The organism is Paenibacillus antarcticus (assembly GCF_001637225.1).
GTDB classification, from domain to species: Bacteria; Bacillota; Bacilli; order Paenibacillales; family Paenibacillaceae; genus Paenibacillus_AQ; species Paenibacillus_AQ antarcticus.
Genome location: NZ_LVJI01000001.1, coordinates 288,358 through 346,028 on the forward strand (window position 1 = coordinate 288,358; position 57,671 = coordinate 346,028).

The window sequence follows — 57,671 nt, forward strand, 5'->3', positions numbered from 1 at the left end:
TGGCAAAGCTAAGAAACTCCTTAACCAGATCCTTATTCTTCGATTGCTTCGTTACTACGGTTGCCGTACCACCCATACCTGCCGAACGCGGTTCGCCTTCACTCCAAGCTGGCATCGGACGAATGACCATTTTACCTTTCAGATCAGGCATACTGTCTGTAAAACGACCCATGTACCAGAGTGGCATCCAGATGGAAGCAGCTCCCCCGTTGTTCATGAATCCGAAGTACTCTTCCGCATGATGAAATCCACCAGGAGCTCCAATAGCCACGCCGGATTTCATTATTTCTTGTTCCCATGTCATTACCTTCGTTACTTCAGGTCCATCGAGATTCGGTGTAAGGTCCGTCTTCAGTAAATCATCTTCAGATGAAAGTTGAGCAGTTTGTAGCCACATTGACCATTGCTCAGACGTTTCTAGCGTTGTCATTGGAATGCCTGTTTTGTCTAAGACTATTTTGCCAGCTTTCGCATAATCATCCCACGTTTTGATATCGTCTGGATTAACTCCTGCCTTATCGAGGATTTCCTTGTTATAATAGATTACGGAAGCGCCTACATGATAATCGATAGCATAATAGTTTCCGTCTTTCGCATAAATATCGAAGCGGGATTTAACGAGATTATCCATTTCTGGTTCGATAATATCGTTAAGTGGCTCAAGTTGTGGCTCACCCTTAATATAGTTAGGAAATTTACTAAGTTCGATGTCTGCAAAGTCTGGAGCACCGCTTCCTGATTGCAGTGTTACCAATAATTTATTATGCATGTCATCATATGGGCTTACATTGGCAACCAGTTCAATCGTCTTGGTTGAATTAGCTTCATTCCATCTTTTCACCATTTGATCATAAAAGTCCGCATGTAACTGTTGAAACGTCCAGAATTCTATCTTAGTAGCCGCTTCATTACTGACACCCTCAGTTTCTTTCTTACCCGTATTGCTGTTGCTTGCATTGTTGTTTCCGCCTGAACATGCCGATAACATCAGGGTCATAACTAGCGTAATTGAAAACAAGCTTAGAATCTTTGATCTCATTTCTATTTCCCCCCTAAAATAAATTTATGCTTAATCCCAAAGGATAATAGCCTTTTGTTTATGTTTCTTTAAATCAATTCATACTTTTATAGTATATAGTCCCATAATGATTGTCAATACTAATATGGATGCGCTTTCATAATTATTTATCTAAAACAAACAGACGATTTAATGCTGTATATTGGTAATTAAAACTTAAATATTTAATAATTTTATCCACTTTAGAGAATATATCGAATTTTGGAGTTTTATCTTTTCAATTAAACCCCTTTAGTTTATAATAGTTTGAAACGAAGTGAAAATTGTCTTTAAAGAGAGGACGCTGCGCTTTGATTCACATTAAAGATCTGAAGTCAGGATTAAATATCTTTAAAGCTCTAAGCTCGGAAATTCGAATTGAAATTTTAGGATTGCTTACCACTTATGAGAGTCTTAATCTGAACGAAATTGCCGAGAAGCTTGGTCTAACAAACGGTGCTATTACGATGCATATTAAGAAGCTTGAAGAAAGTGGATTAATTGATATTACTACCGCCGTCGGTAAGCATGGAATCCAAAAAATTTGTTATCTCAATGAAAATATGCTTACTGTAGATCTTCGCAGTAAAGAAACAGAGAATGTATATGAAGTGGACATACAGGTTGGACATTACAGTGATTATTACGCGGAACCAACCTGCGGCCTCGCTACAAAGGATAGTATTATTGGAGAATTTGATGATCAACGCTACTTTGCTGATCCCCAGCATATTAATGCTGGCATTGTTTGGCTTAGCAAAGGTTACTTGGAATATCGAATTCCGAATTATCTAAAGTCCAACCAAAGGTTCAAGGAATTGCAGTTTGTGATGGAGATCAGCTCTGAGGCACCGAGTTATAACAATAATTATCCATCAGATATCATATTCTCACTGAATAAGATTGAGCTCGGAACCTGGACTTCACCAGGTGATTTTGGTGACAAAAGGGGCGATTTCAATCCGCAGTGGTGGCCACCTCATCTCAATCAGTACGGTCTGAACAAACTCCTTCGCATCAATGATGAAGGAACATTCATTGATGGTTGCCGTATTTCCGACGTGACCATCGGTGATATCGGATTACATCAGCAATCGGATATCAAGTTCAAAATGGCTGTTTCTGAAACTGGAAATTCTGGTGGTCTTACCATCTATGGCCATAACTTCGGAAACTACGATCATGATCTAGTGGCCAGAGTCTTATTTGATGTAGTAAATCAATAGAAATCAATTATATTAAAAGGGGTGTCTCTAGCCATTAATTATGGCCAGAGACACCCCTTCTATGATATTGCCCATCTATAACGCAGACAATAAATATTAACATATCTTACAGTACCTTTAATCCCACAATAACTAAATCTCGTTCTACCCCGTCTAATACAGCAACTCCTGGAAGATAACCCCATTGACTAAATCCATATTTCGAAAGCAAATTTAGACTCCCAACATTATGCCCGAATACGAACCCTACTAAGCTATTTATCTTCAATCGTGGACATTCTGCAATCCCTTTCTCCACCAGAATACTCCCAACCCCTGCTCCACGATATTCTTCGGACACATATATACTAATCTCTGCGGTTCCATCATAAGCTGCTCTGCCATAAAAAGATTGAAAGCTCATCCAAGCCACAACGCTTCCTCCAGATCTCATAACCCACAATGGACGATGATGATCATTGTGTTCATGGAACCATGGGAGTCTACTATCTACACTCACAGGTTCTAAATCTGCTGTAACTACTCTTCCTGTAACTGTTGAATTATAAATAGATACAATAGCTGGCAGGTCATCTATTTGGGCAAGTTCAATATCATAATGTTGTAATCTCATCACTATTCCTCCACAATCTAATCGTTATAGTCATTTAAAGTCCAACTTGCTCTTCACTCCATTGCCACAGCCACTGTGCATCAATCATATTAGTTGCACGTGGTGAAAGTTTCTGAATTTGTTGACGATAGAAATATTCCCCGCTCACTCCAGAAATTTCAGGTGCTGTTGCCAGATATATCGCTGATTGAGATCCTTGCTCAGCCGATAGAAAGAATGGACGAAGTAGCATATATACACGTTTGCCGAATCCTGTCTTACGATCAACACCTAAGTTCGTTAAGACTGCTCCAGGATGTAAACAATTAACGGTTACGCGAGTTCCCTTTAACCTAACCGCTAATTGTTTGGTGAACAGAATATTCGCAAGCTTAGATTGCGCATACCCTTTTGCCACATTATATCCCTTCTTTAATGATGGATCTTCAACGTGTATTTTCCCTACCTTATATGCACCTGAGGATACGTTCACTATTCTCCCTTGATCCGCTACCATCAGTCTATCTAATAGCAGATTCGTAAGTAGGAAATGTCCAAGATGGTTAATCCCTATATTCATTTCAAAACCATTCGAAGTCAATTGTCGCTTCAGAGAGACGACACCTGCATTATTAATTAGTACATCTAACACTTGATATCTAGACTTATATTCAATGACAAATCGGCGTATACTGTCTAGATCTCCAAGATCTGCGATCATAAGTTCAATATTCTGTGATCCACTTTCTATTATAGCTGCTGCACGAGCTATTTCACCACGTTCTGCACTTCTACAGACCATAATAACGTAAGCACCTCTTCGGGCTAGTTCCATCGTTGTAGCAAGTCCCATCCCTGAATTAGCACCGGTTACCATAACTATTTTATCTTGCATAGCCGTATTCCCTCCACTTCATAATTTACAAATTTATCAAATTGATAAGTGCTGAAGTATGCCTTCTCTTTCTCATTCGTAAGTAGAAGCTTATAATATATCTTAGTTCACAACGAAACTTGACACCATCTTAGAATATGGAAAGGATTGAACATATCCATGAATGATCGATTAAACAGATTAGATAGCTCTATGCAACAAATGGGTCTTGATGCCCTTATTATCACAGATCCTAAACATGTGTACTATTTAACAGGCTTCGCAAGCGACCCTCATGAACGTTTCTTAGGACTAGTCCTTAGACGAGGTGATGAACCTGTACTCATCGTACCTGCTCTAGATGCTGAGGCTGCCCATGCCGCATCTTCTGTTCAGTCCATCATAACGCACTCCGATACAGATCACCCTTATGACTTGTTAAAAAAACAACTGAAGGGACGTATCAGTTCTCTTGGTATTGAGAAGGACCAAATTACTGTCTCACGTTTTGAGCTCCTTCAAGCTTCGCTAGAAGCACAATCTTATCATGATATTGGCCCTATCCTGCAAAGCCTGAGAGTGCAAAAGACACCTGAAGAAATTGTTCGAATGAAAAATGCGATTAACTTAATTGAAGAGGTCCTTCGTCAAGGTTTAACTCGGGTTCAAGTGGGTGTAACCGAAATAGAGTTGGTTGCTGAGCTAGAATATCTTATGAAGAAACTTGGCGCAGACGGCCCATCCTTTGACACTATGGTACTTTCGGGACCCAATACTGCCCTTCCTCATGGTGTTGCTGGACAACGAAGAATTCAGAACGGTGATTTATTGATGTTCGATATGGGGGTATTTGCAAATGGCTACGCTTCTGACATTACACGTACCTTTGCTGTTGGAGAACTAGGCAATGAACTTACTACCATCTACAATACGGTGCTTGAGGCCAATCTACAAGGTATTCATTCCATCAGACCCGGTGTAACGTTGGCATCTATTGACCAAGCCGCTCGTAGTGTTATTGACCGTGCAGGTTATGGTCCACAGTTCATGCATCGTCTTGGTCACGGATTAGGTATGGATGTTCATGAGTATCCGTCAATCCATGGTAATAACTCGGATCTCGTTCAACCTGGTATGGTCTTTACCGTGGAGCCCGGAATTTACGTCCCTGGATTAGGTGGAGTAAGAATAGAAGACGATATTGTCGTCACTGAACAAGGTGTTGAAGTGCTAACCTCTTTCCCTAAAGAACTTACTATTCTGGGGTAAACGAATAGTAAGTGAAGGAATAGTAAGTGAAGGAATAGTAAGTGAAGGAATACAAAAAGGATGTCCAGCTGCCATATTTTTGGCTTCTAGGACATCCTTATTTTTTGTTGAATCTAACTGATTCTCTTAATTAATCTTCATCCTTAAATTTAAAGGTTCTAGCCTTATATAGAAATGGTGTTCCCACAGCTGTTAATACGAACTTAATAATATAAGTAGTAAATAATATCTCCAACCAGACATTCCATCCATAATTAGGGATCGAGAAAGCAATTAAACAAAAAATTAATGTATCTACAAAAGAACTAATCATTGTACTTCCATTATTGCGAATCCAAAAATGCTCAGGTTTCGGATAGAACTTACGAATCCAGCTGTATAGCCTCACATCGAGAAATTGGCTTACAAAATATGCAGTAAGACTTCCCAAAGCAAGTCTTGGCATAAGTCCAAATATCATTTCCAGAGGTTCTTGAGCAAAATCTCCCTCTGCCGGAGTAAAGAAAAGTGCCATCTGCATAATGACAGTTGTCATTAACAAGGTAAAGAAGCCGAACCATACAGCTTTACGAGCTTCTTCCTTTCCATACCTCTCATTGAGCAGATCGCTAGTCATATATAGACTCACATACATCGTGTTGCCTAGCGTCATAACGATGCCAAACATATCAATCGTTTTGGTAACCTGAATATTAGCAATTACCGTCGCAACCCCAATCCATGCGTAGAGACCCTTTTTACCAAAGAGGCGGTAGCATAGAAGAAAAAGCGAGAAGTTAACAAGCACATAAAAAATGCCCCACCCAAAATTAAACATGATTAATCCTCCTAGTTTTGATACGCGGGATGGTTACGAACCGCGGTTCCAAACGTCTATGACGTTCAAAACATGTTCTACTGTAACACAGAAGATCATAATTGCCTAGACTCAAGTAGAAACTACTACGCCGTCCCCTCCAGGGACGACACCCGTGAAGCTTATACTTTCTTATATTTGCAACAGAAAAACCAAAGCAACATTCTGCTTTGGTTTCTCATTTATTGAATATTTTTAAATTCTAGTTGCTTAAACTTGTGCTGCATCTAAATCTATTTTGTCGTTATTATATACTTTTTGATCGTTCTCTTTTAATATCTTGCTAGAAATAAGACCTGAAGTCATGGAATCATTTACATTCAATGCTGTACGTCCCATATCGATTAGTGGTTCAACTGAGATCAATAGACCTGCTAATGCAACGGGTAATCCCATCGTAGAAAGAACAATCAGCGATGCAAATGTAGCACCACCACCAACGCCTGCTACACCAAAGGAACTAATAACAACAACCAAAATCAATTTTAGAATAAAACTCCAGCTTGTTGGATCAATACCTACTGTTGGAGCAATCATCACTGCGAGCATGGCTGGATAAATTCCGGCACAACCATTCTGACCAATTGTAGCTCCGAAGGTAGCTGACAAATTCGCAATCCCTTGCGATACCCCAAGTTTTCTCGTCTGAGTCTCTACGTTAAGTGGAATGGTAGCTGCGCTTGAACGTGATGTGAATGCAAATGTCAACGTAGGCAGAACCTTTTTCAGATATACGAGTGGGTTGAAACCGAACAATGTTATCAATATTAGATGAATAATAAACATAACAATCAAAGCTACATAGGAAGCAATGACGAAGTTAATCAACTTTAATATCTCATCAACTTGAGTCGTAGCAATTGTCTTGGTGATCAACGCCAATATACCGTACGGAGTCAGCCTCAACACTAATGTAACCATGCGCATGACAACGGCATACACAGCATCGATCAAATCACGGAAGATTTGAGCTTGTTTGGGTTTCTTACGATCTATTCCAAGAACAGCTACACCAATAAATGCTGCGAAGATAACGACAGCAAGCGTGGAGGAACTACGAGCACCCGTCATATCTGCAAATGGATTTTTTGGAATAAACTCAAGCATTTGCTGCGGAATTGATTTATCTTCCACCGTACCGAGTCTCTCTTCTAATTTCACGCCTTGTGCCTGTTCTCTATCACCGCTCTGAATATCAATTGCCTTTAAATCAAAGCTCAGCGTAGTGACAATACTAACAGATGCTGCAATTGCAGTAGTAAGAAGGAGAACTGCAATAATTGAAAAGCTCATCTTACCAAGATTCTTAACACCATTCAGATTCATGATCGCAGAAATAATCGACACCATGATTAGAGGAATTACGATCATTTGAAGAAGTCCTACGTAACCATAACCTATCAAGTTAAACCATTCAACGGACTTACCGATAACTTCTGAATCCGGTTTGAAGAGGAACTGTAGAATAACTCCAAATACGATCCCCAATCCTAATCCTGTAAATACACGCTTCGTGAAAGAAATATTTTTCTTTTGCATCCATATTAGTAATCCAATCAGTCCCAGCATAACTACGATGTTAATGATAATCCATAAAGTTTCCATTATGTAGTCCCCCCAAAAAGTGATATATATTGCTAAATAATATGATTATATTGTCGACGTTTCATATCATAGCACATACCCCAGTATTTTGGTAGGTTTAATTTTATAGTCACTTATCTGATGCCCATAATAGCGTAGATCTGTTCCATATCAACATGATTTCGAACCACTTCAGCTATCCGTTCAAATTCCTGCTCCTTTAATATGTTAGAACTATATGTCTGACCAAAAGTTTTTAATCCTTTTTTAACACGAATACCATCAAGCCAAGATCTGCGCAAGGTATCATTATGAAATACACCATGAAGATACGTTCCCCACGTAGCCCCATCTAGCGTTCCCCAACCTTCGTGTACGTGTTCCCCTGTTATTTGCTCTATACGAAATAGAGGTGTCACATTGTTCTTATTTGAGCAATCGGTCTCCCCCATATGAATCTCATAACCTTCAATAGCGGTAACTCCCTGGTTCTCTTCAAGCCTAAGTGAATGCTCTAACGCAAGAGTTCCATGCACACGCACCGTTGTTTTTTCTTTCAAAAAAGTCGTAGTCACTGGAAGATAAGCAAGACCTTCAGCACTACGAGGTTCACTAGCCTCCACAGCAAAAGGATCAATCAACATCTCGCCTAACATTTGGTACCCTCCACAAATGCCAACGAGTTGCTGTGTTCCTGATCCCATAGCTACTGCTATTCCATCATCTAATCCCTGCATACGAAGATATTCTAAATCCCCGATTGTATCCTTTGTTCCCGGCAGAATGATCACATCAGGTGATCCCAATTCTGAAGCAGATTTCACATATCTGACGGATATGTCCTTCTCCTCACGTAAGGGATCAAAATCCGTAAAGTTAGATATTCTCGGATATTGAATGACAGCGATATCAATGTCACGATGATCCACAACCCTGTGACGTAATGTATCTAACACAACGGAATCCTCAGCTTCAATCTTGAGCTCTTCAATAAAAGGCAACACACCGAGTACTGGAATTCCTGTACGTTTGGTTAGCCAATCAAGCCCTGGCTCAAGTAGCTTAATATCCCCTCGGAATTTGTTAATGATGAATCCCTTCACTCTTTGCCGCTCATGAGGCTCTAATAGTTCTAACGTACCAACGATAAAGGCAAATACACCGCCCCGATCAATATCGGCGATTAACAATACTGGGGCATCGGCCCAACCTGCTAAGTTCATATTGACGATGTCATTGCTCTTGAGATTGATCTCTGCTGGACTCCCAGCACCTTCCATGACTACGATATCATACTGATCACGTAATCTATCTAATGCATCCATCACGGTAACTTTCGCTCTCGGTAAGAAGTGTTCACGATAATCGGACGCACTCATCTGTTGATAAGGTTCGCCGTGAACAACGATCTGTGAGAACATATCTTTCACTGGCTTAATGAGTATTGGATTCATATCTGTCGTAGCCTTGATTCCGCAAGCTTCGGCCTGAACGCCTTGTGCACGGCCAATCTCTTTTCCGTCCTCTGTCACATATGAATTTAGAGCCATATTTTGCGATTTATAAGGAGCTGTACCGTATCCATCTTGCGTAAAAATACGGCATAATGCCGTTGTCACGACACTCTTACCTACATCTGAAGCTGTCCCTTGCAACATTAATACGGCTCCAGAGGAATCTTTCTTACTTACGCGTGATTTGGATTTCTCCATATGATGTGATCCCCTTTCACATATGATTGAGTAACAGTACTAGCATAAGTAATGCTACAACTTCCACAAATTCGTTGAGAGCGCCATAGGTATCTCCTGTTAACCCACCTAATGTAGCGTTTAGCTTCCTTGCCAACCAGGTTCCAGCAACCCATGCTGCCAGAGGTATCGTAATGAAGCCAAGAAGTACGGTAGTCCATAGCATACTGTCCGAGCGCAATAACGGTAATATAGCTACTGCAACTCCTGATAAGATGATGGCTAATAGAAAAGTTCCCCATATCTGCCCTCTACTTAACCCATGAAAATTTCCTCCAGCCAACCCTTCTTTTCCGCGTGCCTTAGGCCATGAATACATCGCATGAACCATGAACCAACGACTCCAAATTAATGGAAGGAGTAGCAGTCCTGAGTAGTGATGACCGTCTATTATCAACGAATAGATTAATGAGAGCTTCAGCATGAGGAGCAACACACATGCCAATACACCCATAGCTCCAACACGACTATCTTTCATAATGTCTAGCATCTGCTCACGAGAACGATAGCTTAACACCCCATCTGCCGTATCCATCCAGCCATCTAAATGAAGTCCACCTGTGAGCCCAACCCATAATATGAGAGTGAGTACCGCCGCCGGTAGTGCTGGCAGCAAATAAGAAACCCCAGTAGCACCTGACCACACTACGAGGCCAATAACCGCACCTACTAGCGGATAGAACTTTACACTTCTCCTAAAAAGTGTAGGTGAATAATCAAGACTTATATTCACAGGAAATCGTGATAGAAATTGAAAAGCGGCCGCAGCCGCTTGTACCCACTTCATCATAATTTATACTCCCTACTTTTCAGCTCGATAGGAATACCTACCGTGACTAAGAACACCTCAGAACTACTTTTGGCTATCGCTTGATTCATGAATCCTGCTAAATCGCGAAATACTCTTCCTAGTGCATATTCGGGCACAATGCCATTCCCAACTTCATTCGTTACCATGATCAAATGCCCTGGGTACTGCTGTATCGTTTCTACAAGATGAAGGATCTCAGCTTTCACTTTTTCTTGCATATCCTTACGTCCTTCAAAGGACAGAAGGATATTAGATAACCATAATGTAAGGCAATCCACTAGAACCGTAGGCGCATTATCTTCCTCGATTACACTGTTCTCACGCCACTCATTCAGAAGTTTCACGAGTTGGAAAGGTTCTTCCACGTTACGCCATGGATAGTTGGCTTGAATTCTTTGAAGCTGATGAAGAGCAATACGCTCCTTCATCTCTTCATCAAAAGCTTGAGCTGTAGCGATATATACGGCTTCTTGTGACTTCGACATACATAACTTCTCAGCAAAGCTACTCTTACCACTCCGAGCCCCACCTGTAACAAGTGTGATCATTGGATTGGTTCCTTCGTTTCGCCCGATACGCCCGCACTCTCGAAGGTAGCCATTTCATTGACAATACGGCAAGCTGCATCTACAAGATGTAGACACAATACTCCACCTGTACCTTCACCTATGCGCAGGTCTAATTCCAGCACTGGACGAAGACCCAACTCTTGTAACAACAGTCGATGTCCCTGTTCATGCGAAGCATGTGACACAATCATGTAATCAGCAGCTGCTGGACAGATTTCTTTAGCAAGTAGTGCTGCTGCACTTGAAATAAATCCATCTATAATAACGGGACAACCATTGATTGCTGAACCAAGAATGACACCTACTAAACCACCAATCTCAAGACCACCTACCTTAGCTAACACATCTATTGCATTAAGGGGATCAGGAGCATTAACTTTTAAAGCCTGTTCAACAACACTGATCTTATGCAGTAAGCGTGAATCATCTATTCCAGTACCTCTTCCAACTGCATCCCGAACAGTTATCGTTGAAAGTGCACAAATCACAGCAGAACTCGCCGTTGTATTCCCGATGCCCATTTCACCCGTTATAAATAATTGTACGCCACGTTGTACAGCATCTTCGACTACCTTAACACCAACAAGAATGGACTCTATGGCTTCCTCATAGGTCATAGCAGGTCCTTGCGCCATATTCGCCGTACCATACCGAACTTTTCGCGATAAGAGATCCGGATGGGACAACTCACTATTCACGCCGATATCCACACATACGACTTCTGCACCTGCTTGTCGAGCAAGGACGTTCACTGCTGCGCCCCCTGCAAGGAAATTATGAATCATTTGAGGCGTAACCTCTTGCGGAAATGCACTCACACCTTCCTCACATACCCCATGATCTCCTGCCATAATAATGACTTCTCTACGGTCAAAAGAAGGCTTTACCTCTCCTGTGATACCAGCAAGCTGTATAGCCATAGACTCTAACTTACCCAAACTTCCCGGAGGAACAGTAAGATTACTTATATGTAGTTTCGCAGCCTGAATCGCAGCTTGATCGAGACCACGAATATCCCCGATACGTTTCATAATTTCATGATTCATATATCATTACTCCTTTTATAACAATCTCTACTACATAGATTTTATTTACGGGATAAAAGTACTTGTGGAACCCCACTCATTGGATGTTGTACAACCGCAGGGTCCACATTGTATACTCGTCGGATATTATCTTCCGTTAATATCTGATCAGGTGTCCCTATCCCAACAACTTCCCCTTCTTGTAGTACTAAGAGTTTATCACAGAATTGAGCTGCCAAATTCAAATCATGAAGGACCGCTATAACCGTAATTCCAGTCTCTTTGCGCCAGCTAGCAACCAATTCCATGAACTGAAGCTGATAATAGATATCTAGAAAAGTCGTTGGTTCATCCAATAATAAAATTTGAGGTTCCTGTGCCATCACTTTACCCAATGCAACGCGTTGCCGTTGTCCGCCACTGAGTTCATCTAATGGTCGGTCTCCCAGTTCCTGTAATTGTAACTTGTCCATGATGTCTTCAATAATGGTATCGGCATTCTCACCACGGTCTCGTCCAATCCAATCCTGAAATGGGAATCTTCCCATTTCTATAATATCTCTAACGGGGTAGTTAATCGCAGGAAGGCCATCCTGCTGAAGGACAGCCAACATCTGAGATAGTTCTCGACGGCTGTACTTCGAGACATGATGGCCTCGAATCTGAAGTTCACCTGCGGTTATCTTGTCGACACCAGAGATTAATTGAAGTAGCGTTGATTTACCACTCCCATTAGGACCAATAATGCCCCACCATTCTCCTTCTTGAATGGAACAGGACACATCACGAAGTGCGGAAAGTTCTCCGTACCTTTTGGATACCTTGTTCACCTCGATCATACCTTACCACCAATCCTTTGTTTCTTATTACGATACAACAAATACGCAAAGAAAGGTGCACCTAGGAATGCTGTAACCACGCCAAGGGGAATCTCTATAGGAGCTAGGAGGGAACGGGCAACCGTGTCACACCATAAAGTAAAGATTGCCCCTCCGATTGCCGATAATGGAACGATCAGTCGATAGTCAGGTCCGGTAATCAATCGAACAATATGTGGCGTAACGAGGCCCACAAAACCAATGACACCCGAGACAGATACAGCTGCCGCGGTTAGCAAGGTAGATACGATTAATGTGATTATCTTAAGTCTCTCCACATGAAGTCCCATATGTGCTGCCTGACGTTCTCCGAGAGCTAATAAATTCAAGGAACGTGCGCAACTCCATATCACCACGGACCCAATCAGGACATAAGGCAATAACATTAGCGTATAAGACCAACCTCGGAAGCTAAGTCCTCCCATCGTCCAGAACATAATTTCATTAATGGTCTGCTTCGACATCGCCGTTAAGAAGGATACAATCGCACCTAGAAATGATTGCATAACCACACCCGACAAGATCAGACTATTGGTTGGAATCTTCCCACCATCACGTGCCAAAGACAATACGCCCCAGAGCGTCAATATCCCCGTAAAAAAAGCAACCAATGGAAGTGTCCATGCACCTACAAGTGAATACTGTATCCCAAAGAATATAAGAACCGCAGCCCCAACAGATGCACCTGAAGATACGCCTAAAGTATATGGATCAGCCAAGGGGTTACGAAGCACCCCTTGAAATCCAGAACCAGCAACCGCAAGCGCTGCTCCGACCAGCATACCTAGTACAATTCGAGGCAACCTTACTTTCATCAATATTTGTTCAAATGCAGGATTCCATGTTGGCGTAATAGCATCCCCAACCCATGGTATCTGATGCAATAGAATCCTTATGATATCCATCACCGGGAGCTCCACAGCCCCTATTCCCAGACAGAGTAGGAAGCTTGCGATAAGCAAGATTATCCCAAGTCCTCCATACCCAGCTAGCTTCTTACTCATGGCTTCACAAGTTCAGGATAGATCGCACTTGCAATTTCTTTAAGACCTTCTGTCACACGTGGTCCCGGACGACTAATTAGATTATCATCTAATCCATAAATCGTATTATTCTTAATAGCCGTTATTTGATCCCAGCCATTACGTGCTTTAATAATCTCGTCTAATTTTTTCTTTGTTTTGTCATCCACAACATTCTTGGAGAATAGAATCACATCAGGATTATCATTAATGATTTTCTCTTCACTAATTTCATTCCATCCCACCGTATCCGCAGCAACGTTAACTCCACCGGCGAGATTAATTAAGTCATTCATATACTCCCCACTACCTACTGTCCAACCCGGAGAAAACTCAATATAAACTTTCTTTTTCTGTTCAGGTGTAAGTGATTTAACCGCTTCTGTCACTTCATCCCGATCGTGTTTGATTTTATCTACAACGGTTTTGGCTTCTGCTTGATGATCTGTAATCTGGCCGAACACTTCAATATTTGAAATGACATCATCCACCGTTTTCGGATCTGTCTTGTAGATCGTAATTCCTAGATCACGCAGATGTTTTGCAGCCTCTACACTCATAGAGATACCTGTTACTACGAGGTCCGGTTGTGCAGCAATCATTGCTTCCTCATTAGGATTATACAATCCACCCATTTTAGGCTTCGTTGTCACAGCTGCTGGGTAATCATCATAATCAGATACACCAACAATCTGTTCATCCAATCCTAGTGCAAATAAGCTTTCTGTCTCTGCTGGAGAAATAGATATAATCTTCTTTGGTGCCTCTTTAAAAGTGATCTCCTCACCTGTCGCATCCTTCACCGTTAGAGGATACACCGTTGCTGCACTTGCCTCTTCAACAGCTGGCGTCACCTGCTCGGTTGGTGCTGGCGCTGTTCCTTGCTTCGGTTCATTATTAACGCCACAAGCTGCGAGCGAAAGTACTAACATGATTGCTAAGGCGCCCGTAGTCCAATTCTTCCATAATTGCTTCATTTTCTTATTTCTCTCCTCTATCTTCTAATTTATTCATAACATGCGAGATGCTTCCCTTGTTCAACCATTGAATCGTCTATACGAAAGTCTATCCTTACACAACAAAAAAAGCCTGATCCTCTTGTTCAGACAAGAATCAGGGATTACGTCTATGCAGAATTCATGGTAATTACCCATAAGTGTCTGCAGGCTATGTACCACAATGAATTGAATCACAGGCACTTGCACAAGCCAAACGTAATCCTTTCCTCGAAGGACCGTCGTACTTCTCGTAAGGCAGGTCTCCTGACTAACAGGTTAGCTAATATCCTCACCTTCCCATCCTGCTTGACGCAGAACAGTGGTACATTGAGAATATCCCTGTTTCACAGTGGCGGGACCGTACCGGAATTACACCGGCTTCCCTTTTAACTAGGCATAGAGGTAACAATTTATACTTCTAATTTCTAGACCTCACAAGTTTATTATATTCATTTAAGGACAAGTCTTACTTCTCTATTCAAAATTATAGGTTAAAAAGAGTCACCTTACAATCCAATTATTAGAAATCCCCTAATTCGTCATTTATACCCGGCCTCTCCATTTCCCATCATGCAAAGTAAGCTTCAACGATGTAATACTTCCTGGATCAACCGTGTAATCCCAAAACTTCGAGTCTGGAATCATCATGGATGCAAGTTGTCTTATAACCCCTCCATGCGTAACAATCAGCACAGAAGATACCGCATTATCATGATTATTTTCCTTCATGTAACCAACCAGACTGTCCATGAAACCCCTAAGTCTCGCCTGAAAACGCCCCCATGATTCGCCACTTGGTGGAGTTACGGATTGAGGGTTGTCTATCCATGCTCGATAATGAATAGATTCCTTTAACTGATCGTAGTTCTTCCCCTCCCACTCACCGAAATCCATTTCTCGTAACCGCTGATCAAAGAGCACCTTATCTTGTGATATAGGATAGATATACTCTAACGTTTCTCTACATCTTTTCAAATCACTACAGAACACCTGATGAAATTCTCTTCCTTCGAGTTCTTCTTTCAGGGACAAAAGTTCCATTAGCGACTCCGGAAGGATACCTAAATCTGTATGTCCTAAATAACGTTTATCCTTATTCCACTGTGTTCTGCCATGTCGAATACAGATCAGTTCTAACTCCATAAGTTTCCGCCTATCATCCAAAGGAACAGCATGCACACTACGAGGAATAATAATGACGCCATTAGCATTAATCTTACGGTTGACTGAATATCTCCCTTTGTCATTGGACGAGAAAGCTCTCCCATATAAGCACGAAAAGATACCACACCATGGTACACGTTCTCGCCCCCGAGGCGAATACCTAGAGCACCCGCTACAGCCGATTCAGGGAACCCACTGTTGGGACTTGGATGGAGACGGGCATCATGTCTAATCGTTCGATAAGATTTCTTGTAATCCAGACGCATAATCCAACTACTAGCGACCAGTAATAGAGCTGTTATTCGAGCTGGAATATAGTTAGCAATGTCATCCAACCGAGCGGAAGCCCATCCTAGATTTATGTATTTATCATTCTTATAACCAACCATGGAATCAAGCGTATTCACAGCACGGTAAGCCACGGCGAGTGGAGCACCTCCAATAAGTGCAAAGAACAAGGGAGATACGATGGCATCCACAATATTTTCTGCGACGGTCTCAACCGTTCCACGAACAATCTCTGGCTCGTCTAAGTGCGCTGTATCCCTACCAACAATCATACCAAGAGAACGTCTTGCAGCAGATAAATCACCACGATGAAGATGCCCATACACTTCCATTCCTGCATCTTTAAGCCCTTTCGTAGCAATGGTCGTAGCAATCAAGAAGACCTCCACTCCCGCTGCAAGCCACGGATGAATTAGATACAGTCCTCGCAATACTATCCATGTTATAAGGAACGATCCTCCTACTATAATGATTGGGAGTAGAATTCCGGCTCGTTTCAATTTCACAGGATGAGAGATGTACTTCCGAATCACTTTCTCTAACCGCTTGATGCCATTACCCATACCTATAACAGGGTGGGGAAGCGAACGCGGATCTCCAATGATCAGATCTAACAGGTATGCAGCCCATAGCATGAATATTGCCCAGCCCATCACAACTTACTCACTCCTGCCGCTCCCAAGCTCTCTATCACCGTTCCATAAACCACGCGTCCAATAGCGCCTCCCAGATCCGTCGCCGTGCCACAATATCGATGTTGAATAGGATACGTTAACGATTGACTAACACCTAACACAATAGCATCCGTCGTAGTTCCTGTAGCCACGAGTCCATTCTCTGCATCACGGATTCCTAGATCAGCTAGCGCAGCAGCCTTTGCTTCTACGGCAGTAATAACAGCATTCACCATTGCCGCTTGTGTCATTCTAGCTTCAATCATGAGCATGATATTAATCGTTCCAGGTTGATAGACTGGGAACGTGGTTCGCTCAGATCCAGCACGTGCACCATTCGAAACCCCGGCCGTAGTACAACAGAACACAGAAGCGTCCTCCCCGGCCTCTTCAGACACGGAAGTATACTCCAAACGAACAGCCGTCAACAATCCGGCGGTCGATTCCAGAGGATATCCCCACGCCTGAAATAACGTTTCCACATCCTTTTCCGGATGACTGCATTCATAGAACCGATCCACATAAATATTAGCAATTCGATCTATCTTACCCATGCCTCCACCATGTATAGAACTGCTGAGACTATCTATTGGTGAAGGGATATGAAGTAGTAAATGCCGTTCTTGTCGGGTTAGTGTAAGCCCCGGCCAGACTAAAGATTTATAAGGGGCATTATCCCCATTCAAAAAGGGTGTTGTCATCATTGATCTCCTATTCCTATAGAGGGTTCAAAAACTCATTCTTATCCTAAATTCTCTTCGTGATTACATGCTGTATCTCTTTCAGAAATACCTGATTTGCGTCCGTCCCTTTGACCGCAATTCGAATATGGCTCTCTCCCAGACCAGGGTACATCGCACAACTACGAATTAATATCCCTCGCATTCCAAGTTCTCGCTGCATATCAATCGATCGCCATGGAGCGGGTAACTTCACGAGCAAGAAATTAGCTTCTCCAGGGCTTACTTCACACCCTAAATTTGTGAGCCCTTGAACGAGCACTACTCGCTCATTAGATATCAACTCCAAAGTACTGCGCTCGAATTCTTCACCGCTATGAAGCGCTGCCTCACCCGCCAACAAAGCCAGTCCATTTACACTCCATGTCACTTGCTTACCAGTCATCGATCTAATGACATCTGGATGTGCCAATGTGTAGCCTAATCGCAGACCTGGTATCGCATAGAACTTGGTCATAGACCTTACCAGTATCGTACGAGGATATTTCTCAAGTTCTGACAGCAAGGAAGCTTGCTGTTGTTGCGCAATGAAGTCAATAAAAGCTTCATCTATGACCATATACGTTTGCCATTGTTCAGCCATCTCAGCTAATATACGTAGCTCTCGAAGCGAATACTGGACCCCATTAGGATTGTTAGGCTGTCCAATAAATAATAGATCCACCTGTTGTAGCAATTCTCCTATTTCCTCAACTGCTGCTTTCCAATCCTTATCCTCTCTACCACGTATCGAATATACTTCTACATTGAATTGTTCCGACAACTGCCGATATTCAGAGAAACAAGGTTCAATAATACCCACCTTCTGTAGATCAAGTCCAAGTAAAATCAGTGACATACACTCTGCTGCACCATTTCCTACACAGATGTTATCTTCGCCGATTTTTAACTTTTGTCCAAGGATATATTTAAATTGTCGATGGCCTGGATCAGGATACCTGATGATAGACGATAGGGCACCATCTAATTGCTTTAGTACATGTTCAGGTGGACCCAGTGGATTGATGTTGGCACTGAAATCAAGGAACGATCCCTCTTCTCTTCCATATGCCTTGGCTGCACTTTCCAAATCTCCTCCATGTCCGTAACGTTCTAACATTCTAATGACACCTCTATCTTAAAGTTCTCCATTATATTACTTTCATTATTACGTGGGTTCTTCCTTTGCGTCAATTCAAAAGTCTTTTTGTTTCTAATCAACAATTAGTTTACAATTACGTGTAGATGTCATGTCACCATAAGTATTATAGTAACGGAGGAGTATACCATGCTTTTCATTGATAACCAAGGGATCCATGATCCTGCTATAAATCTCGCAATAGAGGAATTTGCGCTAAAGCACCTTCCTATGGACGATAGTTATTTGCTTTTCTATATTAATCATCCATCCATTATCATTGGTAAACATCAGAATACCATTGAAGAGATTAACCAAGAATATTGTAAAGAAAATAATGTACAAATCGTACGCCGTTTATCTGGTGGGGGCGCTGTCTATCATGATCTAGGTAACCTTAATTTCAGCTTTATTACCAAAGATGACGGACAATCATTCCATAATTTCTTGAAATTCACCCAACCTGTTATAGATGCTCTTCAAAAAATGGGTGTGAACGCGGAACTCAGTGGTCGCAATGACCTACAAGTTGGTGAAAAGAAGATTTCTGGTAATGCTCAATTCTCCACCCGTGGACGTATGTTTAGCCATGGTACACTCATGTTCAACCTCAACTTAGATAATGTCCAGGCGTCACTTAACGTCAACCCAGAGAAATTCAAATCGAAGAGCACCAAATCCGTTCGGAGTCGCGTTGCCAACATAAGTGAACTTATGGAAGGCTCAATGACGATTGAGGATTTCCGAGCTGAGCTCCTACGTTCCATATTCGGAATGGATGTGCAAGATGTTCCACAATACCATTTAACAGAAGCAGATTGGGAACAGATCAATCAGATATCCAAGGAACACTATCAGAATTGGGATTGGAACTATGGTATATCACCTGAATCCAATGTTAAACATTCCAAGAAGTTCCCTGTCGGTATTATTGATCTACGTATGAACATTAACGAAGGCAGAATCCATGACATCAAGATTTATGGTGATTTCTTCGGGGTAGGCGATGTAGCCGATATCGAAAATGCGCTGCATGATAAACGATATGAAGAAGCTGAAGTGCGCGAGGCCTTAGCTAATCTAGATATGAAACATTACTTCGGTAATCTTGAGTTGGATGATTTTGTTGGACTTGTGTTTCTGGAAGATTAGGATATTGACCCATATGACAATAATGGATAGGGACCTCAGCTATTTTCTGAGGACCCTATCCATTTTTTTATCATGTCATCCATAGATAAACTGCAATATAAGTGAACCTGTAACACACTTATTATTTAGGAATCTCCAGCTCCACTTCATTGAGAATTCGCACAAAATCTAAGTTAATACCATCACTGTCGAAGCTACTTCCATTTACGGTGTTCTCAGGAAAAACTACCTTTCCGAGCTCTCCGTAAGGAATCCAACCAACATACATCGTTGAAGATGGGGTGTTCATTTGGAAGAGAGAAGGAGGTTGATTAGCCTTACTCAATCGAAGGTTTCTATTCACGAGCTCTGCCCATTCCTTAGGGAACGGAAGTACGCCATAGTTCTTCTTCTGTAAAGATATCGTCTTCTCTATTTGGATTCGAGGTATATACGTTTCTAGGCTTGCACTACTGTGAAAATCTCTCTCTCCGATGAGATAATACTTGAGCTCTCGTAATTCATCTTTGGGGTCCATATTCCATACAATATAATGCGTTGAAGCATCCCTCTCGTTAATTTTCCAGATATATGGCTCTCCCCTTGTATCGATCCTTCCCAGCTTCCATTGAAACCGATCCCATACCCAGAAGCTCATACCATAAAGATTATCCCCTGAGATAAAAGGAACAAATACATGTCTGCTATCTAGCGGAATAACATCTGAGATGATTCCGACATTCGCCTCTGCGTATAGCTCATTCATAGCTTTAATTGCCTGCGCGTTGTTCGGAAAAGATGTTGGCTTTCCGTAAAAGAACAAATAACCAATTAAAGCTATGATAACGAGTAGAATGGGGATCATCACCAGTTTCTTATTCATCATGACGAACCCCCATATCTATAAGCGGTTCCTTAGAGCGATAGTAATAGCTCTGATTAGCTGTTGTAATTAACAGTCCTTTACCGTCATCTTGAATATACATAGTAGAATCACGACCACTTCCCCATCTTGGGAGTGCCCCTAATAACGCATACGGGAAATGCTCCTTTTGATAATAAGGTTCAGATTCCATAGAGGACTCTTGGTACCACTCCAAACCCATGTCCATAATATCAACAGCTTCAACATCCCTTAGCTGGTCTTGGAATCGCTCCTTGTTGAGAACAGCTTGAAGCCCAGATGGGTGAATGGCTACAATATAAGCATTCTCAAGGTCTGAAATATACGTAGATGCATCCTCCTTAGGATAAACCCAGTTATCCATGAACCCAGACATTAACGTTGTAAATAAGAAAATAAAATTAGCCCAAAACCCAATCCAAGCAAATGCTCTATACGTTTGCCATGATGCTTTAGATAACAATCCAACTAATATCCACACACCAAGAGGAAGTATGGATAATTTCGTAGACACATGCATTAGGTTCAGATTTATTGTGAATGAGAACATTCCGACCAAGACAACGAGAATAACTTTCCAAAACGAGGGCTTCTCTTGCCTCTTCAAATAATGTCGTGATACGAGAATAAGAACAATTAACCAACCTAATATCCCACCCGCAATGAAGACGACGTTATGAGGTAACTCTAGCTGAAAAGACATCATCCTCCCCCTTCCGTACAAATCGACTCTATTATGGACAATTACTTGATTACAGCCGGAATAAGCGGTTTAACTGTAACCTCTTGCAGCCCTATCTTTTCTAGTACTTCTGGTGTCACGAACAGGCGGAATTGAAACACACGACTATTATTGCGATCTAGTATCATGGTCTGGCCAGTTGGACCTGTCAATTTATATCTATAGTCGTACATATCTCCTTCTCGTTGGCCTACACTTAATTTGAATTTAGATACAAGAGAAAGAAGTGGAATAAACGTCTTCCCTTCTTTTTCAAATGCGTAGGGCACTAGCTCTGAACCTTGCGAAGTTACAACTTCATATTCATACATGTTACGGATCGGCAGATCAATGATAGGCAACATCTTCACATCTAAATTATCCGGTGCTTTCATTGTCGGCCGAGTATCGTTCCATTCATATATCTTTTCTTCCTCTTTCTTAGTGAGTAGACTTGATTTCCCTGTTAACAAATCATATTTCCATGGAAGTCTTTTAGGCTCATTTTTGACAAATACAAAGTTCTGATCTTTCTCTGAATAACGATATAATTTACCTAGTACAAGTTCTTTCTTCTTCCCCGTAGCTGGATCATATGTTGAAATCGCCTTTTGTTTCGCAACTGGACTATACTGATTTACAAGCAATGTACTATCAGCAAGCCAATTCAGACCCACATACTGCGAACTTGATATCCATTCTTGAAGTTCACCCGTTATCATGTTTTTGAGAAAATAGCTGTGCAATTGATTGTATTGCGCTGTTTTCCCATCCGATGACTTCTCAGTACCGAAATCAGTCGACTCGAATACTCCCCATTTACGATCTGGTGAAATATCATAGAGATTTCCTCTCACCGCGACCTCTCGTGTTGTATCCAAATAAAGAGGTAAATAGTAAAATAAATCTCCCCCCGAAATACTTGCAAGACGATTACTGAGCGTTGGCTTAGTAGTCTCTTTCGAAAAACTATTAATACTCGTGAATTTATCGTCTAACCGAGCCCATTTGCCATCATTCGTTGACACGATTACTTTGCTTAAATATTGATCATTTTCTACGGAACTCCAGTTGAAATATGTTCTACCTGTATTTATGTCTGTCCATTCAGCTCTAATCGTTGTCGTATTATCTTCCGCTTGCACTTCAGGTGCAACATACGCTCCCAACACAGAGACCATGAGCATCGTCGCCAAACCAACTTGTAATCTTGTTTTTTTCAATAAATGCATAATTATAATCCTCCTTGTCATTCTTCTTTCACTTTACCTAAGACGGTTTATATGTAATAAAGTTACAAATTTCATGAGTTACATCATTCTAAATTTCACTTCTCAATCGTATCAGCATATAAAAAAACACCGGTATGGCTAGACTTGCTGCCTAATCCCGGTGTCCTCACTTGTGCTTATTTATATTTTTTCCAATCCATATTACTATTCTCAAGCAGATGTTCAAAATTGTTATCCAATTTCTTCTGCTCTTGCTTACGAGCTTCCACCTTCATCAATTCTTGTGCTTCCTTCTTCTTCTTTTCCTCTGCTTTCATCTCATCTGCCTGAGACTTCAACTTTTCTAAAATATCACTGCTTAGTAAATCTTTTAACGTAGCTGGCTTATATTCAGAATCAGCCTTTTTGGGAGCCGGAATAGATCGGTTTTTCTTAGCCATAAAATCATCTCCATTTCAGAATCACATTATATCAGTTTTTGATGATACGTTCTATGTCTTTACTTGATCGTCATCATTGATCCTCAATATACGGTATATGTGTTCGGTATTATGGTAATACCGTTAACAACAGCTATAGAGAGGGACAAAAACAACTATGGACTTTATGAGTAGAGTAATTACAAAAATATTTAAAAACCCTTCACTCGGGAACAGCGACTCAAGCAAAGAACAGGAACAGACTAAAGCCCCTTTAACAATAAATCTCCAAGAAAATATACAATTTATTAATACTTCACTTGGAAATAGTAGTGACATCGTCATTAGAGAAATTCAGATAGGTTCGCAACGACAGATCAAGGCAGCCATAATCTTTACTGACGGATTAGCAGATTCTAAATCCATTCAGAACTTCATTATGGAATCGCTTATGTTAAATGTTGCAAATGCCGATCCCAGCAAATTGGTAACGTCTCAAGAGGACATTTTTCAGGTATTAAAAGATCATTTCCTTACCGCTGGAAGCGTTAAAGATGTTTCGGAATGGGGACCTATATTAACATCCCTGTTGTCCGGAGATGCCATCCTCTTATTGGATGGTTACGCAAAAGGGTTCAGTATCGGTATGCGTGGATGGAAAGACCGCGCTGTCTCGGAGACGACGACAGAAACTGTCATTCGAGGACCTAAGGAAGGTTTTACAGAAAATTTACGCACGAATACGGCACTCATACGCCGAAAGATAAAGGACCCCAATCTCTGGTTAGAAACAAAAGAAATCGGAAGAGTAACTAAAACCGACGTGGCGATCATGTATATCAAGGGAATTGTGAGCGACGACATTTTGGAAGAGGTGCATAAACGCTTAGACCGGATCGATATCGATGGGATTCTGGAAAGTGGTTATATTGAAGAATTGATCGAAGATGAAACATACACTCCATTTCCGACAATCTATCATTCCGAACGTCCTGATGTCATTGCGGCTGATCTATTAGAAGGGAAAGTTGCCATACTCGTGGATGGCACTCCGATTGTTCTAGTCGTTCCTACCATGTTTGCTTCGTTCATACAGGCTGCGGAGGACTATTATCAACGTTCGGATATCAGTAGCCTCATTCGTATACTTAGATACGTCTGTATTTTCATCTCTCTCCTAGGTCCATCTCTTTACATAGCCATCACCACTTTTCATCAGGAAATGTTGCCAACTCAACTCCTGATTAGTTTGGCTTCTCAACGGGAAGGCGTGCCTTTCCCTGCATTTATTGAAGCCCTCATGATGGAAATATCGTTTGAGATTCTCAGAGAAGCCAGTTTAAGGTTGCCTAAAGCCATTGCACAATCCATATCCATCGTAGGTACATTAGTCATTGGATCAGCGGCAGTACAAGCCGGAATCATATCTGCTGCCATGGTCATCGTCGTTGCCATTACAGCTATTTCCAGCTTTGTTCTACCCGCTTATGACTTGGCTATGACCATCCGAATGTTACGATTTCTCATGATGGGTCTTGCCGCTTCCTTCGGGTTGTTTGGAATCATCATCGGAATCATTGCACTTGTCCTTCACTTGTGCAGCTTGCGTTCTTTCGGGATTCCCTATATGAGTCCGTTCGCTCCGTATATCCGTGACGATATGAAGGATACGATATTCCGAATGCCCCATTGGGCCATGTTCACACGTCCTCGTTTGAGCAATCAGAAGAATATCATTAGGGAACAAAGTACGCCTCCAGAAAAACCACGAAACAATACAGGAGGTTGACCTATGAAGCGGATGGGACTCTTACTTTGTATATGTATTCTTTTGGCTATATCAGTCACCGGTTGTTGGAGCCGTCGGGAATTGAATGATTTAGCTATTGCTGTAGGACTCGGGATCGATAAAGTCGGTGACAAATATAACATTTCTGTTCAAGTAGTTGAGCCAAGTGAGGTTGCCGGAAATAAAAGTAGCGGGGTGGCACCCGTAACCATGTATCAAGCCACTGCAAATTCCCTATTAGAAGCTCTTCGTAAAATGACAACCATTAGTCCACGAAAAATTTATATAGCCCATCTAAGAATTGTCGTCATCAGCGAAGCATTGGCAAGAGAAGGCATTGGGAACGCTCTAGACTTCATGTCGAGAGATCCTGAAGCACGCAATGACTTTTACGTTGTAGTTGCCAAAGATGCTAAAGCTATCGATACTCTAAAAATATTAACCAATCTAGAAAAAGTACCTGCTGTTCGATTATTTTCTTCTTTGGATACGTCCGAGAAACAGTGGGCACCTACAATGGCCGTTAAATTGGATAAATTAATTTCTGATTTGGTGAGCGAAGGAAGACAACCTGTTTTAACAGGACTTAGAGTCATCGGGGATCCTAAAATAGGAGAAACCAAAAAAAATGTAGAATCCATCCTTTCTCCCGCTGATTTACAGTACTCAGGATTAGCTGTATTTAAAAGTGATAAGTTAATCGGTTGGTTAAGTGATGAAGAGGGAAAAGCATACAACTATATTAACAATAATGTTTCTAGTACGGCTGGTTCTGTAAATTGCCCCAAAGGAGGAAAAGTCACATTTAGAATCATTCGATCAGATTCTAAGGTTAAAGGTAGCATGAGGAACGAACGGCCGCAGATCGATATTGAAGTAAAGACTGAAGCACATTTGGCCGAGGTTCAATGCACTCTTGACTTGACAAAGCCCGAAACGATTACAACTTTACAGAAATTGGCGGAACAAAAATTAATAGACATGATTGACACCACAATCGCTAGAGTACAACAAGATTACAAAGTCGATATTTTCGGATTTGGTGAAGCCATTCGACGTTCTAATCCCAAAGCTTGGAAAACATTGAAGAATAATTGGGATCACACATTTACAAATATCTCAGTGAATGTGAAGGCTCAGTATAAAATTCAACAATTAGGGAAAGTTTCCGACTCTTTTCTAGAAAAAATGAAAGAACAAAACGGAGTGAGATGAAAAATGCCTGAGAACGGTAAAATAAGTATTCGTCAATTCACCATCCTAGTGATGATCGTTACTATTGGAGATTCAATTCTGATATTACCTAACGTATCTACTTCGTTTGCCAAACAAGACACATGGATATCAGGTATCATCGCTTTATTAGTAGGTTTGATTGCCGTTTATATATTCAGCGTACTTGGAAATCTCTACCCCAAATTAACCTTCATTCTATCGATACAAAAAATTCTAGGGAAATGGTTCGGAACACTCATGGCCGCTTTATTTCTTATATTCCCTCTGATTACCGTTGTGGAATATACAAGGGAGTTAGGTGATTTCATCACCACAGAGATGATGGCTGAAACCCCAATTCTAGCGATTCAAATCTTATTTATATGTATTGTTATCTTCGCGGTACGCTTAGGTCTTGAAGTTATAGCGCGTACAGGAGAAATATTTTTGCCATGTATTATCCTTCTATTTCTCTTAATGGTCGTTTTCCTTATTCCACAAGCTGAATTCGAGAAATTACTACCTATACTAGAAAACGGAATAAAGCCCGTAATACATGGTTCATTCTCTTTCATAGCATTCCCTTTTTTAGAACTCGTTGTATTTCTAATGATCATTCCTTATATCAATCAACCTAAACTTATAAGGAAAGGTTTCTTACAAGGTGCACTATTGGGTGGAATCGTACTCATCATCCTTGTTGCGATGTGCGTTCTTGTTCTTGGTGCCGATGAGACTGCGAGAACCATATATCCGAGTTATTCTTTGGCCAGAAGGATAAATATCGGTCAATTTTTGGAGAGGGTAGAAGCGATGGTTGCTCTCCTTTGGATGTTAACGATCTTTATGAAATGTACTTTTTACTACTATGTTTTTAACTTAGGGTTAGCACAACTGTTGAAATTAAAGGGCTATCGGATGTTAACCTTACCTGCTGGGCTACTCGTTATTGTACTTTCGCCTATCATTTCCCCCAATATAACATATTACAATAAACTTCTTGCCGAGTACTGGCCCTATTTTGTCGCAACATGTTGCTTACTATTCCCTCTATTATTGTTGGGGGTCTATTTCATTAAAAATAGGTTTAAGCGGTCCACTGAAACTTGAAGAAAAAGGAGCCATTGGCATGTTGTCTATAACTGGGATCCTTGTCATTGTCACTGTAGTCATTGCTTTTGAGTTCCCTCCTCTGTGGAGGAAGAAATTAAAAAAGGAGATTTGGGCTTTTTCCCTTCTCTTATTGATCGGTTCTGTATTGGGTATTGTTCAAGCACTAGAAGTCAAGATTCCTAATCCATTGGATTGGGTCATAGCTGTATACAAGCCCTTTTCAGAGATGGTGGATATATGGTTAAAGTAAACTTGAGCCTCTTCGCCTACAAGGGACGGAAGCTCTTTTTTTTCTTGCTATTTCCTTGTCCAACCATTATTTTTACGATACAATTTGGACACTTGCTTATGAAAGGATGTCCCAAGTGAACCGAACTCATCTCGCTAATTTCAGTCTACTTCTTGTTGCCATGATGTGGGGGTCTACCTTTCTCATCGTTCAAAAGGCCATTCGAGTGCTCCCTCCCCTCGCTTTTAACGGATTACGATTTCTAGGTGCAGCTGCACTATTGGCTCTTATTATTTCAGTATTTTATCGAAGTCAATGGAAGGATTTATCTTGGTCGATGCTAAAGCATGCAAGTCTATTAGGAATTTTTCTATTCATGGGCTATGCATTCCAGACCGTTGGATTACTCTATACAACCACATCGAACGCAGGCTTTATTACAGGACTCTCTGTCATTATTGTTCCATTCCTGTCTTTGTTTCTATTGAAACATCCGATCTCTCGTTACACATGGCTGAGTGCACTGTTAGCTGCAATCGGACTATATTTCCTGACATTCACAGGCTCATCCGTCAGTTTCAATAAAGGTGATCTGCTTATCTTTTTATGTGCTATTGCCTTTGCATTACATGTAGCTTACACAGCTATCTTCGCACCTACATACCCAGCCTTACTACTATGCACACTTCAAATGTTCACTGTGGGGTTACTAAGTATGTTCTCTTCCCTGTTGTTTGAGGATCTTGGTCCGATCCATCAGGTGGCAGATCAATTAGTACAACCAGATGTGCTTTTTGCATTACTAATTTCCATTGGTCCAACAAGCGCATTAGCCTTTTGGATTCAGACGGTATGCCAGAAATTCACTTCTCCTTCTCGTGTAGCTATTATTTTTGCTACAGAGCCCGTCTTTGCGGCAATAACGGGAGTCTTCTTCGGTGGAGAAGTACTTGGAACACTTGCTGGAATCGGATGTATCTGTATTCTCACCGCTATGATTATTGCTGAATTGAAATCTACACCGAGCACATTGGTCCCGAAATAGATTACAATAAGGACAGAAGTGAATCAATTTCATAAAGGATCAACTATGACTTAAGGACACGATATATAGACATATAAAATCATTTTGATCTATATATCGTAATGATTGAACCCGCTTATGCTATTATGAAATTGAATCACATATAAATAGATGAATTAAGGAGAGAAATACATGTACAAACTAATTGCTATCGATATCGATGACACATTGATTAACGACAATAAGGAAGTATTGCCTTCTACACAAAAAGCACTCGAACAAGCTGTAGCTAAAGATGTGGTCGTTACCCTTGCTACGGGTCGTGCTTACGCATCTGCGCAACACCTTGCACGCCAGACAGGACTAAATGTGCCAATCATTACGTATCAAGGCGCCTTAATTAAGAACCTATTGGATGAAAAAGTTCTCTACGAACGTTTTGTACCAAAAGATGCTGCACATAAACTATTTGATTTCTGTATCGAGCATAACCTGCATGTGCAGTTCTATATTGATGATAAGCTATATTCAAGAGAAGAGAACCAAAAGCTGATTGATTATTGTGGATTGAATGGGACGCCCTACTTTATCGAGCCAGATTTCATCAAAATAGTAGACCAACCTACACCCAAAATACTAATTGTGGATGATCCAGCTTATTTGGATGAAATAGCACCAATCCTTCGCGAATTGCTGGGAGATCAAGTCCATATCACCAAATCGAAACCACAATTCTTAGAAATCATGCACCATGAAGGTACCAAAGGTCATGCTCTTACTTTCTTGGCAGACCATTTCAATGTTGAACTCTCGGATACAATCGCTATTGGCGACTCCTGGAATGATCATGAAATGTTAGAAGTTGCTGGTCTAGGCGTTGCTATGGGGAACGCTATTGATGCTCTTAAGGAAATCGCGGACTATGTAACACTCAGCAACAACGAAGATGGCATCAAGCAAGTCATTGAGAAGTTTGTTTTGAACGCGGAGTAAATGAAGTCATGATAGAAAGAGGCTATCCTCAGTCATGTAAATGACCAGGGATAGCCTCTCTTTTGATATTTAAAAATACATACACTTAGGAACAAGCTTAGTCACTACACATTTATATTACCTACGCTATGAACCAAGTACATCATGCCGATTAATACTGCTGCAAGGAGTCCGTAACTTATTCCGAATTTCCAACGAGATGACAAGGGCACATCATAATATTTATCATTCTCGTAACGCGTATACTCCACTTGGCAGTTAATCTTAATATGATAGTCCTCTGGTGTTCGCTGATGTTCTAGTCCATTCACAAGTACTCTCTTAATGATCCCTTGCTGTGGCATGGTGATGATTCCGTTGAAATCCATACTCGCCCACTGTGCCTTAACATATTGTCTTTGTTCCTCGAGCTTACAATAAGTACTGAAGGGTAGTTCTCGTTTATGCTCAGGTCCAGGAATTATAGCACCTTGAGCATAGAGATGTTCCACGGGTACTAAGAAACTCGCTGTTACAGACTCCACGATATTTCTGTTTCGACCTTTGACAAACTTTTTATACAAATCGTAAGCAAATAGCGCCCATATAATAAAGAATAAGAATGAACGTAAATAAATAATGACACCTAATCCCCCTACCAATCCCACAAGCCACAACCAACGGGAGACTGCGGTAGCAATCCGACCTCCATCTAGTGGGTGAATCGGCAATAGATTAATCAAATTCAGAAAGAATCCTACATACGCTAGTGAATAGAGCAAGGGACTATCTAGCCAATAAGCAGCCAGAAAAACTCCCGCTGCACCTATGGAGCCTAACACGGGACCACCGAATGCTATGTAGGCTTCCGTCTTGGCATCTAGTGGCGTCTTTTTCATGGTAATCATTGCACCAAGAAAAGGGATAAATAAAGGTGCCGAGACTGGAAGTCCCTTCTGTTTCGCTGCGAACACATGTCCCATCTCATGAACTAATAATAATAAGACAATGCCCAATGCGAATTGCCATGGATAGATCAGAGCATATGCACCTATCGAAATTGCCATAGAGAATATCACTCCACCAAGCTTACCAAATTTCAGGAGAGCAAGTAGAGACTTACCTTTTAACAGTAAAAGCACAATCGTGCTTCCTATATACATCAACCGAGAATCCTTTTTCTTCTCTTTATTCTGCAACAGTATCCTCCCTCACGATTCTCTTTGGATAATATGATCCAAATTATAGTAATATCCAGATAATATCATATGCAATAAGATGAGTAAACCAAGCCAAATCACGATGTTTCTTTTCTAAAATGAATACCAAGATTTGAAAAATCGCGTCACGATTCGCTTAACTTAAGCGTTGCCATGACATTTCCTTATATTAAGCAAATCTTAACTAGAGGTATTATATAAATGCTCCAAGTTTGTGATATCTTCAAATATACAATTATTACTAAATCATGGTAGTATTATGTTGTTCCGCTTGATTACTATCCATTGTTATAGCTATACATACCGTCAGACAACTTTAAATTAAATGTAATCTTGCGTGAAACAATTATACTAATGAGGAGTCTTGTAAACAATGAAATTCAATAAAAAAAGAAATATGGTTATTCTAACTTCCGCTCTAGTTCTATCTGCAACAGTGATGGTCAACAGTACGTATGCCCAACAAGCTACGAAGACATTGAAAGCCATCTATAACAACATCAAAATAGTTTACAACGGTATAACAATTACTTCTAACACGAATGCTGAAGCTTTTACTATCGACGGCACTACATACGTCCCCCTACGTATGGCTGGAGAAGCACTTGGCAAAACCGTCCAATGGGATTCAGCAAATAAACAAATTATGTTCACGGATAAAGAAGGTCCCACTGAGAACAACATTGTAGCTACTGTAAATGGTGTCGTTATCACAAAGGACAAGCTATACAATGAAATGGTTACACTTGGTGGGGCACAAACTTTAGATAGCCTCATTACAACAGTACTTGTTGATCAAGCGGCTACCAAAAAAAATATCACCGTTACGGATGAGGATCTAACTAAGGAGATCAATAAGCTCAAGAAGAACTACTCAACTGAGGCTGAATTTAATGCAGCTCTTACCCAATCAGGTATGTCATTGAATAACCTAAAAAACGAATTGAACATGCAGGTGAAAATCAATAAATTAGTAGAACCTCAAGTGAAGGTAACCACGGCTGATATCAAGAAATATTTCGTTGAAAATCCGGGTGTATATGACACAGAAGAAGAAGTACGTGCTTCACATATTTTAGTTGCAACTAAAGAAGAAGCAAAAAATATTCTGAAGGAACTCCAAGGCGGGGCTGATTTCGCTACCCTTGCTACAGCGAAGTCTTTGGATACCGGTTCAAAAATCAAAGGTGGCGACTTGGGTTTCTTCGCTCGTGGTACCATGGTGGATACATTCGAAAAAGCTGCATTCGCTTTAAATAAGGGTAAGTTAAGTGACATTATTGAATCAAGTTTCGGATTCCACATCATTAAAGTTACCGACCGTAAAGATGCACATAAGGCCACGTTTGAAGAGGCAAGTGCAGAAATTAAAGAAGCCTTAGTAAGTCAACAGATTGCAACGTTATCTTCAACTTGGTTGGCTGAGCTTAAAGAAAAGTCCAACATTACGAATACACTGATTAGATAACATACAGATTCAATAGAAATTACTTAGCAGCAATCGACATCAAACAGGTATCTTGTACGCAATTATTGGTGCGAAAGATACCTGTTTTTTTGTATCCACATCCATTTATTTATGATTTCCCTTTCAAATCAGCACAACATGAAGACCTGTACAGGCTAATGTCACCTCTCTTGGAAGTGGGTATTCTTGATTCAGATCAACATCATGAGACATATGTGTGTAGATCACCTTGTTCGGTTTAATCTCTTTCAACAACAATTCCGCCTCCTTCATATCGTAGACAGATCTTGTTGTGAATTCAGCAGTTTCATGATAGAAACTTGTACCTAATACCAACAGGTTCAATCCAAACATCGGTTGTTTCTCCGTATGATTAAGGTTAATAGCATCTGAGCAATACACCCAGCTATACTCACCCTTTTCAAGTCGATATGCGTAAGAATAGCCATTTTTACCGTGACACACCTTCCAACCGGTAATATGCCACCCAGCCAATTGAATTCCATGATCTATAGCGATACATTCAATATGGTTCTTCAACCAAGGGAATTGGGCACAAATTTGTGTTATGACTTCGCTCGGTGCGTACAGCTGACCCTTTCTATTCGTCCAACGACAAGCATCCGCCCACTCTGGTAATCCTGCAATATGGTCGAAATGTGCATGCGTTACTAGAACCTTCTCTGTCATTCGCATTTCAAGTGTCTCCATCTGGCTACGCCAATCAGGACCGCAATCAATGAGGAAAGATTCACTGTCTCCTTCAACCATAACGGATGATCTCAATCTACGATTTACGCCAGTCTCCCTTGCTTCCATACAAACACTACAGTCGCAGTATACCCGTGGTACGCCCATAGCGTCACCTGTTCCAAGAAACAATAATCTATCCATGTTGATTAATTTCTCCTTATCTGCCTATGTATAGCTCTATTATAATTCATAAACAACCCAACGCAAAAGGAGGACACACCCTACACTAAGGGGGTATCCTTCTTTATTATCTTACACTAAACATTTAAACTTAACTTTAAATCCCCGCTAATACCTGATACCACACACCTCGTTTAGCATATATTGTATCCCGTACCTGTCCCCATCCTCCGAGGTAATCAATATCAAACAATCCCTTAGGAGTCGGATATCTATCTTGGTTCTCAGCATATACCTCTTCATTCACCGAACGAAATCCGTGCTTGGCGAATATCCTTTGCGCTTCTTCACTCCACAGATACTGTACAAAAGCTTCAGCTAATTCACGCGTATTATGTTTATCTGCGTATGTACTAACTACAGCAGCTGGATTCTCAATCAGTATCGTATTGTGGGGAACGACGATATCGTATTTCTTACCTTTTTGAATACGAGCAAATAGTTCGTTCTCATAGGTTATAATAACATCGCCAACACCATATTCAAATGCTGCCATAGAAGATCTACCACTCTTATCTAGAGATTCCACATTCTCATGTACCTGAACAAGAAACTGTTTGGCAACCTCAGGATCCTTCTTCCCTTGTTCCTCAGACATTTTCAGCCCAGCTCCATAAATCGCATTGATGTCCCACTGTGCACCACCAGAAGTTTTAGGATTCGGATACAATACCTTCACACCTGGCTTCGTTAGATCCTTGAAGTCTTGTATTCCTAAAGGATTTCCCTCGCGAGTACCTAGCACAACAATCGATCGGGTCACCATTCCCTGCTCAGGTTTGTTCTTCCAATCGGCGTCCACTAACTTAGCCTTAATCAATTTATCGATATCACCTTCCATTGCAAGAAGGGTCACATCTGCTTCGAAACCTCCAACAATAGAACGTGCTTGAGTACCCGAAGCTTCATAGGATTCTTGAAATTTGACTGTCTGCCCTGTCTTCTCTTTCCATTCCTGCTGAAACAAAGGTAAGATATCAGCTAAAGCATCCTTAGCTACACTATATGCGCCGATCACAAGGGTTTTCTCTGCGTGGGTTTTCTCTGCGTCTTCTGCAGGTTCTTTACTAGAAGAAGCGGGTAGATCGTCATTGCTACAGCCTATGACCCATAGACTCATTACTAGTATCATTATGCTGAAGAATGCGTAACGACTAAAGATTCCTCTTCGCATCATCTTCTCCCCCTCCCATTCCCATCTATGCAAAAGCTCTATTAAATCATGATTGAAACTGGGACATCTTTCAGCCTATTTTCCATAATCCAGCTTCGTTCCTCATTGAACAAGTAAGCACGATGAACCAATACACGGACTTCCTGACCTATACTCAATGTCTCTTTCTCTAATGAACGATACGTGATCAGCTTATGACCAGCTACTTCAACTTCAACTAACCATTCGCTTCCTCGAAAATGTAAATGTCGTATAATCCCCACTTCTGTTGCTGAAGCAAGAATAAATTCGTGTTCGTGACCCACTTCGATATATTCTGGTCGTATCAAAGCACGGGTTCCTGATTTATTCTCTGCTTCTTCAAATCCCAACAAATCAGATATATGATCAATCAACGTGGACTCACCAATAAATGTCGCCACAAACGGTGTCTTCGGCTCTTTATAAATATCCCAAGGTGTTCCCTTCTGCTCGACACGTCCTTGATTAATTATCATAATTTCATCTGCCACTTCAATGGCTTCATCTTGATCATGGGTTACAAAAATGGAGGTAATCCCTACACGTTCAATTAAGTCTCTAAGCCATGTACGAAGCTCCTGACGAATCTTGGCATCAATAGCCGCGAATGGTTCATCTAATAGTAACAGTTGCGGTTCTGGTGCTAGTGCACGTGCAAAAGCAACTCTTTGTCGTTGCCCACCAGATAATTGATGCGGATAACGTTTCTCAAATCCTTTGAGTCCAGTCAACTCTACCAATTCCATAACTCGAGCCTTCACCTTAGCACTAGGCATCTTCTTCACTTTCAAACCAAAAGCAATATTGTCGAACACCGTCATATGCTTAAATAACGCATAGTTCTGAAATACGAATCCTATGCCGCGCTCCTGAGGTGGCAATGCATTTACCAGTTTCCCATGAAAGCGAATTTCACCAGAATCGAGTCCTTCTAGGCCTGCTAGCATCCGTAATATCGATGTTTTCCCACCACCACTTGGCCCCAACAAACCGATCAAATGGCCCTTTTGGATATCAAAACTAACGTCTTTCACAGCATGGAAATCTCCAAAATGTTTGTTTAAATTACGGACCTCTATATGCATATCAGGACACGCCCTTTCTTCTTTTCGTCCATTCCATCATCAGTAACAATCCAATAGAAATAGCTGCAAGGACTAGGGCTACGCTATTGGCGGCAATCACATTGAAATTCTCTACATCCTGATACACAAGCGTAGTCGCCGTCTGAGTCTTGTTCATAATGTTACCTGATACGACAAGAACTGCTCCGAACTCTCCCAGTGACCGCGCTACCGTTAATACGACTCCATATAGAACTGCCCATTGGATCGAAGGCCATGTAACCTTCCAGAATGTTGTCCATCCATAGGCACCCAGTGTGGATGCTGCTTCCTCTTGTTGCGCTCCGATCTCCTGAAGTACAGGCATGACTTCACGAACCATTAAGGGGAAAGTAACAAACAAAGTAGCAATAACCATACCGGGAAATGCGTATACTACCCGAAATCCAATATTTTCAAAAAAACCACCCATGATACTTTCTGGTCCCAGCAACAATACGATCATTAAACCACCGATAACTGGCGATACCGCATATGGAAGATCCACAATACTATTTAAAAAGCCCTTTATCTTACGACTGAGCCAATGGCTTCTAACCAAATAGATAGCCATCATGACTCCAAAGAGCGTATTTATACATGTAACGACAACGACAACCAGCCCAGTTACCATCAGGGCATGTATCGCTTCAGGTCGGATTAAGGCATCTTTCCAACCGCTAAAGCCCTCACTGAAAGCACCTGATCCTATTTTTAATAAAGGAATAATAATCAATACAATGAACACAATGTACGTCAGTGTAATCCAGTACTTCTTCATGATCTTCTCCCTCTCATCTGCACCAAGTTAATGCACCATAATATAGAGAAAGATAACGTTAGAAGAATGATAGACACTGCCGCAGCCCCTGCAGCATTATCACTTTCAACTTCACCATATATAAAAACAGAAGCAATTAGTGTTCGACCTGGAATATTACCGGCTACAAGGACAACAGCTCCGAATTCCGCTAAAGCTCTAGAAAATGCTAGCATTCCACCGCTAATCATACCCGGTGCCATCGAAGGTAGTAGCACTTTACGAAACACATGTGATCCTGATGCACCCATCGTATATGCCGCTTCTTCTTCTGATGGATCTATTTCTTCTAGTAACGGCTGTACCGCTCGAATCACAAAGGGAAAAGTTACAAATACCATGGCGATCACAATCGCTGGCTGATGAAATACAATTTCGAATCCTAATGATTCCGCTATGGATCCAATAAAACTTCCCGGACCTAACAACAATAGAATCATAAGACCTCCAACCGCAGTTGGTAACGCAAACGGCAAATCCACCAAGCTATTCAGAATCGATCTTCCAAAGAAAGAATATCGGTTTAATACCCATGCAATCATCGTCCCTATAACCACATTGATTAGAGTTGCAATGACAGCTAATTTCAGTGTTAAAAGGACCGATTTCCATGCGATGGGATCACTCACACTCTCTATGAACAAGGACCATCCTAGGGAAAACGAATTGAAATAAACGCCTAGTAAAGGTAATACGATGAGCATAATAAAATACAATAAAACAGTACTTCGAAATCCCCAGATCCATCCCTTATGCCGCAATATCGTGTTCATAACTCATTCCCCCTGCCTCCAAAGTTCAATTTGGACGGCTCATCCGTTAAGAATATTTTAATAATACCCATTAATCCACTTGGTTTTATACATATCAGTACTTTACCAAAATTTAACTCATAACGTCAATAGTTTTATTGAATATCTTTCCAATTCATACTTCGCATCTATACCTTACGGAAAGAAAAAAATTTAGACATGCCAAACAGGCGAGAGATGAGCAGGTCCTAGCCTGCCTATCTCTCGCCTTATTATTCTAAAGTTATTTCACTATCTAAATTGATCATAATACTATGATCTTGCAACGCGGTATCAATTTAAAGCATAAAGGTCAATAGACATAAGTCAACTACCCTAAATTGCGACAAATCAACGATACATGCGAAAGGGCTAATGGCTTAATCTCTTCAAAGGGAATACGATCTTGAATATAATATGATATGAATCCATGTAGCGACAAAAACAATGTCCGCGATAGCTGATCGGGATCCCCTCCAACATGTCCACCATCTTGTAAATAGCTGAAAACGATGGAAGTGAACAATTCAAAGCAACGGCCTTGTTCAAAACGACAGTAGGCAAGTAATTCCTCATCACGAATCATAAACATAATCTCATATTGATGTGGGTTGTTCATGCCATATGATACAAATTCCATCATAAAGTATTCTAGCTTAGACAACCCTTCTGTTTCTTCCACATCAGATGCTTGAACCAAACGATGCGCGAGATGGGCGAAATCCTCTACAACAATAGCATAGAATAACTCTGCTTTCTCTTTAAAATGATAATATAAAGAGCCATGACTATAACCAAGGTGCTGTCCTATACTGCGCATTGAAATGGCACGATATCCTTTTGTAACAAATAGATTTCTAGCTGCTTCCAAAATCCGTTCCCTCGATAATTCCTGTTCCACCGCTCTTCTTGCCATAGACGTTATTCCCCTTCAATATAATAAAGCTGTACTCCCTCCGAGATCAGGGATTGACCTTGCGTTAAGTCAATCATCCATGCCTTAAATACTTCCGCCTCACTATTCCTTGGAAGACATGTTAGCATCACCTTATCAGTAAAGAAAGTTTCTCCCATTCTAACCTCTTTGTTACGTAGTTCATTCTCTACTTTACCCAACCAAGTATAATCTACTTCCACAAAAATTTGTTGATGTAGAGAACGAGTAATGACCTCTCCTGATTCAATCGCAACAACAGCTCCGTCTGTATATGCCCGGATCAACCCTCCAGCACCTAACATAATCCCACCGAAATACCGAGTGACTACAATCGCAACATTACGTAAGCCTTGATTACGGATCACTTCTAGGATAGGTTTACCTGCTGTACCACTTGGTTCACCATCATCTGATTGTTTCTGGATCTCATTCCTTTCACCCAACATGTACGCTGAACAGTTATGAGTTGCATTCCAGTGTTGTTTCTTGATGTCTTCGATGAATGCAACAGCCTCAGCTTCAGTCTCTACAGGCATAACATGCCCGATGAATCTTGACTTCTTGATGACTATTTCGTTAGATCCTGATCTTCTTACAGTCTTATAACTTTCAATCATACATAACCCTTCCCTATAAACACGGCATACTTGTCTTTATTTTAAGAAAAGCAGTTCTCCGAATATGGTGCGACCGGTGAACTGCTTTTATCTGCGAAATATTATTATATATTCTATTCTAACAGGAAAAACCTATTCTGTAAGTCTAGCTTCAAGTTCAGCTTTTTCCTTCTCATAACCAGGTTTACCAAGTAGTGCGAACATATTTCTCTTATAAGCTTCAACACCTGGTTGGTCAAATGGATTAACACCTTGTAGGTAGCCACTGATTCCGACTGCCTTTTCAAAGAAGTATACCAAATATCCGAAGGAGTATGGCGTCATGTTTGGAACCGTAACAATCAAGTTAGGTACTTGACCATCTGTATGAGCAAGCATCGTTCCTTGGAAAGCTTTCTTGTTCACGAAATCCATCGTTTTACCTGCCAAGAAGTTCAATCCATCCAAATCGTCAGGATCGCTCTCAATTGTAATATGCTCAGCCACTTCTTCTACCTGAATAATGGTCTCGAAAATATTACGGCTACCTTCTTGGATAAATTGTCCCATCGAATGGAGGTCCGTTGAGAAATCAACAGATGCAGGGAAGATTCCTTTATAATCCTTACCTTCACTTTCACCGAACAATTGCTTCCACCATTCGGATACATAGTGCAAAGAAGGCTCATAATTCACAAGAATTTCAATGGCTTTACCTTTACGGTATAAAGCGTTACGAACAGCAGCGTACTGGTAGCTCAGGTTCTCAGCTACATTAGGGTTACTGAATTCCTGGGAAGCGTCAGCCGCACCTTGCATCATTTCTTCAATGTTAATTCCTGCTGTAGCAATTGGCAATAGACCCACCGGTGTCAGAACAGAAAAACGTCCACCGACATCATCTGGAATAATGAAAGATTCATATCCTTCTTCATTAGCCAGCTTCTTAAGTGCACCTTTTTCTTTATCGGTTGTAGCATAGATCCGTTTGCGAGCTTCTTCTTTACCATATTTCTTTTCTAGATCAGCACGGAATACACGGAATGCCACTGCTGGTTCAGTTGTTGTACCTGATTTAGAGATCACGTTGACGGAGTAATCTTTACCCTCTACAAGATCCAATAAATGCGTAATGTACGTTGAGCTGATATTGTTACCTGCGAAATAAATTTCAGGAGTTTTGCGTTTATCTTTAGGTAGCATGTTGTAGAAAGAGTGAGAAAGTGCTTCAATAGCAGCTCTAGCTCCAAGATATGAACCACCAATACCGATAACAATCAGTACCTCGGAGTCGCTTTGAATCTTCTTAGCAGCTTTCTGAATACGAGCAAATTCTTCTTTATCATATTGTGTTGGTAGGTCAATCCATCCAAGTGCGTCTGATCCTACTCCTGTTCCATTGTGCAACTGATCATGAGCAAGTTTGATCGGTTCAGCTAAATAGTCAATTTCATGTTGATTAATGAAAGATAACGCTTTGCTGTAATCAAAATTAATTTTTTTAGACATAAGTATGGTAACCTCCTGAATTTTTATAGCTCTATCTCTTTATTCCGTAAACCTTCTTTAAACTAGAATACTTCAAAATCATAGCACTGACAAGGTTTGGCAGAATCATTTGAACTCATTTGAGCCACCAATGGAATGTACCAGATACTCGTGTTACTATAAATGAAGTTTATAACCTAAATAGAGAAGGTGACTCTTGTGAAAAAAATCGGATTTATAGGACTTGGAACGATGGGTTTACCCATGGCAACCAATCTACTTAACAAAGGGTACGAAGTGACTGTCTACAATCGCACCACTTCCAAATGCCAACCTCTGATTAATCAGGGAGCTACTATAGCATCCACTCCACGTGAAGCTACCCATGGCACAGATGTTGTGATCACGATGGTAAGTAACGACGATTCGATTCGTAGCATTTATTACGGTGAAGATGGTATTCTAGATGCCGTTCGCAGTGGAACGACCGTTATTGATTGCAGTACGATTTCTCCAGAACTCGTTAAACAATTGGCTGCCGAAGTTAATAAACGCGGGGCACATTTTATTGATGCTCCTGTTACAGGTAGTAGTCCAGCTGCTATTGATGGCACGCTAGTCTTTATGGTTGGAGGAAGTGCTGATATCATTACCATCCAATCGGACATATTCGATACACTAGGCAAACGGGTACTTCATATGGGTGCTAATGGTAGCGGAGCCGTCGCTAAGTTAGCTCATAACACGATGGTAGGAATCAACAATCTCGCCCTAGTCGAAGGTTTCTCCATAGCCTCAAAGTCAGGTATACCTGCTGATACGTTCCTTGAACTCGTTCAGCTTGGTTCTGCTGGAAGTAAGGCCGCTGATCTTAAAGGTCGCAAAATTATAGATCATGATTTCACTAACCAATTCTCGCTACAACTCATGTTGAAAGATCTTAAACTCGCTTCTTCACTTACCGACTCCATCGGGGTTCCTACTCCGATGCTTAACCTAGCAAAAAGCTTATTCCAAACAGGACAAAGCGAAGGATTCGGTGAAGAAGATCTCTCGGCTGTTGTGAAATGTTATGAAGCTTGGATCGGTCATACCATTGCTGGCAAGCCGCTTCAGTAGTTGTTGTTGGTTAGCTTGAAGTTATCAAAGGATACTTTATGCGTGTTGATCATTGTAATAAAAAGGGTACGCCTGGGGTAATCCCAGGCTTACCCTTTTTATTATGGTTTTCTTGAAATATCCCTTTAACTAAACATACGAGCAGCAGTAATCCGTTACACTACGAACTTCAAGCTTGAATTTGGACTGTCCAGGCACATGAAATGTACTTGGTCCTTTAATCGTTTGCCATTCCGTTGCATCTGGTAACAAGACTTCTAGATCTCCAGAAAGAATCTCCATGATCTCAGGAACATCTGTGCCGAACTCATAAGTACCTGGAAGCATAATACCTAGTGTAACTTTAGAACCACCATCTAATATGACAGTACGACTAGTCACCTTACCGTCATAATACACATTGGCAGCCTTAACAATTGTAGCGTTACTGAACTCAGACATGTTGATCCCCACTCCCAATTTCAATAAAATACGATATCGAACAGGCGATTAAAGAAGTGCTTTAACGCGGCTAACGACATTCTCAACCGTAAATCCGTATTCCTTCATGACACGGTCTCCAGGGGCAGATGCTCCGAATGTAGAGATACCTAGAATGTCACCTTGGTCTCCAACGTACTTCTCCCAGCCTAGTGGATAAGCCATTTCAACTGCAAGACGAGCCTTCACTTCTGGCAAGATAACAGACTCTTTATATGCTTTATCTTGTTTCTCGAATAAATCCCAACTTGGCATACTGATGACACGCACTTCAATGCCTTCTTTAGCCAGTTCTTCTTGAGCTCTAACAGCAAGCTGTACTTCAGAACCCGTAGCAAGAATTTGTGCAACTGGTTTACCATTTTTCGCATCTGCCACAACATAAGCACCACGTTTGATTCCTTCACGAGCACCTTCTACGGATGCAGCAAGAATCGGAAGATTCTGACGAGTCAATACAAGAGCTACCGGATTAGAAGTATTCTCAACCGTATAAGCCCATGCAGCAGACGTTTCATTAGCATCAGCCGGACGAATAACTGTAAGACCTGGGATAATGCGTAGGGAAGCTAATTGCTCGATAGGTTCATGTGTTGGACCATCTTCACCTACGGCGATACTATCATGCGTCAACACATAGGTTACTGGAAGACCCATAATTGCCGCTAAACGAACAGCTGGACGCAAGTAATCAGTAAATACGAAGAACGTTCCGCCAAAAATTTTAAGTCCTTTGTGAAGTGCAATACCGTTCATCGCAGCAGCCATAGCAAACTCACGTACACCATAGTAAACATTACGACCTGAATAGTCATTTGAATCGAAAGTAGTGAGACCATTTAAGTGAGTCATTGTTGAGCTTTCCAAGTCAGCAGATCCACCAAGAAGCTGCGGTACATTTCCAACTAGACCATTCAATGCATTACCGGAAGCTACACGTGTAGAGACCGCTTTGTCTTCAGTACTGTATTTTGGAAGATCCTTGTCCCAACCTTCAGGTAGGTTTTCTGCAACAGCATTCTCGAATTGAGCTGCAAGCTCAGGGTAAGCATTCTTATATTGTCCAAATTGCTCTTCCCATGCTTGGTAAGTAGCAATACCTTCTTCTTTTACTTTAGCGAAATGTTCCCGAACTTCTTGTGGCACATAGAAGTCTTCTTCATATACCCATTTGTAAGCTTCTTTAGTTAACTTAGCTTCTTCAGCACCTAGTGGAGATCCGTGCGTACCACCATGTCCACCTTTACCTTGTTTGTTCGGGCTACCATATCCAATGACTGTTTTAACTTCAATCAATGTAGGACGATCTGTATCAGCTTGCGCTTCTTCAATCGCTTTCTCAATAGCAGGTAGATCATTACCGTCTTCTACGCGCAATACTTGCCATCCATAAGCTTCAAAACGTTTTTGAACACTCTCAGAGAATGACAAGTTAAGTACGCCGTCCAAAGTAATATCATTGGAATCATAAAGAGTAATCAACTTACCTAGTTTAAGATGCGCAGCAAGCGAAGCGGCTTCACTAGAAATACCCTCCATCAAATCGCCATCACCACAAATAGCATATGTGAAATGGTCAACTACGTTGTAGTTATCTTTATTATAAGTAGCAGCAAGTTGAGCTTCAGCCATAGCCATACCCACAGCCATACCAATACCTTGTCCAAGAGGACCTGTCGTCGCATCTACGCCAGCTGTGTGGCCGTATTCTGGATGACCTGGTGTCAAACTTCCCCATTGACGGAAATTCTTCAACTCTTCCATTGGAAGATCATATCCACTTAGGTGTAGCAAGCTGTAAAGTAACATCGAACCATGTCCAGCAGACAATACGAAACGATCCCGGTTGATCCATGTTGGTTGATCAGGATTATGGTTCATCGTCTTCGCAAATAGTTGATATCCCATTGGAGCGGATCCCATTGGCATCCCTGGGTGTCCAGAGTTCGCCTTTTCAATGGCATCTATAGCCAAAGTACGTATCGTTGTAATAGATAAATTATCAATCTTGCTGTTCTCTTCTTTGTTAATCACTTGATTATTGTTAGTCATGTATATCCTCCTCTTACTTCTGTTAAATCTTACGTCACAAAGCTCTTCATAACGTATTTAACTGCGCTATTATGAAATAAATACGCTTTGAATGTTTCAATATGACTTATTGTAACACTTGGCTCACTTCTTTTCCATATCCTTGTTCAGTTTTTACCTTCACGAACTGACTTATCCCTTATAAAATACAATAAAATCAGTTCTGTGCATGTCATATTGAACTATTCAGTTCAACTGCTTCACGTTGTATGTTCAGCTAGGAATACTATAATCAGAAAAACTATTACTACATTATCAGGAATTATCAGTAAAAAAGAGATATAACTGTGGTAAACTACTACTATCATCAAAGAAGAGCACTCGTAGCTGAACTCATATTAAGCTTACGATGGGTATATGATGGAGTAAAGGATGATGACAATGAAGGACCATGAGATTTATGTCCTGCTCACGGATACAGGCACAGTTCTTAATAGAACCATTAAATGGTTTACGAAGGATCCTCTAAATCATGCATCTATAGCCTTTGACAGAAAACTAACAGACGTATATAGCTTCGGTAGAAAGACTCAAAACAATCCATTCTTCGCTGGTTTTGTTAAGGAAGATATGAGTTGGGAATTATTTAAGCATGCCACATGTGAGGTATACTGTTGTAAAGTGAGCACGCAGGTCTATAACAATATTCGCAATCAAATTCTTGATATGGAACGCAACCATGCGCAATACAAATATAATTTAATTGGTATGCTTGCCCTTCTTCTCAATGTGGAAATCAAAAGGGACCATGCTTATTTCTGCTCTCAATTTGTAGCCTCTGTATTTGAAAAAAATGGCATTCATTTAATTAATAAATCCTCATTGTTTGCTACACCTGGTGACTTAGTCAATGCACCAGACCTACAACTAATCTACAAAGGAAAACTCCGCCACTATATCAAACCAACTCGAATGGCTTTCAAACGAACAAGAACTGCATAACATGTAACCGCAAGGGATAGAAATTGGTTCATTATCCTCCCGTTGTAATGAAAACTCACTTTTCATTTAAAGCGTATCCTATAAATAATGCTAGACACTACTATCCCCAGGAAGCACCCAGAGATCAATGAAACGACTAACATTCCAATGTAATTCGTACTTGTGGAGAATGAGAACTTCAGTATGACGGTCATTATGGTTACGAACAGAACGACCGCCCCAAATCTTATTTTTGTTCTACTATTCATCCGAGCATAGCTTTGATCTACTTGGGTTTTACGGAGTAGTAATGTCAGAATGCTACTCTCAAATATTAAGCCCACAATAGATAGTGAATGTTGTAGCATTTTATAAACAGGTATCCCCATGATGTACTCTCGTAAAAAGCTATATTTCATAACAAAAAAGCCGGATTTATGTGTAAACGCATCCAATAGAACATGTGAGTAAAATCCAATCCCTACAGAGACCATAAATATTATCCATATCAAACAATGAGGGTAAGTTACGGGTTAGAGGCACCTTAATTAATAAATGAAAAACGAAAGCTAACAATATACTTAATGGTATGGCCTGTATAAAGAAACCTTTTGTTGTGTGACCTATGCTTTGGTAAGGTTCAAGTGCTATGAAATACTCAAAATCCGGTGCCATACTCCCAAGAATGATTCCTGTTAAACTCATATATTTGGGTTTCAACAACTTTAAAGGTGCAGCATACAGTGGATGTGCAAATGTAAAGGGCACAATATCAGTCCTTCCTCTCGCAATAAAAAATAAAAATACATCCCTAGAATATCATCGGTTTTTCCAATGTCATTCTATGGGGATGCATTCAGAAGATAGTCCATATGTTCGTTATGGTTGATTGATATTACTCTTGTGGGCGTCCGCCCGGTTCCAAACCTGACTCGGAAGCTGTCATCAACGGCCTTACAGATAGATCTGAGTGTACTCGAACTTGACAAGAGAGACGGATATTAGGATCCGTAATCTCTTTCTTAGCAAGAAGTTCTGCTTCTACCTGCTCAATCGGTCCGGCGTCTCCCTCTAGAATCTCAACCCGGCAAGTTGTACATCTAGCGTTCCCACCACAACGGTGTAATATATCTACACCATTGTCTTCAAGAACTAGTACTAGCTTTCTTCCTTCTTCGGCTTGAAATGAGCCTTTTCCTTCTACTTGAATCGTTGACATGTGATCTACTCCCTTCGTTACATCTAAACTTCTATTTTACCTGATCCTGGAATCGAATGCTATGAAACATGAAGAATCCCGCTTCATTTGAGCGAGATTCTTCATGTTTACTTCCTAGTTTAATTAAAAACAACCGTTTTATTCTCATGTACCAAAATTCGATCTTCAATATGCCATTTCACAGCTCTAGCTAGTACTACGCGTTCAATGGTCCGTCCAATTCTCTTCAATTCTCTCACATCATCACGATGACTTACGCGCTGTACATCCTGCTCAATGATCGGTCCACCATCAAGTTCTTCTGTGACATAATGCGCAGTTGCTCCAATGATTTTGACACCACGGTGATATGCTTGGTTATAAGGTTTACCTCCCACAAATGCCGGAAGGAAAGAGTGGTGGATATTAATAATTCGATTACGATAGTGTTCAATAAACGTAGGTGAGATGATTTGCATATAGCGTGCAAGGATAATGATATCTATATCATCTCCAATCACTTCTAACTGCCGCATTTCCGCTTCTTTCTTTGTATCCGGAGTTACTGGAATGAGGTGGTAGGGTATACCGAAGGATTCAACATATTCCTTCATGTCAGGATGATTACTAACGACCATCGCAATTTCCCCATCAAGATCTCCAGCTTGCCACTGCCAAATTAGCTCAACTAAACAATGATCTTCTTTGGATACAAAGATAGCCATCTTTTTCTTGCGATTTACGTTATGAATTCTCCAATTCATCTTAAACTTAGATGCTACCTCTTTGAACTGCTCTTCCAATCCAGGCAACCTCTGCTCCAGTTCGACCAGATCGAATTCGACACGCATGAAGAACATGCCTCCAGCAGGATCCATAGTGTATTGATCTGATTGAACAATATTAGCTCCATGTTGATGTAAGAAATGAGAAACAGCAGCTACAATTCCTGGTCCATCTGGACAAGAAATAAGCATTCGCGCACGTTCTTTATATGGGTTTTCCGTTAAAGAAACACTCTTTGTGTGTACTTCCATTTTAGTAATATACCTCTCTCTCAACACCTGTGTTTGTTGGCTTTATAAGCTTGTAATGATATCTCTACCCGCTAAACATGCGATGATGCGTTGGTTAATTCCTTCTTCACTTAGATCAGTGAACAGATTGGCCTCTACAACCATATCATATAGTCGTTCTAACGGTTCCCGTGGATCAGCTTTTTTGGCTTTTGCATCATTCTTCAGCAAATTCCAAATATCCAATACAAATCCTCGTGGGTCTATATCTTGTGCTGAGAAATACGAATGAAGTTGTTCTACTTGACTCAGAAATTCAATTCCAAATCGTTCAGCCACATTTCCACGAAGCAAAGCAATCTCTACTTCATACATAGGCCGTTGCGTTTTCACATCTTTTCCAATCCAAGGTGTTTCTAGAATAAACGGTAAGCCTTGTAGCTTCTCATGGTGCACAACACGATTAATCGTATCAAATCCAATGAACCCACTACCGATAGGTGTATGACGATCCTTACCAGCACCACGCGGATTCTTGCTATCATTTAAATGGATAACACCTATACGCGAAATTCCAATAATTCGGTCGAATTCTTCAAGAACGCCATCTAAGTCACCGACAATATCGTATCCTGCATCATGAATATGACAGGTATCTACACATATGGTTAGACGTTCATTATGTTTTACTTTATCAATAATTCGAGCAAGTTCATCGAAACTACGTCCGATTTCAGTCCCTTTACCAGCCATTGTTTCTAAAGCAATGTTAACATCTGTCTCATTTGTACCTTCTAACACATCATTTAACCCATCTGCAATACGCTGGATTCCATAATCAGCATCCATATCTGTATACGCACCAGGATGTAATACAATATTCTTTACACCAATAGCGTGTGTACGACGAATCTCTTCTTGTAAGAAGCTAATAGCAAGCTCATACGTATTGGACTTGTACGACCCTAAATTAACAATGTACGGTGCATGAACAACGATCTCCTCGACACCATTCTTCTGCATCAGTTCATTACCTTCCACAAGATACATGGAATCTATGGGCTTACGGCGCGTGTTCTGTGGTGCACCGGTATATATCATAAACGAATTAGAGCCATAGGTATTTGCTTCCTTAGCTGCACTCAATAAACCCTTGTCCGAAAAAGACACATGGGAACCAATTTTCAACATGTTGCATCCCCCTTTATCATGAATATCCTTTATATTAACTTGAATATCGAAAAAAATCTAGAAATGCGTTATAATCAAAAAGAAACAGGACTTCCTTCCTGATTAAACCAGTTTTTGCTGCTGACATTAACACTACTTAACAATACTTCCAGATAGCTATTTCTGTAATAAATATACAAGTTGTGTATAGAGTCTGACATAATCTTTCTTAGTATTTCCACATGAACAAGAATAAATGAAGTCAAGATAAATATCATTGAGGTGAACATATATGTATCCCACAGTAGTGGCCAATTTGTTATTAAGCACCACGCCTAGTAGATGGTTCATGAACTCCATTGCCTTTTGGACAATCGTTATGATGGGAGCCATGTGTATCGGGGGCTTCTTCATGTTCCGTAAGTTTCTGAAGGTGCTTCCCAAAGCAGATGGGAAATCCAAATTAGATTGGCAGAATTATTGGGTAGAACGAAGTCGTCCGATGTGGAATGACGAATCGAAAGCACTTTTAGATTTGTTAGTCAGTCCCGTTCCCACCGCCTTTCGAGATATAGCTAAACATTCCATCGCAGCTGAGATTGGTAAGATAGCTATTGAGAACAAGGCAACTGAAGTTACAAGAGACCACTGTATTCAAGGATACATTGTCGCTACGCCTAAGCGAGACAATAAGTTCTTAATGAAATTTCTGAAGAAGAATGAGATTGATTACAAACCGTATGAACATTTACTAAATAGATAATATAATACGATTGAATAAGATTGCCTATACATATAAGACCACACCATTGAAATGAATCATTTCGACTGTGTGGTCTTTTTGTACAGAAAGAACGTGTCCCGCATGAGCGGATCGAACATATTAATTAATAAGGAAAAGGAGTTGATGATTATGAAAATTGCTATATGTGGAGGAACAGGTTTTATAGGACAATCTATAATTAAGCATTGGACTACACAAGGACATCACATCGTCGTCATTACTCGAAAGATCCCCTCAAATCCAACTTCTAACGAACAATTAGAGTACCTCACATGGGACCAAATAAGTCATCATCCTGAGTCATTAGAGAACTTGGACGCACTTGTGAATCTTGCAGGAGCATCACTAAGTCAGCGGTGGACGAAACAAGCCAAGAAGCGGATTATGGAATCTCGATTAACAACTGTCTCAACACTCAGTAAGTTAGTCTCACGCTTACAGAATAAGCCAGCTGTTGTCATTCAGGCTTCAGCCGTTGCAATCTACGGAACTTCATTGGAAGAAACATTTGAAGAGAATTCGCAAACTTCCGTAATGGATTTCCCATCAGATGTTGTCCAACAATGGGAAGATGCAGCGGATAGCATTAAAGAAGTTCGATTAGTTAAATTACGAATCAGTGTAGTACTTGGAAATGACGGTGGGGCGTATCCGATGATGCGACTTCCCTTTAGGCTTGGTATAGGTGGAAGAATTGGCAGCGGCCAGCAGTGGATGTCATGGATTCATATTTCTGATATGGTGCGGTTAGTTGAGTTCTGCATCCTTAATCCTAATATCGAAGGGCCTGTCAATGCTTCTACACCACAGCCCGTCACGAACGACCAATTCGGTAGAGCCGTCGCTTCGGTACATCATCGTCCCTATTGGTTGCCCCTTCCGAGCTTTCTCTTAAAAGGAATTGTCGGAGAGTTATCACTTATTCTACTCAAGGGGCAATGTGTCATACCAAGTAAAGCTCTTGAGCATGGATTTATATTCGCTTTCCCAGGAATACAGGAGGCTCTTCAAGATCTTAAGTGATACGTATACTCTCCTTTAATGATTGTAAATGTATCTCCATCTAGGAGGGGATATTCTTTATAGGAAACCATAGGTTCCTTGTTTAGTAAGGTACCATTCTTAGAACCTAAGTCTTTAATGACATATCCCCCACTTCCTTTAGAGAGCTCTACGTGAGCTCTTGAGGTTCCAGGTGTTTCTTCAACGAACTGGGAAACATCCGCAGATCTTCCAATAATGAAGTGAGGAACATTCAGTACAATTGGAGTCAAAGCTTTCTCACCCTGGGCTGAGTCTCCTCGCAGTGACCCTTCCTGATCTCCTTGTCCTATTTCTCTTCGTTCAAGATAGGGATACGATTTATAAGATGTGACATGTACATCTTGGGACGAGTTATTCTCCGGAGTCAATAGAACTGTTGCATTAACTCTGGGAGTAGATAACATTTCCGTTTTGTGTCCCAATTGAGCATAATAATCGCTTTGGTCCTCTTTATCATCATACATTGAGGCTACAGGTGATTCTCTATTCGTTATTCCTCTATCCGCTCGAGTACGTTCTGATGTAATGTTATCTGGAAAAACCCATCGCTTCTCCGAAGGCTCAAGTTCTTTCTCCTTTGATGATCCTCCGAAGAATCCCGTCAATTTCTCTACTTGAAATGACGATCCTCGTTTGCGATGTGATTCTTCCAATTTACCTGAATCAAATAAAGGTATTGATTCTGTCAAAGATTCTACTCGCTTCATAGGTAGACGGAGTGTCCCTTTCCATCCTAACCATGAAATAACTCCAAGGACAGCTGTAACAAGAATACTGACAATTAGCATCACTATACCTGGATAGGACATATAGAGGAATCTCCATGCAACAGCACACGTAACTATGCAACCTAAAGTTACATATGTTGTCGTTGAAGACGACTTATGTTCCTCATCTCCATCCGTCATATCAAACTCATCATTATCTTCCATCCATGCATGTTCATTCTCAGATGAAGTATGCATTGGTGTCTTTCTTAAAGGTTCTCGGTTTCTTGATATGAAGGAGAGATGTTCAGGCAATTCTGCTGAATCCGCAGGTAATCTCACTTTTCGCTCAACTTCTGTTGCTCGTGGGATAGCATTGGGTTTGGAACTAGGCATGGAATTAGATTGAAGCGTCTGAGATTGTCTTATATGATGTTGATGTATATTCGATCGTTGCAAGTTTGATTGAGGTATATTATTGTGAACTTGCTGAGATGGTAAGCTTTGTCCAGCTCCCGCGAGTAAATTCTGAAGCAAATCCTTCAACCCTAACAATGTAAATTCTTCAACACTTACATAATGAAGAAGCGTTTGAATACCATTACCCTGTAATTCAGTCACAGAGGCCATAAGCCTTGTTATCAGATGGTGTAGTGAAGATTGGATGGTTCTCAAATTCTTCATAGATGAAATAGGTATATAGGTCAGATATAGCGTACCCATATGGAGAGGTCCATCGATAAACATATAGTCTTCCTGAAGTATGTATTGATCTGGATCTAACATAAATAAATTACTATCGTAGAGCGTACCTACAACTTGCAATAATAGACCGTAGTATTCATCTAAGCTTAATTTATCACTTTTGAGCAAGTGAGTAAGCATTTTCTTATTAGAAATATCATATTGGATACTCACCCTGAAATCTAGTTCCTTCAAATGAAGAGGTAATAGATGAGGAACTTTCGCCGCTGAGATCATGCTCGTCTGAACTCTGCTTAAATCAGATGAAGGAATGCCCTCAGGACTACTCAAAACCATATAATTCCCACCACTATGAATGAAATCTCGTGTTAATCCAAACAATATATTCACCTCTCTCTAATAGGGTACAGCATATAGATAAGCACAGATCATACCAGGGACAACTGCAATCATAAATGGAAAGCGAATTTGCTCCTTACTTACCATCCTCAGTGCTACAGAATCCTTTAGAACAAATAATCCTACGATTCCACGAATCACCTTTCGAAGACGAACAAGCGTCTCCCTACGCCATAACAATATGAACATTCCAATAAGTCCTGCGAATAGTATCGAATACAATAAAGACTGAATCGTGAATAATGTCCCTGTCCAAGCACCAATGCCACCGAACAGTTTGACATCACCTGCTCCCACAGCTCCCATACAATACATAATTAGAAGTATGCCAAATCCAACTAATAATCCCTTTCCAGTGAACATCACTCCACTCCAGCCAGAGTCTATTAAATGGTACAACATTCCACATATTATCGCCGGAATGGTAAGCACGTTCGGAATCTTCATCGATTTAATATCTGTTATGAAGGCCGTAACCACAAGTATCGCACATCCTGCAAAAGCAAACTCCATGCTTATTTCTCCTATCCTTGTGAATACTCATCTTAGATCAACCACTGTAAACATGACTTCAACTCGTTGCCCGTCTTCAGTTGTAATTACAAATGGCCAAGTCCCTGGTGTCGTATTCGTTCCAACAAACCACTCCCACTCGATATAACCTTCGGAATCGGCCTGTTTCCATCCAAGATACTTGGCGGTACTCGCACCACTTTTATAAAATACAGCAAGTTGTGCTGTTGAATTAGGAGCAACCTTCACCCTCACTTTTGTCTTCTTTCCAACAACAGCAGGATCAGGCTTCTCTAAGACCTCAATAGCTGTTGATGCCTCATCTTCACCCATACCCACATCTGTAGATTCTGATGTATCACCGATCCATAGACGTTCTTGAGCCTTCGCTTGTATCACAATTTTTTTATTAATAAAAGGTACTTTTATCGGCAGTTCATAACTGAGTTCAATACCGAAATACGGATTACTTCTAGTCTTCATATCAGGAAGATAAATATTGGATACATGAATTCGATTCGCATTTAAGAATTCACTCTGAATGAAGGGCTTCAACAAAGGCTTAACTACAGGATCTAGTACAGTTTCGGCCGTTGCGTTTTTTATTGTCTGTAATGGCTCATCCCCCTTGGCAGCAGCATCCATCATCCATTGATTAAATGGAGCTGGAAGAGAACTGCTATACTGGGATGCCCAATCTGTTACAGATAACTTAGGTATGATCCAATTCCCTGTTAATGGCGTGTCTTTATTCTCCTCTGACGGTATTTCTTGCTTCACTACTAATGCAATAGGATGCATATGAGAAGAAACCATCTTTACAGTATCGGACACGGTGCTTTGAAGTGCGGTTGAGATCAATGTCATTTGAATCATATAGATTAAGAACACAATGAAAAAAATAAAAAACGGAAATACTAGTGCCGCCTCAAGAACCATGCTCCCTTGTTCTTTGTTCGTTTTTCTAGTAGGAATAATCGGCTTGTTTGATGGCATAATAACGGTTTCCTTCCACTTCATCTTCGCTATTCGTAGCTGAGCTGAACATTCTCATGATGCCAGGGAGAAACCATAATTTCATACCGATCCGAACTTCACCAGAGGAATACGTCGCCCGCTCAGCGGGGTTAATACCCGTATTGAAACGAATCAGTGAAAGCATACGCGACATTTTTCTATCATTGTTACTATGAATGAATAGAAATACCCTCAAGTAATCACGGTAAGTCATTTCCACCTTTAAGTACGCTGACAATTCAATCGACCCTTTTTGGCACAGTTGAATCATATCTACTATCGCCATTTCAATGCCATATAACAAGGCAGCAGCTAGAATTAATAAAGGGTTGCCTAGTTTGCTACTCTTCACTAAACCTTCCATCGTTCGTATCGCTAGTCGTACTCCAAAAATCTCTGAATAAGCGGCTGATATATTACCTACTGGATTATGAAATCCATATAAAATATACTCTAACTCCTGCTTATGGATACTAAGCTGCTCCACTAAATCGTCCCCTATGGAACTATCAGGGTTACTAACGATATCTCCCAACTGTGTAATATCAAAATGATGAAAATAGAGCGATGCATACTCATTTTGGTAAAATTCGTCCTGTAAGCCCGTTAACATACTGCCCATCGACCCAAATAAACCATCCATGTTATCCATTGCTGAAGTACTGGCGTCATAAGGATCATTATCCAGCTGAGCTCCTTGATAAGAGGAATCACCAACAGATTGTTTATTAAAGATCATGCTCTCATCGTAATATTGTTGGAGCGTACGATACGCCTCCATGTAGCTTCCAGCCTTACCGCTCAATTCATTTATCTTATTTAGGATATTGGTAGCATCCTTCAGCTTACCTTTAGCCTTCTTCTCTATTTCCTTACGCTCCTTATCAGAAGATCGATTCTCCTCTAATTTCCTTAGTTCTGCTTCAAGAATGTTATTTGAACCGGGAATAAAATACTTGCGCAAATAATCGTCTATCTGGACTCTTGTCTCAATAACGGCAGATTTCATCTGACTACTACTGGACGTGGTACCATAGGCTCCACTCAATGTAGAACTAAAAGATGTGATTTGGCCGTCTAAGGCCTGATGGTGATTGATCTGAACGTCAATCTCTTTCTTTAAATCTTGCAATAATGCTTCAGGTAGCAGTAATTTATCCGTTTGCCCTCTAATCTTACGAATGGCTTCTGAGTCCTCATTACTTAATTCTTCGGTGCTTCCCGGACTGTCCTCACGAGTTACCGTATCGTACCCTTCACTTTGGGAGCGGTTCTCTGACTCCTCAATTACTTGTTTCATTTGTTCATTCAACTTATATGCTTCTTCCCATAGATCTATCGCTTCGGGTAACATCTTCAAGTGATCTGCACGTAATGCGTTCTGAATATTAGAAATAGAAGATAAAACGCTAGAAGACCCTTGCTGATAACCACTTATCAAACTGCTGTATGAGTCCATTAAGGCTATCTCAGCATCCTCATTATCATCTTCACTCTTGTCTGTTGAAATCTTCCCCTGCCTCTGGGTAATTAGACGCTCCAACTCATTTGCCTTAAGCACATAGTCATCATATTGAGCGGCTATATCCTTACCAGAATGGATACCTCCCCCCAATGACTCATTGGAAATGTGAGTACTAGCCTGATCCATGATCAGATTAGATATATCGTCTACACTCTGCGCTGACTTTTTCTGTTTCTTAAGCATCTCGTCTAATGCATCTTCGCGTTTGTCATATAACTTCTGAAGCTTCTTTAATACATCCACCGTGTTAGAAGCTTCCTTCATGGATTGAGATATCGGTTTGAATTTATTTACAATTTCTAACGTGAAATCTATGGGTGCTTTATATTTCATTTCTTCACCGACTTGGCGATTGAATATTTCATATTCCCCGAGCATTCGCTCCATTTGTAGAGAGGACGTATCCAATTCAAGAGGTAATATCGAAAAAGAATCTCCTCGATCTCCATGATCCATACTGTCATTTAGCACTCCAGACATGATCTGATCTCCATTACTCTCACCATAAGCGAACAAACCATATTCCTGCTGTAATTCTGGTTCATAGGCAGACATCACAGAACGAACTGCGGAGTGTACCAAGCGCTCACTCTGAACCTTCATTGCAGCAATCCGTGCATAGTCGATGAATAAAGCTACGAAAGTAAACACAATGGCTAGGATCAGGATAAGAAAAATTGACACTGAGCCCCTCTGGTCCGTATGCCATTTACTGAACATGTTCTCTCCCCTTCCCATATACTAGCAATCGACATATGCTCTACACTTTTCCATCAGGAATTATTTACTTTTTGAACCATACTTCTTCAACACTTCACCTGCATTGCCCTTATTAGTCGAACTCCCCCCTGATCCTTTGAATTTAGCAGCATAGTATCTCATCAAATCAACCGTTCGTATAAATTCAACAGGCTCAACAACGAGAGATTGTGCATTCGCATCTATCTTAGTACCTCCCGAAAGGATCTGGTCTAAAAGAGGTAAATTAATCAGTTGATCTAATTCAGTACTCACTTTACGTAGTAGAAGATTATTCTGATATGTTATCTCACCCTGCATATTCCCTGTCACAAGCATGCTTACTTTGGACAATTTCGTAGTAGGTAGTGATCCTAAGTTCTCGCCTCCAGGTAGAGATATCGATTGTTTATTCTCAGCCCCCGCCCAACCAAACATAGCACCTACCATCTGATCATCCTTAATCCTCCAATACAATGAATCATACTGTCCTTTAGGAAAGGCTCCCTTAAATACTTCTTTATGACTGTTATCCCAGCTATAAGCCGACCGCTCCGCCGCGGCAGAAGCTACTTGTTGCAATATAGACTGTTGGTAAATGTACATACAGAAGAACATGAGGATAATCGTCACCATCAGCACGATGGGCATAACGAGAGAGGCTTCAACCGTGAAGCTTCCCTCGTTACTTTTAAGCCTAACCTTCAATGAATTCGTCACTTTTCTTACCGACCTTATTTAATAAATTAGAAACAATTGCTTTGAGTTGATCCCTAAAGATCACAGCAATCACAACAATCGCCGCTATAATCAAGATCATCTCTAACATGCCTAACCCTTCTTCTTCCTCCCAGAAACCCATTACTTTCCCCCATACGTGCGTTAACATTTCAACATTCCTCCTACATATTCATCATCATCATTGCGGGTGTACCAACTAGCACGACTACTACCATAAAAATAACAACCATCGGAAATACCAGCTTGGAAGATGCCTGCTCGCCACGAGTACGTGTGATCATTTTGCGACTCTCCCATAATGTTCGTGATAAATCACGTAGTGATAATACAAAATCGTTGCCTCCACGTCTGAAATTCAACAGAACCGTAGTTGTAAAGATGGATACTTCTTGTAATGCACATCGCTTACTAAAGCTTTCAAGAGCCTGTTGGAAAGAGTACCCGCTATCCCAATCCTGAATCATACGATTCAGCTCTCTATACAAGGGATGATCGTACTGTTCTTTCTTCCGTTCAACACAATGCGTTATCGCCTTTTGTACTGTTTCACCTGCGCCTACGAGCAACACGATTTTGTTTAGCAATTCGGGAAGCTCCATCAATATATCTTGGTCACGAGCTTGAACCTTGCTATACAGATCCCTCACCATCGCTACAGGTAAAAGGACTGCCAAAGCACCACCTAATATGAATCCCGTCTTCTCGCCCAACCCTATTGAAAGAACACATCCAGAGCATAATAGCAGCCAGCTGTAACACATCATTTCTCCTAAATAGAGCAAGGTCATCTCGCCACTGTATCGCATGCCGTGAATTTTCTGAATCGAACGCTGAACTTTATAGAAGAAAAACGGAAACCTTGTCGTTATCTTAGACTTGTCCAAAACAACTAACATGGGCACGACCACCTTACTAAGGCGTAAACCTTCCATAGGTAATTTGCTAAGTCTTCGATACTTCTCATCGCTGTGCCAGTTCAGTGCCAACCAACATCCCACTAGCAGAAGTAGCAACACGATGTATAGGATAATCATTGCCATCCCTCTTCTACAATTTGATGTTCATAATCTTGCTAATCCAGATAGCACAAGCACCTAACACACCCAGCGATAGCGAGGAAATAATGAACCCCATCCCGCTATACATCGGTAGCATGTAATCAGGCGATGATAAGTTCATGAACAATATCATCAAGACCGGTGCTGCAAGAATAGCCTTAGATTCAAACCTTTTCTGAGCAATCATAACCGAGATTTCCTGTTGAATATCTAGCTTCTCACCAATGATAGTAGAGGTACGCCGTACGACTTCTACTAGATCGCCACCTGTTCTTTTGCATGTCGTAAATACATCGGCAAAATTCGTGATATCTTCCATTACGGCTCGTCGACTGAAATCCTGCAACGCTTCTTCAATGGGCTCACCATACTCTAATCGGGCACAAATAATGTTCAATTCCATAATAAGATCATTCTCTGCCTCTGGGTCTAACATGCGTAAATCCGAAACGGCCTCTCTAAATCCATTCTCTACTGAACGACCTGCAGAAAGTGAGGATGATAATGAGAAGAGAGCCTGTTTGAAATGAAGATTCATCGCAGCACGACGACGATTCAACATATGCCTTCTCCAGTATCCAGGAACAAACCAAGAGCCACAGGCTATCAGGAGCGAAGCAATCCATTGGTGATAGAATAAATATCCTATG

The 57,671-nt window shown here is 40.9% G+C and carries 56 protein-coding genes, 1 pseudogene and 1 riboswitch (2 of these 58 only partly in view); of the genes and pseudogenes, 14 read left to right on the top strand and 43 right to left on the bottom strand.

The window, feature by feature from the left end; genetic code table 11:
* Positions 1–1,039: the 5' portion of an ABC transporter substrate-binding protein gene (locus PBAT_RS01400; RefSeq protein WP_068645952.1), read on the bottom strand. Its footprint begins 293 nt before the window's first position; only the first 1,039 of its 1,332 coding nucleotides appear in the window; its start codon is at positions 1,037–1,039; its stop codon lies off the left edge, out of view.
* Between the two features lie 329 nt (positions 1,040–1,368).
* Between PBAT_RS01400 and PBAT_RS01405 the strand changes: the two genes are divergently transcribed.
* Complete coding sequence (locus PBAT_RS01405; protein ID WP_068645953.1) at positions 1,369–2,283, top strand: ArsR/SmtB family transcription factor; 915 nt, start codon at positions 1,369–1,371, stop codon at positions 2,281–2,283.
* Positions 2,284–2,389: 106 nt separating this feature from the next.
* Here PBAT_RS01405 and PBAT_RS01410 read toward each other — a convergent pair whose 3' ends face one another.
* Together PBAT_RS01410 and PBAT_RS01415 are read right to left on the bottom strand one after the other, a co-directional pair.
* The gene (locus PBAT_RS01410; protein WP_068645954.1) at positions 2,390–2,896 is read right to left on the bottom strand and encodes a GNAT family N-acetyltransferase; all 507 of its coding nucleotides are present in this window, start codon (positions 2,894–2,896) and stop codon (positions 2,390–2,392) included.
* Between the two features lie 34 nt (positions 2,897–2,930).
* Positions 2,931–3,770: an SDR family oxidoreductase gene (locus PBAT_RS01415; RefSeq protein ID WP_068645955.1), complete on the bottom strand. Its 840-nt coding sequence runs from the start codon at positions 3,768–3,770 to the stop codon at positions 2,931–2,933.
* A 159-nt stretch (positions 3,771–3,929) separates the two neighbouring features.
* Between PBAT_RS01415 and PBAT_RS01420 the strand changes: the two genes are divergently transcribed.
* Positions 3,930–5,018 carry a M24 family metallopeptidase gene (locus PBAT_RS01420; RefSeq protein ID WP_068645956.1) on the top strand — a complete coding sequence of 363 codons (1,089 nt, stop codon included), beginning with the start codon at positions 3,930–3,932 and terminating at the stop codon, positions 5,016–5,018.
* 130 nt (positions 5,019–5,148) lie between these two features.
* Here the strand turns inward: PBAT_RS01420 and PBAT_RS01425 are convergent, their stop codons facing one another.
* From PBAT_RS01425 to PBAT_RS01485, 13 genes are all read right to left on the bottom strand, one after another.
* A complete protein-coding gene (locus PBAT_RS01425) occupies positions 5,149–5,835 on the bottom strand; it encodes a queuosine precursor transporter (RefSeq protein ID WP_068645957.1) in 687 nt (228 codons plus the stop codon).
* A 249-nt stretch (positions 5,836–6,084) separates the two neighbouring features.
* Positions 6,085–7,479, bottom strand: coding sequence for an L-cystine transporter (locus PBAT_RS01430; protein WP_068645958.1), 1,395 nt, complete (start codon positions 7,477–7,479; stop codon positions 6,085–6,087).
* Between the two features lie 113 nt (positions 7,480–7,592).
* The gene (locus PBAT_RS01435; protein ID WP_068645959.1) at positions 7,593–9,170 is read right to left on the bottom strand and encodes a cobyric acid synthase; all 1,578 of its coding nucleotides are present in this window, start codon (positions 9,168–9,170) and stop codon (positions 7,593–7,595) included.
* 16 nt (positions 9,171–9,186) lie between these two features.
* Positions 9,187–9,999: an adenosylcobinamide-GDP ribazoletransferase gene (gene cobS / locus PBAT_RS01440; RefSeq protein WP_068645960.1), complete on the bottom strand. Its 813-nt coding sequence runs from the start codon at positions 9,997–9,999 to the stop codon at positions 9,187–9,189.
* Positions 9,996–10,568, bottom strand: coding sequence for a bifunctional adenosylcobinamide kinase/adenosylcobinamide-phosphate guanylyltransferase (gene cobU / locus PBAT_RS01445; protein WP_068645961.1), 573 nt, complete (start codon positions 10,566–10,568; stop codon positions 9,996–9,998). Before cobU ends, cobS begins: the two co-directional genes overlap by 4 nt.
* Positions 10,565–11,635, bottom strand: a complete 1,071-nt coding sequence (cobT, locus tag PBAT_RS01450; protein WP_068645962.1) for a nicotinate-nucleotide--dimethylbenzimidazole phosphoribosyltransferase — start codon at positions 11,633–11,635, stop codon at positions 10,565–10,567. Before cobT ends, cobU begins: the two co-directional genes overlap by 4 nt.
* 41 nt (positions 11,636–11,676) lie before the next feature.
* Positions 11,677–12,453, bottom strand: a complete 777-nt coding sequence (locus PBAT_RS01455; protein WP_068645963.1) for an ABC transporter ATP-binding protein — start codon at positions 12,451–12,453, stop codon at positions 11,677–11,679.
* Positions 12,450–13,496 (bottom strand): FecCD family ABC transporter permease, encoded by a 1,047-nt coding sequence (locus tag PBAT_RS01460; protein WP_068645964.1) that lies wholly within the window; start codon positions 13,494–13,496, stop codon positions 12,450–12,452. The genes PBAT_RS01455 and PBAT_RS01460 overlap by 4 nt, the downstream gene beginning before the upstream one ends.
* Positions 13,493–14,491: an ABC transporter substrate-binding protein gene (locus PBAT_RS01465; protein ID WP_068645965.1), complete on the bottom strand. Its 999-nt coding sequence runs from the start codon at positions 14,489–14,491 to the stop codon at positions 13,493–13,495. Before PBAT_RS01465 ends, PBAT_RS01460 begins: the two co-directional genes overlap by 4 nt.
* 258 nt (positions 14,492–14,749) lie before the next feature.
* A riboswitch (cobalamin riboswitch) is annotated at positions 14,750–14,962 on the bottom strand.
* Positions 14,963–15,055: 93 nt separating this feature from the next.
* On the bottom strand, positions 15,056–15,655 hold the full coding sequence (locus PBAT_RS01470; protein ID WP_068645966.1) for a histidine phosphatase family protein: 600 nt from the start codon (positions 15,653–15,655) through the stop codon (positions 15,056–15,058).
* Positions 15,646–16,617: an adenosylcobinamide-phosphate synthase CbiB gene (cbiB, locus tag PBAT_RS01475; RefSeq protein ID WP_068645967.1), complete on the bottom strand. Its 972-nt coding sequence runs from the start codon at positions 16,615–16,617 to the stop codon at positions 15,646–15,648. Before cbiB ends, PBAT_RS01470 begins: the two co-directional genes overlap by 10 nt.
* Entirely contained in the window at positions 16,617–17,339 is a 723-nt protein-coding gene (locus tag PBAT_RS01480) for an adenosylcobinamide amidohydrolase (protein WP_068645968.1), read from the bottom strand. The genes cbiB and PBAT_RS01480 overlap by 1 nt, the downstream gene beginning before the upstream one ends.
* Before the next feature lie 46 nt (positions 17,340–17,385).
* Positions 17,386–18,477, bottom strand: coding sequence for an aminotransferase class I/II-fold pyridoxal phosphate-dependent enzyme (locus tag PBAT_RS01485; RefSeq protein ID WP_068645969.1), 1,092 nt, complete (start codon positions 18,475–18,477; stop codon positions 17,386–17,388).
* Positions 18,478–18,645: 168 nt separating this feature from the next.
* On the opposite strand from PBAT_RS01485, the gene PBAT_RS01490 reads away from it, so the two are divergent.
* Positions 18,646–19,647: a lipoate--protein ligase gene (locus tag PBAT_RS01490; RefSeq protein WP_068645970.1), complete on the top strand. Its 1,002-nt coding sequence runs from the start codon at positions 18,646–18,648 to the stop codon at positions 19,645–19,647.
* Between the two features lie 121 nt (positions 19,648–19,768).
* Here the strand turns inward: PBAT_RS01490 and PBAT_RS01495 are convergent, their stop codons facing one another.
* The 4 genes from PBAT_RS01495 to PBAT_RS01510 all read right to left on the bottom strand — a co-directional run bounded on the left by PBAT_RS01495 (position 19,769) and on the right by PBAT_RS01510 (position 22,923).
* A complete protein-coding gene (locus tag PBAT_RS01495; RefSeq protein ID WP_169810070.1) occupies positions 19,769–20,509 on the bottom strand; it encodes a hypothetical protein in 741 nt (246 codons plus the stop codon).
* The gene (locus PBAT_RS01500) at positions 20,502–21,233 is read right to left on the bottom strand and encodes a hypothetical protein (protein ID WP_068645972.1); all 732 of its coding nucleotides are present in this window, start codon (positions 21,231–21,233) and stop codon (positions 20,502–20,504) included. The genes PBAT_RS01495 and PBAT_RS01500 overlap by 8 nt, the downstream gene beginning before the upstream one ends.
* Before the next feature lie 41 nt (positions 21,234–21,274).
* Positions 21,275–22,483, bottom strand: a complete 1,209-nt coding sequence (locus tag PBAT_RS01505; RefSeq protein WP_068645973.1) for a hypothetical protein — start codon at positions 22,481–22,483, stop codon at positions 21,275–21,277.
* A 176-nt stretch (positions 22,484–22,659) separates the two neighbouring features.
* Positions 22,660–22,923: a YqkE family protein gene (locus tag PBAT_RS01510; RefSeq protein ID WP_068645974.1), complete on the bottom strand. Its 264-nt coding sequence runs from the start codon at positions 22,921–22,923 to the stop codon at positions 22,660–22,662.
* 157 nt (positions 22,924–23,080) lie between these two features.
* Between PBAT_RS01510 and PBAT_RS01515 the strand changes: the two genes are divergently transcribed.
* The 6 genes from PBAT_RS01515 to PBAT_RS01540 all read left to right on the top strand — a co-directional run bounded on the left by PBAT_RS01515 (position 23,081) and on the right by PBAT_RS01540 (position 29,265).
* Entirely contained in the window at positions 23,081–24,691 is a 1,611-nt protein-coding gene (locus tag PBAT_RS01515) for a spore germination protein (protein WP_068645975.1), read from the top strand.
* Positions 24,692–24,703: 12 nt separating this feature from the next.
* Positions 24,704–25,906, top strand: coding sequence for a Ger(x)C family spore germination protein (locus tag PBAT_RS01520; protein WP_338060038.1), 1,203 nt, complete (start codon positions 24,704–24,706; stop codon positions 25,904–25,906).
* A 3-nt stretch (positions 25,907–25,909) separates the two neighbouring features.
* Entirely contained in the window at positions 25,910–27,016 is a 1,107-nt protein-coding gene (locus PBAT_RS01525; protein WP_068645977.1) for a GerAB/ArcD/ProY family transporter, read from the top strand.
* A 19-nt stretch (positions 27,017–27,035) separates the two neighbouring features.
* A complete protein-coding gene (locus tag PBAT_RS01530) occupies positions 27,036–27,269 on the top strand; it encodes a hypothetical protein (protein ID WP_068645978.1) in 234 nt (77 codons plus the stop codon).
* A 115-nt stretch (positions 27,270–27,384) separates the two neighbouring features.
* On the top strand, positions 27,385–28,293 hold the full coding sequence (locus PBAT_RS01535) for a DMT family transporter (RefSeq protein ID WP_068645979.1): 909 nt from the start codon (positions 27,385–27,387) through the stop codon (positions 28,291–28,293).
* A gap of 171 nt (positions 28,294–28,464) precedes the next feature.
* The gene (locus tag PBAT_RS01540; RefSeq protein WP_068645980.1) at positions 28,465–29,265 is read left to right on the top strand and encodes a Cof-type HAD-IIB family hydrolase; all 801 of its coding nucleotides are present in this window, start codon (positions 28,465–28,467) and stop codon (positions 29,263–29,265) included.
* Positions 29,266–29,369: 104 nt separating this feature from the next.
* Here PBAT_RS01540 and PBAT_RS01545 read toward each other — a convergent pair whose 3' ends face one another.
* Positions 29,370–30,443, bottom strand: a complete 1,074-nt coding sequence (locus PBAT_RS01545) for a site-2 protease family protein (protein ID WP_420848713.1) — start codon at positions 30,441–30,443, stop codon at positions 29,370–29,372.
* 394 nt (positions 30,444–30,837) lie between these two features.
* On the opposite strand from PBAT_RS01545, the gene PBAT_RS01550 reads away from it, so the two are divergent.
* Positions 30,838–31,932, top strand: a complete 1,095-nt coding sequence (locus PBAT_RS01550; RefSeq protein ID WP_068645982.1) for a peptidylprolyl isomerase — start codon at positions 30,838–30,840, stop codon at positions 31,930–31,932.
* Positions 31,933–32,055: 123 nt separating this feature from the next.
* Here PBAT_RS01550 and PBAT_RS01555 read toward each other — a convergent pair whose 3' ends face one another.
* The 8 genes from PBAT_RS01555 to PBAT_RS01590 all read right to left on the bottom strand — a co-directional run bounded on the left by PBAT_RS01555 (position 32,056) and on the right by PBAT_RS01590 (position 39,816).
* A complete protein-coding gene (locus tag PBAT_RS01555) occupies positions 32,056–32,826 on the bottom strand; it encodes an MBL fold metallo-hydrolase (protein ID WP_068645983.1) in 771 nt (256 codons plus the stop codon).
* A 136-nt stretch (positions 32,827–32,962) separates the two neighbouring features.
* The gene (locus tag PBAT_RS01560) at positions 32,963–34,039 is read right to left on the bottom strand and encodes a sulfate ABC transporter substrate-binding protein (RefSeq protein WP_068645984.1); all 1,077 of its coding nucleotides are present in this window, start codon (positions 34,037–34,039) and stop codon (positions 32,963–32,965) included.
* A gap of 41 nt (positions 34,040–34,080) precedes the next feature.
* Positions 34,081–35,145 (bottom strand): sulfate/molybdate ABC transporter ATP-binding protein, encoded by a 1,065-nt coding sequence (locus PBAT_RS01565; RefSeq protein ID WP_068645985.1) that lies wholly within the window; start codon positions 35,143–35,145, stop codon positions 34,081–34,083.
* Position 35,146: 1 nt separating this feature from the next.
* Positions 35,147–35,944, bottom strand: a complete 798-nt coding sequence (locus PBAT_RS01570) for a sulfate ABC transporter permease subunit (protein WP_068645986.1) — start codon at positions 35,942–35,944, stop codon at positions 35,147–35,149.
* Positions 35,941–36,756 (bottom strand): sulfate ABC transporter permease subunit CysT, encoded by an 816-nt coding sequence (gene cysT / locus PBAT_RS01575; RefSeq protein WP_068645987.1) that lies wholly within the window; start codon positions 36,754–36,756, stop codon positions 35,941–35,943. The genes PBAT_RS01570 and cysT overlap by 4 nt, the downstream gene beginning before the upstream one ends.
* Positions 36,757–37,105: 349 nt before the next feature.
* A complete protein-coding gene (locus PBAT_RS01580) occupies positions 37,106–37,690 on the bottom strand; it encodes a TetR/AcrR family transcriptional regulator (protein ID WP_068645988.1) in 585 nt (194 codons plus the stop codon).
* A gap of 5 nt (positions 37,691–37,695) precedes the next feature.
* Positions 37,696–38,328, bottom strand: coding sequence for a YigZ family protein (locus tag PBAT_RS01585; protein WP_068645989.1), 633 nt, complete (start codon positions 38,326–38,328; stop codon positions 37,696–37,698).
* Between the two features lie 132 nt (positions 38,329–38,460).
* Positions 38,461–39,816, bottom strand: coding sequence for a glucose-6-phosphate isomerase (locus PBAT_RS01590; RefSeq protein WP_068645990.1), 1,356 nt, complete (start codon positions 39,814–39,816; stop codon positions 38,461–38,463).
* A gap of 198 nt (positions 39,817–40,014) precedes the next feature.
* On the opposite strand from PBAT_RS01590, the gene PBAT_RS01595 reads away from it, so the two are divergent.
* Positions 40,015–40,914, top strand: coding sequence for an NAD(P)-dependent oxidoreductase (locus PBAT_RS01595; protein ID WP_068645991.1), 900 nt, complete (start codon positions 40,015–40,017; stop codon positions 40,912–40,914).
* A 129-nt stretch (positions 40,915–41,043) separates the two neighbouring features.
* On the opposite strand, the gene ppnP is transcribed toward PBAT_RS01595, so the two are convergent.
* Together ppnP and tkt are read right to left on the bottom strand one after the other, a co-directional pair.
* Complete coding sequence (gene ppnP / locus PBAT_RS01600) at positions 41,044–41,355, bottom strand: pyrimidine/purine nucleoside phosphorylase (protein WP_068645992.1); 312 nt, start codon at positions 41,353–41,355, stop codon at positions 41,044–41,046.
* Positions 41,356–41,403: 48 nt separating this feature from the next.
* Positions 41,404–43,446 carry a transketolase gene (gene tkt / locus PBAT_RS01605; protein ID WP_068645993.1) on the bottom strand — a complete coding sequence of 681 codons (2,043 nt, stop codon included), beginning with the start codon at positions 43,444–43,446 and terminating at the stop codon, positions 41,404–41,406.
* A 414-nt stretch (positions 43,447–43,860) separates the two neighbouring features.
* Between tkt and PBAT_RS01610 the strand changes: the two genes are divergently transcribed.
* Complete coding sequence (locus tag PBAT_RS01610) at positions 43,861–44,427, top strand: C40 family peptidase (protein WP_068645994.1); 567 nt, start codon at positions 43,861–43,863, stop codon at positions 44,425–44,427.
* 62 nt (positions 44,428–44,489) lie between these two features.
* On the opposite strand, the pseudogene PBAT_RS26340 reads toward PBAT_RS01610, so the two are convergent.
* The 4 genes and pseudogenes from PBAT_RS26340 to PBAT_RS01630 all read right to left on the bottom strand — a co-directional run bounded on the left by PBAT_RS26340 (position 44,490) and on the right by PBAT_RS01630 (position 47,811).
* Positions 44,490–45,174: pseudogene (locus PBAT_RS26340) on the bottom strand (DUF4184 family protein).
* A 127-nt stretch (positions 45,175–45,301) separates the two neighbouring features.
* A complete protein-coding gene (locus tag PBAT_RS01620; RefSeq protein ID WP_068645996.1) occupies positions 45,302–45,625 on the bottom strand; it encodes a 2Fe-2S iron-sulfur cluster-binding protein in 324 nt (107 codons plus the stop codon).
* A 119-nt stretch (positions 45,626–45,744) separates the two neighbouring features.
* Positions 45,745–46,641, bottom strand: coding sequence for a formyltetrahydrofolate deformylase (gene purU, locus PBAT_RS01625; protein WP_068645997.1), 897 nt, complete (start codon positions 46,639–46,641; stop codon positions 45,745–45,747).
* Between the two features lie 42 nt (positions 46,642–46,683).
* Positions 46,684–47,811: a deoxyribonuclease IV gene (locus PBAT_RS01630; RefSeq protein WP_068645998.1), complete on the bottom strand. Its 1,128-nt coding sequence runs from the start codon at positions 47,809–47,811 to the stop codon at positions 46,684–46,686.
* 271 nt (positions 47,812–48,082) lie between these two features.
* Between PBAT_RS01630 and PBAT_RS01635 the strand changes: the two genes are divergently transcribed.
* Both PBAT_RS01635 and PBAT_RS01640 read left to right on the top strand, forming a co-directional pair.
* Positions 48,083–48,553 carry a DUF2621 domain-containing protein gene (locus PBAT_RS01635; protein ID WP_068645999.1) on the top strand — a complete coding sequence of 157 codons (471 nt, stop codon included), beginning with the start codon at positions 48,083–48,085 and terminating at the stop codon, positions 48,551–48,553.
* 150 nt (positions 48,554–48,703) lie between these two features.
* Positions 48,704–49,597 carry a TIGR01777 family oxidoreductase gene (locus tag PBAT_RS01640; protein ID WP_068646000.1) on the top strand — a complete coding sequence of 298 codons (894 nt, stop codon included), beginning with the start codon at positions 48,704–48,706 and terminating at the stop codon, positions 49,595–49,597.
* Here PBAT_RS01640 and PBAT_RS01645 read toward each other — a convergent pair.
* The 8 genes in view from PBAT_RS01645 to PBAT_RS01680 are tightly spaced (at most 60 nt apart) and all read right to left on the bottom strand, a layout consistent with a single transcriptional unit that may run on beyond the window.
* Positions 49,582–51,411: a DUF6382 domain-containing protein gene (locus tag PBAT_RS01645; protein ID WP_068646001.1), complete on the bottom strand. Its 1,830-nt coding sequence runs from the start codon at positions 51,409–51,411 to the stop codon at positions 49,582–49,584. The genes PBAT_RS01640 and PBAT_RS01645 overlap by 16 nt on opposite strands.
* A 15-nt stretch (positions 51,412–51,426) precedes the next feature.
* On the bottom strand, positions 51,427–51,942 hold the full coding sequence (locus tag PBAT_RS01650) for an A24 family peptidase (RefSeq protein ID WP_068646002.1): 516 nt from the start codon (positions 51,940–51,942) through the stop codon (positions 51,427–51,429).
* Positions 51,943–51,969: 27 nt separating this feature from the next.
* The gene (locus PBAT_RS01655; protein WP_084402749.1) at positions 51,970–52,938 is read right to left on the bottom strand and encodes a pilus assembly protein; all 969 of its coding nucleotides are present in this window, start codon (positions 52,936–52,938) and stop codon (positions 51,970–51,972) included.
* The gene (locus tag PBAT_RS01660) at positions 52,907–55,204 is read right to left on the bottom strand and encodes a TadE/TadG family type IV pilus assembly protein (RefSeq protein WP_068646004.1); all 2,298 of its coding nucleotides are present in this window, start codon (positions 55,202–55,204) and stop codon (positions 52,907–52,909) included. Before PBAT_RS01660 ends, PBAT_RS01655 begins: the two co-directional genes overlap by 32 nt.
* 60 nt (positions 55,205–55,264) lie before the next feature.
* Positions 55,265–55,942, bottom strand: coding sequence for a TadE family protein (locus PBAT_RS01665; RefSeq protein ID WP_068646005.1), 678 nt, complete (start codon positions 55,940–55,942; stop codon positions 55,265–55,267).
* Positions 55,920–56,111, bottom strand: a complete 192-nt coding sequence (locus tag PBAT_RS01670; protein ID WP_068646006.1) for a Flp1 family type IVb pilin — start codon at positions 56,109–56,111, stop codon at positions 55,920–55,922. Before PBAT_RS01670 ends, PBAT_RS01665 begins: the two co-directional genes overlap by 23 nt.
* A gap of 13 nt (positions 56,112–56,124) precedes the next feature.
* Positions 56,125–56,997 carry a type II secretion system F family protein gene (locus PBAT_RS01675; RefSeq protein ID WP_420848714.1) on the bottom strand — a complete coding sequence of 291 codons (873 nt, stop codon included), beginning with the start codon at positions 56,995–56,997 and terminating at the stop codon, positions 56,125–56,127.
* Positions 56,998–57,010: 13 nt separating this feature from the next.
* Positions 57,011–57,671 carry the 3' portion of a type II secretion system F family protein gene (locus PBAT_RS01680; RefSeq protein ID WP_084402797.1) on the bottom strand. It continues 158 nt past the right edge of the window, so 661 of the gene's 819 nt are visible here — the last part of the coding sequence; its start codon lies beyond the right edge, outside the window; its stop codon occupies positions 57,011–57,013.

Excerpts from the sequence above, each read along its gene's own strand:
- PBAT_RS01410 (WP_068645954.1), bottom strand. The coding sequence starts at position 2,896 with ATGAGATTACAACATTATGATATTGAACTTGCCCAAATAGATGACCTG.
- PBAT_RS01415 (WP_068645955.1), bottom strand. The coding sequence starts at position 3,770 with ATGCAAGATAAAATAGTTATGGTAACCGGTGCTAATTCAGGGATGGGA.
- PBAT_RS01420 (WP_068645956.1), top strand. The coding sequence starts at position 3,930 with ATGAATGATCGATTAAACAGATTAGATAGCTCTATGCAACAAATGGGT.
- PBAT_RS01425 (WP_068645957.1), bottom strand. The coding sequence starts at position 5,835 with ATGTTTAATTTTGGGTGGGGCATTTTTTATGTGCTTGTTAACTTCTCG.
- PBAT_RS01430 (WP_068645958.1), bottom strand. The coding sequence starts at position 7,479 with ATGGAAACTTTATGGATTATCATTAACATCGTAGTTATGCTGGGACTG.
- PBAT_RS01435 (WP_068645959.1), bottom strand. The coding sequence starts at position 9,170 with ATGGAGAAATCCAAATCACGCGTAAGTAAGAAAGATTCCTCTGGAGCC.
- cobS (WP_068645960.1), bottom strand. The coding sequence starts at position 9,999 with ATGATGAAGTGGGTACAAGCGGCTGCGGCCGCTTTTCAATTTCTATCA.
- cobU (WP_068645961.1), bottom strand. The coding sequence starts at position 10,568 with ATGATCACACTTGTTACAGGTGGGGCTCGGAGTGGTAAGAGTAGCTTT.
- cobT (WP_068645962.1), bottom strand. The coding sequence starts at position 11,635 with ATGAATCATGAAATTATGAAACGTATCGGGGATATTCGTGGTCTCGAT.
- PBAT_RS01455 (WP_068645963.1), bottom strand. The coding sequence starts at position 12,453 with ATGATCGAGGTGAACAAGGTATCCAAAAGGTACGGAGAACTTTCCGCA.
- PBAT_RS01460 (WP_068645964.1), bottom strand. The coding sequence starts at position 13,496 with ATGAGTAAGAAGCTAGCTGGGTATGGAGGACTTGGGATAATCTTGCTT.
- PBAT_RS01465 (WP_068645965.1), bottom strand. The coding sequence starts at position 14,491 with ATGAAGCAATTATGGAAGAATTGGACTACGGGCGCCTTAGCAATCATG.
- PBAT_RS01470 (WP_068645966.1), bottom strand. The coding sequence starts at position 15,655 with ATGGAGTTAGAACTGATCTGTATTCGACATGGCAGAACACAGTGGAAT.
- cbiB (WP_068645967.1), bottom strand. The coding sequence starts at position 16,617 with ATGGGCTGGGCAATATTCATGCTATGGGCTGCATACCTGTTAGATCTG.
- PBAT_RS01480 (WP_068645968.1), bottom strand. The coding sequence starts at position 17,339 with ATGACAACACCCTTTTTGAATGGGGATAATGCCCCTTATAAATCTTTA.
- PBAT_RS01485 (WP_068645969.1), bottom strand. The coding sequence starts at position 18,477 with ATGTTAGAACGTTACGGACATGGAGGAGATTTGGAAAGTGCAGCCAAG.
- PBAT_RS01490 (WP_068645970.1), top strand. The coding sequence starts at position 18,646 with ATGCTTTTCATTGATAACCAAGGGATCCATGATCCTGCTATAAATCTC.
- PBAT_RS01495 (WP_169810070.1), bottom strand. The coding sequence starts at position 20,509 with ATGAATAAGAAACTGGTGATGATCCCCATTCTACTCGTTATCATAGCT.
- PBAT_RS01500 (WP_068645972.1), bottom strand. The coding sequence starts at position 21,233 with ATGTCTTTTCAGCTAGAGTTACCTCATAACGTCGTCTTCATTGCGGGT.
- PBAT_RS01505 (WP_068645973.1), bottom strand. The coding sequence starts at position 22,483 with ATGCATTTATTGAAAAAAACAAGATTACAAGTTGGTTTGGCGACGATG.
- PBAT_RS01510 (WP_068645974.1), bottom strand. The coding sequence starts at position 22,923 with ATGGCTAAGAAAAACCGATCTATTCCGGCTCCCAAAAAGGCTGATTCT.
- PBAT_RS01515 (WP_068645975.1), top strand. The coding sequence starts at position 23,081 with ATGGACTTTATGAGTAGAGTAATTACAAAAATATTTAAAAACCCTTCA.
- PBAT_RS01520 (WP_338060038.1), top strand. The coding sequence starts at position 24,704 with ATGGGACTCTTACTTTGTATATGTATTCTTTTGGCTATATCAGTCACC.
- PBAT_RS01525 (WP_068645977.1), top strand. The coding sequence starts at position 25,910 with ATGCCTGAGAACGGTAAAATAAGTATTCGTCAATTCACCATCCTAGTG.
- PBAT_RS01530 (WP_068645978.1), top strand. The coding sequence starts at position 27,036 with ATGTTGTCTATAACTGGGATCCTTGTCATTGTCACTGTAGTCATTGCT.
- PBAT_RS01540 (WP_068645980.1), top strand. The coding sequence starts at position 28,465 with ATGTACAAACTAATTGCTATCGATATCGATGACACATTGATTAACGAC.
- PBAT_RS01550 (WP_068645982.1), top strand. The coding sequence starts at position 30,838 with ATGAAATTCAATAAAAAAAGAAATATGGTTATTCTAACTTCCGCTCTA.
- PBAT_RS01555 (WP_068645983.1), bottom strand. The coding sequence starts at position 32,826 with ATGGATAGATTATTGTTTCTTGGAACAGGTGACGCTATGGGCGTACCA.
- PBAT_RS01560 (WP_068645984.1), bottom strand. The coding sequence starts at position 34,039 with ATGCGAAGAGGAATCTTTAGTCGTTACGCATTCTTCAGCATAATGATA.
- PBAT_RS01565 (WP_068645985.1), bottom strand. The coding sequence starts at position 35,145 with ATGCATATAGAGGTCCGTAATTTAAACAAACATTTTGGAGATTTCCAT.
- PBAT_RS01570 (WP_068645986.1), bottom strand. The coding sequence starts at position 35,944 with ATGAAGAAGTACTGGATTACACTGACGTACATTGTGTTCATTGTATTG.
- cysT (WP_068645987.1), bottom strand. The coding sequence starts at position 36,756 with ATGAACACGATATTGCGGCATAAGGGATGGATCTGGGGATTTCGAAGT.
- PBAT_RS01580 (WP_068645988.1), bottom strand. The coding sequence starts at position 37,690 with ATGGCAAGAAGAGCGGTGGAACAGGAATTATCGAGGGAACGGATTTTG.
- PBAT_RS01585 (WP_068645989.1), bottom strand. The coding sequence starts at position 38,328 with ATGATTGAAAGTTATAAGACTGTAAGAAGATCAGGATCTAACGAAATA.
- PBAT_RS01590 (WP_068645990.1), bottom strand. The coding sequence starts at position 39,816 with ATGTCTAAAAAAATTAATTTTGATTACAGCAAAGCGTTATCTTTCATT.
- ppnP (WP_068645992.1), bottom strand. The coding sequence starts at position 41,355 with ATGTCTGAGTTCAGTAACGCTACAATTGTTAAGGCTGCCAATGTGTAT.
- tkt (WP_068645993.1), bottom strand. The coding sequence starts at position 43,446 with ATGACTAACAATAATCAAGTGATTAACAAAGAAGAGAACAGCAAGATT.
- PBAT_RS01610 (WP_068645994.1), top strand. The coding sequence starts at position 43,861 with ATGACAATGAAGGACCATGAGATTTATGTCCTGCTCACGGATACAGGC.
- PBAT_RS01620 (WP_068645996.1), bottom strand. The coding sequence starts at position 45,625 with ATGTCAACGATTCAAGTAGAAGGAAAAGGCTCATTTCAAGCCGAAGAA.
- purU (WP_068645997.1), bottom strand. The coding sequence starts at position 46,641 with ATGGAAGTACACACAAAGAGTGTTTCTTTAACGGAAAACCCATATAAA.
- PBAT_RS01630 (WP_068645998.1), bottom strand. The coding sequence starts at position 47,811 with ATGTTGAAAATTGGTTCCCATGTGTCTTTTTCGGACAAGGGTTTATTG.
- PBAT_RS01635 (WP_068645999.1), top strand. The coding sequence starts at position 48,083 with ATGTATCCCACAGTAGTGGCCAATTTGTTATTAAGCACCACGCCTAGT.
- PBAT_RS01640 (WP_068646000.1), top strand. The coding sequence starts at position 48,704 with ATGAAAATTGCTATATGTGGAGGAACAGGTTTTATAGGACAATCTATA.
- PBAT_RS01650 (WP_068646002.1), bottom strand. The coding sequence starts at position 51,942 with ATGGAGTTTGCTTTTGCAGGATGTGCGATACTTGTGGTTACGGCCTTC.
- PBAT_RS01655 (WP_084402749.1), bottom strand. The coding sequence starts at position 52,938 with ATGCCATCAAACAAGCCGATTATTCCTACTAGAAAAACGAACAAAGAA.
- PBAT_RS01660 (WP_068646004.1), bottom strand. The coding sequence starts at position 55,204 with ATGTTCAGTAAATGGCATACGGACCAGAGGGGCTCAGTGTCAATTTTT.
- PBAT_RS01670 (WP_068646006.1), bottom strand. The coding sequence starts at position 56,111 with ATGTTAACGCACGTATGGGGGAAAGTAATGGGTTTCTGGGAGGAAGAA.
- PBAT_RS01675 (WP_420848714.1), bottom strand. The coding sequence starts at position 56,997 with ATGATTATCCTATACATCGTGTTGCTACTTCTGCTAGTGGGATGTTGG.